The 56,378-nt window shown below is 72.1% G+C and carries 47 protein-coding genes and 3 pseudogenes (1 of these 50 running past the window's edge); 22 read left to right on the forward strand and 28 right to left on the reverse strand.

The features are described 5' to 3' along the window. Positions 1 to 289 (forward strand): annotated as a pseudogene (locus AC5WRT_RS28900) (hypothetical protein); the annotation flags it as partial. 109 nt (positions 290 to 398) lie between these two features. Here the strand turns inward: AC5WRT_RS28900 and AC5WRT_RS28905 are convergent. From AC5WRT_RS28905 to AC5WRT_RS28915, 3 genes are all read right to left on the reverse strand, one after another. After that, entirely contained in the window at positions 399 to 1,484 is a 1,086-nt protein-coding gene (locus tag AC5WRT_RS28905) for a DUF1648 domain-containing protein (protein WP_496092255.1), read from the reverse strand. Beyond that, a complete protein-coding gene (locus AC5WRT_RS28910) occupies positions 1,481 to 1,831 on the reverse strand; it encodes a GntR family transcriptional regulator (protein WP_496100759.1) in 351 nt (116 codons plus the stop codon). The genes AC5WRT_RS28905 and AC5WRT_RS28910 overlap by 4 nt, the downstream gene beginning before the upstream one ends. A 121-nt stretch (positions 1,832 to 1,952) precedes the next feature. Further along, on the reverse strand, positions 1,953 to 2,864 hold the full coding sequence (locus AC5WRT_RS28915) for a D-alanyl-D-alanine carboxypeptidase family protein (RefSeq protein WP_496092257.1): 912 nt from the start codon (positions 2,862 to 2,864) through the stop codon (positions 1,953 to 1,955). 212 nt (positions 2,865 to 3,076) lie between these two features. On the opposite strand from AC5WRT_RS28915, the gene AC5WRT_RS28920 reads away from it, so the two are divergent. Then, positions 3,077 to 3,751, forward strand: coding sequence for a GntR family transcriptional regulator (locus tag AC5WRT_RS28920; RefSeq protein ID WP_496092258.1), 675 nt, complete (start codon positions 3,077 to 3,079; stop codon positions 3,749 to 3,751). Continuing rightward, the gene (locus tag AC5WRT_RS28925) at positions 3,748 to 5,058 is read left to right on the forward strand and encodes an MFS transporter (RefSeq protein ID WP_496092259.1); all 1,311 of its coding nucleotides are present in this window, start codon (positions 3,748 to 3,750) and stop codon (positions 5,056 to 5,058) included. Before AC5WRT_RS28920 ends, AC5WRT_RS28925 begins: the two co-directional genes overlap by 4 nt. Positions 5,059 to 5,224: 166 nt before the next feature. On the opposite strand, the gene AC5WRT_RS28930 is transcribed toward AC5WRT_RS28925, so the two are convergent. Beyond that, positions 5,225 to 6,049 (reverse strand): maleylpyruvate isomerase family mycothiol-dependent enzyme, encoded by an 825-nt coding sequence (locus AC5WRT_RS28930; protein WP_496100760.1) that lies wholly within the window; start codon positions 6,047 to 6,049, stop codon positions 5,225 to 5,227. A gap of 179 nt (positions 6,050 to 6,228) precedes the next feature. Between AC5WRT_RS28930 and AC5WRT_RS28935 the strand changes: the two genes are divergently transcribed. Next, on the forward strand, positions 6,229 to 7,023 hold the full coding sequence (locus AC5WRT_RS28935) for a carbon-nitrogen family hydrolase (protein ID WP_496092261.1): 795 nt from the start codon (positions 6,229 to 6,231) through the stop codon (positions 7,021 to 7,023). An 85-nt stretch (positions 7,024 to 7,108) separates the two neighbouring features. Here AC5WRT_RS28935 and AC5WRT_RS28940 read toward each other — a convergent pair whose 3' ends face one another. Both AC5WRT_RS28940 and AC5WRT_RS28945 read right to left on the reverse strand, forming a co-directional pair. Beyond that, positions 7,109 to 7,603, reverse strand: coding sequence for an LURP-one-related/scramblase family protein (locus AC5WRT_RS28940; RefSeq protein WP_496092262.1), 495 nt, complete (start codon positions 7,601 to 7,603; stop codon positions 7,109 to 7,111). Between the two features lie 31 nt (positions 7,604 to 7,634). Further along, the gene (locus AC5WRT_RS28945; RefSeq protein ID WP_496092263.1) at positions 7,635 to 8,636 is read right to left on the reverse strand and encodes a GlxA family transcriptional regulator; all 1,002 of its coding nucleotides are present in this window, start codon (positions 8,634 to 8,636) and stop codon (positions 7,635 to 7,637) included. Positions 8,637 to 8,688: 52 nt separating this feature from the next. Here AC5WRT_RS28945 and AC5WRT_RS28950 point away from each other — a divergent pair, with 52 nt between their 5' ends. Next, positions 8,689 to 9,096: a cupin domain-containing protein gene (locus AC5WRT_RS28950; protein WP_496092264.1), complete on the forward strand. Its 408-nt coding sequence runs from the start codon at positions 8,689 to 8,691 to the stop codon at positions 9,094 to 9,096. Positions 9,097 to 9,171: 75 nt separating this feature from the next. Beyond that, positions 9,172 to 10,983, forward strand: coding sequence for an NHL domain-containing thioredoxin family protein (locus AC5WRT_RS28955; protein WP_496100761.1), 1,812 nt, complete (start codon positions 9,172 to 9,174; stop codon positions 10,981 to 10,983). A 31-nt stretch (positions 10,984 to 11,014) separates the two neighbouring features. Here the strand turns inward: AC5WRT_RS28955 and AC5WRT_RS28960 are convergent, their stop codons facing one another. The 3 genes from AC5WRT_RS28960 to AC5WRT_RS28970 form a co-directional block, all read right to left on the reverse strand. Continuing rightward, entirely contained in the window at positions 11,015 to 11,269 is a 255-nt protein-coding gene (locus tag AC5WRT_RS28960; protein ID WP_496092266.1) for a hypothetical protein, read from the reverse strand. A 149-nt stretch (positions 11,270 to 11,418) separates the two neighbouring features. Continuing rightward, a complete protein-coding gene (locus tag AC5WRT_RS28965; RefSeq protein WP_496092267.1) occupies positions 11,419 to 12,717 on the reverse strand; it encodes a M18 family aminopeptidase in 1,299 nt (432 codons plus the stop codon). Positions 12,718 to 12,790: 73 nt separating this feature from the next. Continuing rightward, entirely contained in the window at positions 12,791 to 14,617 is a 1,827-nt protein-coding gene (locus AC5WRT_RS28970; protein ID WP_496092268.1) for an acyl-CoA dehydrogenase, read from the reverse strand. Positions 14,618 to 14,936: 319 nt separating this feature from the next. Here AC5WRT_RS28970 and AC5WRT_RS28975 point away from each other — a divergent pair, with 319 nt between their 5' ends. The 3 genes and pseudogenes from AC5WRT_RS28975 to AC5WRT_RS28985 form a co-directional block, all read left to right on the forward strand. Further along, positions 14,937 to 15,416 carry an SseB family protein gene (locus AC5WRT_RS28975; RefSeq protein ID WP_496092269.1) on the forward strand — a complete coding sequence of 160 codons (480 nt, stop codon included), beginning with the start codon at positions 14,937 to 14,939 and terminating at the stop codon, positions 15,414 to 15,416. A gap of 111 nt (positions 15,417 to 15,527) precedes the next feature. Further along, on the forward strand, positions 15,528 to 16,505 hold the full coding sequence (locus tag AC5WRT_RS28980) for a pirin family protein (RefSeq protein WP_496092270.1): 978 nt from the start codon (positions 15,528 to 15,530) through the stop codon (positions 16,503 to 16,505). 101 nt (positions 16,506 to 16,606) lie between these two features. Continuing rightward, a pseudogene (locus AC5WRT_RS28985) lies at positions 16,607 to 16,930 on the forward strand (AI-2E family transporter); the annotation flags it as partial. Here AC5WRT_RS28985 and AC5WRT_RS28990 read toward each other — a convergent pair. Next, entirely contained in the window at positions 16,867 to 19,026 is a 2,160-nt protein-coding gene (locus AC5WRT_RS28990; RefSeq protein WP_496092271.1) for an ATP-binding SpoIIE family protein phosphatase, read from the reverse strand. The pseudogene AC5WRT_RS28985 and the gene AC5WRT_RS28990 overlap by 64 nt on opposite strands. Positions 19,027 to 19,225: 199 nt before the next feature. On the opposite strand from AC5WRT_RS28990, the gene aspS reads away from it, so the two are divergent. Further along, positions 19,226 to 20,989 carry an aspartate--tRNA ligase gene (gene aspS / locus AC5WRT_RS28995; RefSeq protein WP_496092272.1) on the forward strand — a complete coding sequence of 588 codons (1,764 nt, stop codon included), beginning with the start codon at positions 19,226 to 19,228 and terminating at the stop codon, positions 20,987 to 20,989. Positions 20,990 to 21,021: 32 nt separating this feature from the next. Here aspS and AC5WRT_RS29000 read toward each other — a convergent pair whose 3' ends face one another. Next, positions 21,022 to 21,729, reverse strand: a complete 708-nt coding sequence (locus tag AC5WRT_RS29000; protein ID WP_496092273.1) for a nucleotidyl transferase AbiEii/AbiGii toxin family protein — start codon at positions 21,727 to 21,729, stop codon at positions 21,022 to 21,024. Between the two features lie 95 nt (positions 21,730 to 21,824). On the opposite strand from AC5WRT_RS29000, the gene AC5WRT_RS29005 reads away from it, so the two are divergent. Further along, a complete protein-coding gene (locus AC5WRT_RS29005; RefSeq protein WP_496100762.1) occupies positions 21,825 to 22,172 on the forward strand; it encodes a DoxX family protein in 348 nt (115 codons plus the stop codon). A gap of 92 nt (positions 22,173 to 22,264) precedes the next feature. On the opposite strand, the gene AC5WRT_RS29010 is transcribed toward AC5WRT_RS29005, so the two are convergent. From AC5WRT_RS29010 to AC5WRT_RS29030, 5 genes are all read right to left on the reverse strand, one after another. Next, positions 22,265 to 22,435, reverse strand: coding sequence for a hypothetical protein (locus AC5WRT_RS29010; RefSeq protein WP_496092275.1), 171 nt, complete (start codon positions 22,433 to 22,435; stop codon positions 22,265 to 22,267). 90 nt (positions 22,436 to 22,525) lie between these two features. After that, positions 22,526 to 22,870, reverse strand: a complete 345-nt coding sequence (locus AC5WRT_RS29015; RefSeq protein WP_496100763.1) for a hypothetical protein — start codon at positions 22,868 to 22,870, stop codon at positions 22,526 to 22,528. Between the two features lie 80 nt (positions 22,871 to 22,950). After that, positions 22,951 to 23,562 carry a Uma2 family endonuclease gene (locus AC5WRT_RS29020; RefSeq protein WP_496092277.1) on the reverse strand — a complete coding sequence of 204 codons (612 nt, stop codon included), beginning with the start codon at positions 23,560 to 23,562 and terminating at the stop codon, positions 22,951 to 22,953. Between the two features lie 52 nt (positions 23,563 to 23,614). Next, positions 23,615 to 24,526, reverse strand: coding sequence for a helix-turn-helix domain-containing protein (locus tag AC5WRT_RS29025; RefSeq protein ID WP_496092278.1), 912 nt, complete (start codon positions 24,524 to 24,526; stop codon positions 23,615 to 23,617). Between the two features lie 109 nt (positions 24,527 to 24,635). Further along, positions 24,636 to 25,181, reverse strand: a complete 546-nt coding sequence (locus AC5WRT_RS29030; protein ID WP_496092279.1) for an ATP-binding protein — start codon at positions 25,179 to 25,181, stop codon at positions 24,636 to 24,638. A 158-nt stretch (positions 25,182 to 25,339) separates the two neighbouring features. On the opposite strand from AC5WRT_RS29030, the gene AC5WRT_RS29035 reads away from it, so the two are divergent. Next, positions 25,340 to 26,215 (forward strand): helix-turn-helix domain-containing protein, encoded by an 876-nt coding sequence (locus AC5WRT_RS29035; RefSeq protein WP_496092280.1) that lies wholly within the window; start codon positions 25,340 to 25,342, stop codon positions 26,213 to 26,215. Further along, a complete protein-coding gene (locus AC5WRT_RS29040) occupies positions 26,212 to 26,424 on the forward strand; it encodes a DUF397 domain-containing protein (protein ID WP_496092281.1) in 213 nt (70 codons plus the stop codon). The genes AC5WRT_RS29035 and AC5WRT_RS29040 overlap by 4 nt, the downstream gene beginning before the upstream one ends. A 370-nt stretch (positions 26,425 to 26,794) precedes the next feature. Here AC5WRT_RS29040 and metG read toward each other — a convergent pair whose 3' ends face one another. The 5 genes from metG to AC5WRT_RS29065 all read right to left on the reverse strand — a co-directional run bounded on the left by metG (position 26,795) and on the right by AC5WRT_RS29065 (position 34,559). After that, entirely contained in the window at positions 26,795 to 28,510 is a 1,716-nt protein-coding gene (gene metG, locus AC5WRT_RS29045; protein WP_496092282.1) for a methionine--tRNA ligase, read from the reverse strand. 124 nt (positions 28,511 to 28,634) lie between these two features. After that, complete coding sequence (locus AC5WRT_RS29050) at positions 28,635 to 30,209, reverse strand: VWA domain-containing protein (RefSeq protein ID WP_496092283.1); 1,575 nt, start codon at positions 30,207 to 30,209, stop codon at positions 28,635 to 28,637. A 71-nt stretch (positions 30,210 to 30,280) separates the two neighbouring features. Next, on the reverse strand, positions 30,281 to 32,224 hold the full coding sequence (locus AC5WRT_RS29055; protein ID WP_496092333.1) for an FUSC family protein: 1,944 nt from the start codon (positions 32,222 to 32,224) through the stop codon (positions 30,281 to 30,283). A 523-nt stretch (positions 32,225 to 32,747) separates the two neighbouring features. Next, positions 32,748 to 33,707 (reverse strand): hypothetical protein, encoded by a 960-nt coding sequence (locus AC5WRT_RS29060; RefSeq protein WP_496092284.1) that lies wholly within the window; start codon positions 33,705 to 33,707, stop codon positions 32,748 to 32,750. 369 nt (positions 33,708 to 34,076) lie between these two features. Next, entirely contained in the window at positions 34,077 to 34,559 is a 483-nt protein-coding gene (locus tag AC5WRT_RS29065; RefSeq protein ID WP_496092285.1) for a hypothetical protein, read from the reverse strand. Between the two features lie 566 nt (positions 34,560 to 35,125). Here AC5WRT_RS29065 and AC5WRT_RS29070 point away from each other — a divergent pair. Beyond that, a complete protein-coding gene (locus AC5WRT_RS29070; RefSeq protein WP_496092286.1) occupies positions 35,126 to 36,532 on the forward strand; it encodes a hypothetical protein in 1,407 nt (468 codons plus the stop codon). Between the two features lie 43 nt (positions 36,533 to 36,575). Here AC5WRT_RS29070 and AC5WRT_RS29075 read toward each other — a convergent pair. Continuing rightward, positions 36,576 to 36,758, reverse strand: a pseudogene (locus AC5WRT_RS29075) (hypothetical protein); the annotation flags it as partial. Between the two features lie 45 nt (positions 36,759 to 36,803). Further along, on the reverse strand, positions 36,804 to 38,048 hold the full coding sequence (locus tag AC5WRT_RS29080) for an amidohydrolase (protein ID WP_496092287.1): 1,245 nt from the start codon (positions 38,046 to 38,048) through the stop codon (positions 36,804 to 36,806). A gap of 328 nt (positions 38,049 to 38,376) precedes the next feature. On the opposite strand from AC5WRT_RS29080, the gene AC5WRT_RS29085 reads away from it, so the two are divergent. Continuing rightward, positions 38,377 to 39,720 carry a tetratricopeptide repeat protein gene (locus AC5WRT_RS29085; RefSeq protein ID WP_496092288.1) on the forward strand — a complete coding sequence of 448 codons (1,344 nt, stop codon included), beginning with the start codon at positions 38,377 to 38,379 and terminating at the stop codon, positions 39,718 to 39,720. A 25-nt stretch (positions 39,721 to 39,745) separates the two neighbouring features. On the opposite strand, the gene AC5WRT_RS29090 is transcribed toward AC5WRT_RS29085, so the two are convergent. Beyond that, positions 39,746 to 40,738: a hypothetical protein gene (locus AC5WRT_RS29090; RefSeq protein WP_496092289.1), complete on the reverse strand. Its 993-nt coding sequence runs from the start codon at positions 40,736 to 40,738 to the stop codon at positions 39,746 to 39,748. A 394-nt stretch (positions 40,739 to 41,132) separates the two neighbouring features. On the opposite strand from AC5WRT_RS29090, the gene thrS reads away from it, so the two are divergent. After that, complete coding sequence (gene thrS / locus AC5WRT_RS29095) at positions 41,133 to 42,359, forward strand: threonine--tRNA ligase (protein WP_496092290.1); 1,227 nt, start codon at positions 41,133 to 41,135, stop codon at positions 42,357 to 42,359. A 50-nt stretch (positions 42,360 to 42,409) separates the two neighbouring features. Further along, the gene (locus AC5WRT_RS29100) at positions 42,410 to 43,378 is read left to right on the forward strand and encodes a nucleoside hydrolase (RefSeq protein WP_496092291.1); all 969 of its coding nucleotides are present in this window, start codon (positions 42,410 to 42,412) and stop codon (positions 43,376 to 43,378) included. A gap of 320 nt (positions 43,379 to 43,698) precedes the next feature. On the opposite strand, the gene AC5WRT_RS29105 is transcribed toward AC5WRT_RS29100, so the two are convergent. Continuing rightward, positions 43,699 to 44,418 carry a DUF4142 domain-containing protein gene (locus AC5WRT_RS29105; protein WP_496092334.1) on the reverse strand — a complete coding sequence of 240 codons (720 nt, stop codon included), beginning with the start codon at positions 44,416 to 44,418 and terminating at the stop codon, positions 43,699 to 43,701. 292 nt (positions 44,419 to 44,710) lie between these two features. Here AC5WRT_RS29105 and AC5WRT_RS29110 point away from each other — a divergent pair, with 292 nt between their 5' ends. After that, positions 44,711 to 45,418 carry a DUF6445 family protein gene (locus AC5WRT_RS29110; protein ID WP_496092292.1) on the forward strand — a complete coding sequence of 236 codons (708 nt, stop codon included), beginning with the start codon at positions 44,711 to 44,713 and terminating at the stop codon, positions 45,416 to 45,418. A gap of 13 nt (positions 45,419 to 45,431) precedes the next feature. On the opposite strand, the gene AC5WRT_RS29115 is transcribed toward AC5WRT_RS29110, so the two are convergent. Next, complete coding sequence (locus AC5WRT_RS29115; protein ID WP_496092293.1) at positions 45,432 to 45,761, reverse strand: cytochrome C oxidase subunit I; 330 nt, start codon at positions 45,759 to 45,761, stop codon at positions 45,432 to 45,434. Positions 45,762 to 45,784: 23 nt separating this feature from the next. Beyond that, entirely contained in the window at positions 45,785 to 47,506 is a 1,722-nt protein-coding gene (ctaD, locus tag AC5WRT_RS29120; protein WP_496092294.1) for an aa3-type cytochrome oxidase subunit I, read from the reverse strand. 213 nt (positions 47,507 to 47,719) lie between these two features. Here ctaD and AC5WRT_RS29125 point away from each other — a divergent pair, with 213 nt between their 5' ends. Beyond that, positions 47,720 to 48,385 carry an SDR family NAD(P)-dependent oxidoreductase gene (locus AC5WRT_RS29125; protein ID WP_496092295.1) on the forward strand — a complete coding sequence of 222 codons (666 nt, stop codon included), beginning with the start codon at positions 47,720 to 47,722 and terminating at the stop codon, positions 48,383 to 48,385. 132 nt (positions 48,386 to 48,517) lie between these two features. After that, positions 48,518 to 49,465 (forward strand): MIP/aquaporin family protein, encoded by a 948-nt coding sequence (locus AC5WRT_RS29130; protein WP_496092296.1) that lies wholly within the window; start codon positions 48,518 to 48,520, stop codon positions 49,463 to 49,465. Positions 49,466 to 49,537: 72 nt separating this feature from the next. Here the strand turns inward: AC5WRT_RS29130 and AC5WRT_RS29135 are convergent, their stop codons facing one another. Further along, a complete protein-coding gene (locus AC5WRT_RS29135; protein WP_496092297.1) occupies positions 49,538 to 50,617 on the reverse strand; it encodes a PucR family transcriptional regulator in 1,080 nt (359 codons plus the stop codon). A 251-nt stretch (positions 50,618 to 50,868) separates the two neighbouring features. On the opposite strand from AC5WRT_RS29135, the gene AC5WRT_RS29140 reads away from it, so the two are divergent. Together AC5WRT_RS29140 and AC5WRT_RS29145 are read left to right on the forward strand one after the other, a co-directional pair. After that, positions 50,869 to 53,058: a flotillin family protein gene (locus AC5WRT_RS29140; protein WP_496092298.1), complete on the forward strand. Its 2,190-nt coding sequence runs from the start codon at positions 50,869 to 50,871 to the stop codon at positions 53,056 to 53,058. 126 nt (positions 53,059 to 53,184) lie between these two features. Next, positions 53,185 to 56,378, forward strand: partial view of a DNA repair ATPase gene (locus AC5WRT_RS29145; RefSeq protein ID WP_496100764.1) — the 5' portion only. 1,627 nt of this gene lie beyond the right edge of the window; the window shows 3,194 of its 4,821 coding nt (coding positions 1–3,194); its start codon is at positions 53,185 to 53,187; its stop codon lies off the right edge, out of view.

Genomic DNA, 56,378 nt, shown 5'->3' on the forward strand with positions numbered 1-56,378 from the left:
CCTAGGCGCAAACGAACCGGTCGACTTCCAGCTGAAGCGCTCCGGCCCCTCCACGTGGGTCTCCCAGGACCCTCCGGTGATCGAGTTCTCGGCCTACGACGACGCCTTCACCGTCCCGGCCGCCGAACACTGCGGACCGCTCGCCGGCCCCCTCAACCGACGCCTCGGTCTGCCGGCGGCCGAAGGCAACCTGTTGTCCTACGACGCCTCGTACACCTTCAAGCCCTACGACCGCCTGCCCGCGCGGAATGACGACGAGACGCGGAACGGAGGGAGACTGTCGCACTGACGCGGACCGATCTCGCCGGACAGCAGGAGAGCCGGCCGACGGGTGCGGGGTCGGCCGTGTCCCGGGTCGCCGTCCGGCCGTTGCCGTGCCCTGTGCGTGCGTGCCCGGCTCAGCCCCGGTGCCGCAGCGCGTTCAGCAGGGCCGCCCCGCGTTCGGCGTCGTCCACGCTCACCGCGAAGTCGGTACGGCGGCCCCGGGCGCGTATGACCAGGCAGTCGCCCGCGCGGAGCATGACCGTGGTGCCGAGGCCGCTGAGGCGGTAGCCCCAGCCGCCGACCTGGGAGGGCAGCCGGCGCTCGGCGCAGGCGGACTCGATGGCGGCCAGGGGCCAACGGCGTGCCGGGCGGCCGAGCGGGCCGAACGACACCTCCAGGCCCGCTTCCGACACCTTCGCCTGCACCGAGGAGCAGAGGGCGCCACCGAGCGAGGTGGCGGCGCAGACCGCGCACACCGTCCACAGCACGGCGGGTTCGGCCGGGCCGAGGAGCAGGGTGACCAGCGCGCCCACGGCGATGAGGCCGGTCAGTGCGGCCAGCAGCTGCAGCCAGGGGTTGGCCGCGCGGGAGAACCACACCAGCCGTTCACCCTCGGGCAGCGGCAGCTCGGGGGACGGGGCGGGGGGCATGGGCGCGGTCCGGGTGGTGCTCAGCCGCCAGGCCACGACGCCCGCGACCGTCGCCAGGGCCAGAGACAGGGCCAGGACAACCCAGAGGGCGGGCTGGCGGGCCTGGTGCCAGTCGGTGCGGTCGAGGTTGGCGCGGACGACGGAGGCCTGTGCGCCGATGAGCACCGCCGCCGTGGGCGCCAGCACGATCGCCCGCCAGGGGCGTGCGGCCGGCCAGGAGCGGCGCCAGCGCACGTTCAGCGCGAGGGCGAGCAGCAGCCAGAGGCCGGCCGGGAACAGGCAGGCCGCCCACAGCGGCATCGAGCCGTCGGGGGCCGAGCCGCCGCTCCAGTGGGTGGCCAGCCGGTCGGGCAGCCGGTCGCGCGCGACCCAGGGCGAGCCCGCGAGCACCGCTGCGACAGCCACCGTGCCGGCCAGCGCCCCCGAGCGCGCGGTGCGGCTACGCCGGTCATTTCGGCCTGCTCCGTCGCGCCCGGAGTCGCGTCCACCGCCCGGACCGTCGCCGTGGCCGCCAGGCTCGTCCGTGTGCCCGCCGCGCCTGTCGTGCTCGTCCTCGAGCCCGTCGGTCATGTCATCGTCCCCCGGATCATCTCGATGAGGTCGGTGCGGCTGTAGCCGAGGCGGGAGGCATCCGCGATCAGTTCCCGCACCCTGATCTGCAGTCCGGAGTGCCGGGCCGCGCCTTCGGCGACGCTGATGCCCCGGCCTCTACGGAACTCCAGCAAGCCCTCGTCCCGCAGTTCGCGCAGGCCGCGCAGGACGGTGTTGACGTTGATGTCCAGGGTGGTGGAGAGATCGCGGGCCGAGGGCAGCCGGTCGCCTGCGCGGCACTCGCCCTCGGCGATGGCCCGCCGGATCGCCGCCGCGACCTGCTCGTGCAGGGGGCGGGTGTCGGTCTTGTCCAGACGCAGCAGCATGGTGCCAATGAGAATAGCATCATAAGTTTCATCACGTGCCCAATCGGCGGCGACCGCCCGGCCCGCACACGCGCACGGGCCCGCCGCTCGCGCGACGGGCCCGTTCAGTGCCTGAGGTGTGTCAGCCGAGCTTGGCGAAGCCGTAGTTGAGGAGCTTCTTCGCGTCCGCCTCGCGGTTCGGGATGGAGGTGGAGGCGAGGACGGTGCCGATGACGGTCTTGCCGTTGCGGGTGGCGGCGAAGACCAGGCAGTAGCCGGCCTCCGGGCCGGAGCCCGTCTTCACGCCGATGGTGCCGCTGTAGCTGCTGAGCAGCCCGTTGGTGTTGGTCCACGGGGCCATCGTGCGGATGCTGCCCGTCTTGGTGATCGTCTTGGCGGTGTACGACTTCGTCTTGACGATCGCGCGGAACATGGAGTTCTTCATCGCGCTGCCGGCGATTTTCGTCAGGTCGCGCGGGGTCGAGTAGTTGTTGCCGTTGCCGATGCCGTCGAAGGAGTCGAAGTGGGTGTTCTTCAGACCCAGGTTCTTCGCGGCGGTGTTCATCTTGCCGATGAAGTTGCTCACGCGCGCGGCGCGGGTGGAGCCGGAGCCGTAGGTGTCGGCGAGGGCGTAGGCGGCGTCGCAGCCGGACGGCAGCATCAGGCCGTACAGCAGCTGGCGGACGGTGACCTTGTCACCGACGATCAGGTGCGCCTGGGAGGCGTTGTTCTTGACGACGTAGTCGCTGTACGCCTTCTGGATCGTCACCTTCTTGTCGAGGTTGAGGTTCGACTGCGCGAGCACGACCTTGGCGGTCATGATCTTGGTGGTTGACCCGGTGGAGCGGCGGGTGTCCGCTGCCTTGGTGAACAGCGTCGTACCGCTCGCGTTGTTCATCGCGTAGCCGCCCTTGGCGATGATCGAGGGCGTGGTGACGGCCTGAGCGGGAGCTGCGGTGAGGGCGCCGGTCGCGAGCAGCGCGCCGGAGGTGACGGCGACGGCGGCGGCTCTGCGGCCGCGGGTGCTGCGGGTGCCCTTAATGCCGGTAATCAAAGTGATGTACCCCGATAGTCGTGAATGCCCCTGATGTGCGGCCGAGTTGAGGTGGCGAGAGCAAGCGGCCGCATGTCTGGGACACGTAAGTAGCACAGAAGGTTGCGCGGTTGCTGCGTGCGATCTTCGTCACATTCGACGTCGTGTTCGCGTCCCGTCCGGATGCTGGACGCCACCGTGGCATGCGTACGTGTTGTATCTATGCTGTAGCCATGAAGACGGCCGTACAGCAGCCGGCCCGCCGGCACGACAAGCCCCCGCCCGCCGCCGACCGCGTGTACGCCCATGTCAAGCAGGGTGTGCTCGACCGCCGCTACGAGGGCGGCACCCTGCTCACCGAGGGCGAGCTGGCCGAGGCCGTCGGGGTCTCGCGCACCCCCGTGCGCGAGGCGCTGCTGCGGCTGGAGGTCGAGGGCCTGATCCGGCTCTACCCGAAGAAGGGCGCGATGGTTCTGCCGGTCTCCGCGCAGGAGATCGCCGACGTGGTGGAGACTCGCCAGCTGGTCGAGGAGCACGCCGCGCGCAAGGCCGTACCCGCCCCGCCCGCACTGCTCGAACGGCTGACCGAACTGCTGGAGCAGCAGAAGGCGCAGGCCGCCGCCGGTGATCTGGCGGCTGCCGCGGTGACCGACCGCTGCTTCCACGCCGAGATCGTGCGCAGCGGCGGCAACGAGATCCTGTCCCGGCTCTACGACCAACTGCGTGACCGGCAACTGCGGATGGGGGTCGCCGTCATGCACTCCCACCCCGACCGGATCGCCAAGACGCTCGCCGAGCACGAGGAGATCCTCCGGGCGCTGCGTGCCGGGGACGCGGAGGCGGCGGTCGAGGTCGTGCACCGGCATGTGAGCTGGTTCGAGCACCTCGCGCGAGGTGAGGTCCGATGAGCGCTCCGGCACGGAACCTCACCCTTCCGGGTGATCCGCCGGGCGGTCGACGCGCCGTCACCGTGTGGTGTACAGGTGTCGCCGTCTACTTCGTCGCCGTCATCTTCCGTACGTCACTGGGGGTCGCGGGACTGGACGCGGCGGACCGCTTCCATGTGAACGCCTCCGCCCTGTCGACGTTCTCCATCCTCCAGTTGCTGGTCTACGCCGGCATGCAGATACCCGTCGGCCTGCTCGTCGACCGGCTCGGCACCAAGAAGGTGCTGAGCATCGGGGCGGTGCTGTTCACGGCCGGACAGCTGGGATTCGCCTTCTCCCCCTCCTACGGCACCGCCCTCGCCTCGCGTGCGCTGCTGGGCTGCGGTGACGCGATGACCTTCATCAGCGTGCTGCGGCTCGGCACCCGCTGGTTCCCGGCCCGGCGCGGGCCGCTGGTCGCGCAGCTCGCGGGACTGGCCGGCATGGCGGGCAACCTGGTCTCCACGCTGGTTCTGGCCCGGCTGCTGCACGGTGTCGGCTGGACCTGGGCGTTCGCCGGCAGCGCGCTCGCGGGTGTCGTCGTCCTCGTGCTGACGCTGCTGTTCCTCAAGGACCACCCCGAGGGGTACGAGCCCGAGCCCGTCGCACACCAGGGCGCGGCGTACGTCCGTCGGCAGATCGCGGCGGCCTGGCGGGAGCCGGGGACGCGGCTCGGACTGTGGGTGCACTTCACCACCCAGTTCCCGGCGATGGTGTTCCTGCTGCTGTGGGGCCTGCCCTTCCTGGTGCAGGCGCAGGGGCTCAGCCGGGCCACGGCCGGCGAACTGCTCACCCTGGTCGTGCTGTCCAACATGGTCATCGGTCTTGTCTACGGTCAGATAGTCGCCCGGCATCATGCGGCGCGACTGCCGCTGGCGCTCGGGACCGTGGGGGCGACGGCGGCCCTGTGGGCGTCGACCCTGGCCTTCCCCGGGGCGCACGCACCGATGTGGCTGTTGGTCGTGCTGTGCACGGTGCTGGGTGCCTGTGGGCCGGCCTCGATGATCGGGTTCGACTTCGCTCGGCCGGCGAATCCGCCCGAGCGGCAGGGGACGGCGTCGGGGATCACCAACATGGGTGGTTTCGTCGCCTCGATGACGACGCTGTTCGCGGTCGGGGTGTTGCTGGACGCCACGGGGGACGACTACGGCGTCGCGTTCTCGGCGGTGTTCGTGTTGCAGGCACTCGGGGTGTCGCAGATCCTGCGGTTGCGGGGGCGGGCGGCTCGGCGTGAGCGCGAGCGGCTGGTGGCGAGCCGGGTGGAAACGGTGCACGTCCCGGCGGCCTAGGGGGCCTGTCTGGCATCCAGTCGCCCGAGCAGCCGTCCGGCTCCCCACCGCCGATGCGTCCGTGTCCCGACCGCTCGCGCCTGCGGGGCCTCCGCTCGACCCGCCGCCCGCGGCGCCTTCGCGCACGGCTCCCCGAGTTCTGGGTCCCCCGTAGTGCCCGGCGACGCTACGGCGTCACCGTGAAGTTCGCCAGGATCGCTGCCGTCAGGTCCGGGTCACCCTCCGTCTTGACGCGATCGGCCACCGCCTCGGGGGAGACGCGGCCACAGGCGAGGCGCACGTAGGTCTCCCAGTCGAGGGTGAGGGTGGCGGCGGGGCCGAGGGCCGGGGTGGTTTCCAGGGTGCCTCGGCCCTGGATGTCGACGCGGACCGTGCGCAGGAACTCCACCGGGCCGTGCACGTCGAAGACGATGGCCGAGCTGCGCGGGGCGCCCGCGTCCTTGGCGACGACCTTGGGGAGCGTGTCCAGGAGGACGTCGCGGGTCACGTACGCACCCGGCGAGTCCAGGTTGCCGGGGAGGCCGAGGGCCGTGCGCAGGTCCTGCTCGTGCACCCACACGTCGAAGGCGCGGGCACGGTAGGCGTGTTCCAGCGTGATCTCCGTGCCGAGCGGGCCGCGCACCGTGGTGCCGGGGTCGCGGGACTCGTTGCGCAGCTGGCGGTTGCGGCGGATGACCGTGTACTCCAGTTCGGCCGTCATCTCCGGCGCGGTGTGGTGGCGGCGGACGTCGACCTGCATCTCCATGTACCGCTGGTGCTCGGTCGTGACGTGGAAGAGGTCGCGGGGGAGGGAGTGGATCGGGCGCGGGTCGCCGAGCATCTCGCAGTCCATGCCGATGATGTGGGACACGATGTCCCGGACCGACCAACCCGGGCAGGGGGTCCGCCGGTTCCACTCGCCCTCGACGAGCGGCTGCACCATCTCGGATATCGCTTCGATGGAGTGCGTCCAGGCGTCGGCGTAGGGCTGGAGGGTGGGATGCAGACTCACGGAACGGGACCCCTCGGCGGTCGGTACACGGGCAGGTTGTGGCGGCGTGGGCAGCGCGCGGCGGCACTCCGGCGGGCGTCTAGGAGGCTAAGTTACGCTGCCCGCAGGCACCCCGGCAGTGCTTTCGTGTGACGATCGTAGGCCTGTGTGGACGACTCGAATGCCAGGACGGTGGTAGTGTGCGCGCCTCGCTGATCCAGATCGCTGTGAACGAGGACGAATCGGTCGACTCCCGACGGCAGCGGGTGGCCGCACTGGTCCGGGATCAGGCCGGTGCCGACCTCGTGGTCCTGCCGGAACTGTGGACCACCGGTGCCTTCGCCTACGAGGAGTTCGGGCGCGAGGCCGAGCCGCTGGAGGGGCCGACGCACGAGGCGATGGCCAAGGCGGCGAGCGACGCGGGCGTGTGGCTGCACGCCGGGTCGATTCCCGAGCGGGACCCCGAAGGGCCGCTCTACAACACCTCTCTCGTCTTCTCCCCCTCCGGTGGACTGGCCGCCGCCTACCGCAAGATCCATCGCTTCGGCTTCGACAAGGGTGAGGCCGTGCTGATGGGCGCCGGCCGGGAACGGGTGACGGTCCGGCTGCCCGGGACCACGCTCGGCCTGGCCACCTGCTACGACCTCCGTTTCCCCGAACTCTTCCGTGCCCTGGTCGACGCCGGCGCCGAGGCCCTGGTGATCCCGGCGGGCTGGCCCGAGCGGCGACGGGCGCACTGGACGCTGCTGGCTCAGGCGCGGGCGGTGGAGAACCAGGCCTTCGTCCTCGCGTGCGGGACGGCCGGGACCCACGCGGGGGTTCCCCAGGCGGGTCGTTCGATCGTGGTGGATCCGTGGGGTGAGGTGCTCGCCGAGGCTGGCCCGGACGAGGAGGTTCTCACCGTCGAGTTCGACCCCTCGAAGGTGACGGCCACCCGCGAGCAGTTCCCGGCGCTGAAGGACCGCGTACTGGGACTGGAGCCCCCGCGGCGCTAGGCCCCGTCGTCGGACTCCCGTCGTCCGCCCGCAGGGCAGGCGGGAGTCCGACGACAGGACCCAGCGGGCGGGCGGCCGAACGCCGTCAGTCGTCCTCCCGTTCCTTCTGCGCCAGGTGGATCACGCACACCGCCACCGCGATCAGCAGGGCCGGGTCGGCGTCCTCGCGCACGATGTCGATCCCATAGGTGTCGCGCAGGGTGAGCCGGCGGCGGGAGATCACGGCGAGGAGTTCGCCGTCGTACTCGATGGCGAACTCGTGGTCGAGGATCCTGCCGCTGACGTCCAGTTCGGTGCCGTCGACCAGGGTCACCCGGTAGTGGTGGCGCAGCAGGGACAGGCGTTTGCGCCTGATGGTCGCCAGGCCCTCGCCGTCCCGCTCGATCACCATGGTGTCGCGCAGCGCGAACATCTTCTGATGGATGTCGATGAGCACGCGCCCGTGGGCGTCCTTCAGCTGGAAGGTGTCCCGCAGCCGCATGGCCTTGCCGTCGACGAGGAAGACCTTGCGGCCGTGCTCGTCCTGGATCCAGTAGTCCTCACCGATGCCGAGCAGCCGGTCGTGTACGAGAAGTCTCATGCGCGTACCGTTCCCCGCCGCGCGTCGGTCATCACGGCACCCCCTGCCCGAAGCGCCTCCGGTACGCCGACGGGCTGAGCCCCGTCTCCCGGCGCAGCCGCGCCCGCAGGTTGGCCGTCGTACCCAGGCCGCTGCGGGCCGCGACGACGTCCAGGCGCTCCTCGCCCCGCTCGATCAGCCGGCAGGCCAGTGCCACCCGCTCCGTCGTGAGCCAGGCCAGCGGGGTCGTGCCGAGCTGGGCACGGAAGCGCCGGTGCAGGGTGGCGGGACTGACGGCCGCGCGGGCGGCGAGATCCGCCACCGTCATCGGCTCGTCCAGCCGTTCCTGCGCCCAGGCCAGCAGGGGGCCGAGCGACTCGTCGGGTACGTCGGGCACCGGCCGCTCCACGAACTGCCGCTGGCCGCCGTCGCGGTGGGCGGCGAAGACCAGGCGCCGGGAGACGGCGTTGGCGAGTTCGGCGCCGTGGTCGCGGCGCCAGATGTGCAGCCCGAGGTCGAGCGCGGCCGCGCTGCCGGCGGCGGTGAGGACGTCGCCCTCGTCGACGAAGAGCACGTCCGGCTCCAGCAGCACCTTGGGATGCAGGTCCCGGAAGGTGTCCGCCCACATCCAGTGGGTGGTGGCCCGGCGCCCGTCCAGCAGCCCCGCCTCGGCGAGGGCGAAACTGCCCGTGCAGAAGCTGACGATGCGCGCCCCGCGCGCGTGCGTGCGCCGGACGGCATCCAGGACGTCGGCACCGCGCGGCACGACGTTGTCGGGGCGTCCCGGTACGACCAGGGTGTCGGCGTCGTCCACCGCCTCCAGGCCGGGTACGCCGGTCATCGTGAAGAAGCCGTGGTTCATCCGGGTGCGCGGGGCGGGCGCGCACAGCGTCACGGCGTACAGCGGACCCGGAAGCCCCAGTTCGGGCCTGGGCAGTCCGAACAGCTCGGTGGCGACGCCGACCTCGAAGGGGTTGGTGCCCGCGTCCACGATCACGACGACCCGGTGCGGCGGCCCGGACCGGTGTGGTCGCTGAGAGGATCCTTGCGACATATGCGATTCCTAGCACTCGTCCGGTGGTACCGGAACCCCGCACGATGAGCGCATGGAACCCGAGGAACCCATCTGCCAACCCATCTGTCTGGACAAGGCGCTCGCCTCCTTCGACGAGTGCTGGAGCCCGCGTATCGTCGCCGTCGTCAACGACTACGACGTCCGGATCGCCAAGTTCGAGGGCGAGCACGTCTGGCACGTGCACGAGGACACCGACGAGTTCTTCCTGGTCCTCGGCGGCGAGGTGCACCTGGGTCTGCGCGAGTCGGCCGGGGAGCGCACCGTCGTGCTGACCAGGGGCTCGGTGTTCACCGTCCCGCGGGGCACCTATCACAGGCCTTCCGCTGCCGAGCGCGCCGAAGTCCTCCTCTTCGAGCCCACCGGCACCCTCTCGGTCGGCGACCGGCACGAGGAGGTGCCCGGCCACGTGGACGTGACCACCGGGCACGTGCTGACGTGACACGCATCCGTTCACTACCTGCCCAGGTGAGGGCCGCGAGGAATAGCCCGGACCCGGGCGTGGTTGGTCCGGATCATGGCAAGACATGCACGCGTTCGCGCCCCCGAACTGATCGGCAGGGGTGGCTGGGTCAACACCGGTGACAAGGAGCTCGGTCTCGCCGAGCTCCGAGGGCGCATCGTAATTGTTGATTTCTGGACATTTTGTTGCGTGAACTGCCTGCACGTCCTGGACGAGCTGCGCGAGCTGGAGGAGAAGCACCGGGACACGGTGGTGATCATCGGGGTGCACTCGCCGAAGTTCGTGCACGAGGCCGAGCACCAGGCGGTCGTGGACGCGGTGGAGCGCTACGGCGTGGAGCACCCGGTGCTGGACGACCCGGAGCTCGTCACCTGGAAGCAGTACGCGGTCCGTGCCTGGCCGACCCTGGTGGTGATCGACCCCGAGGGGTACGTCGTCGCGCAGCACGCGGGCGAGGGGCACGCGCACGCCATCGAGCGGCTGGTCGAGGAGCTGGAGGCGGAGCACGAGGCGAAGGGCACGCTGCGGCGCGGGGACGGACCGTACGTGCCGCCGGAGCCCGAGCCCACGACCCTGCGGTTCCCGGGCAAGGCGCTACTGCTGCCGTCGGGGAACTTCCTGGTCAGCGACACCACCCGGCACCAGCTGGTGGAGCTGGCCGAGGATGCCGAGACCGTCGTACGGCGCATCGGCTCCGGTTCGCGCGGCTTCTCGGACGGCGGCCCGGAGCAGGCGTCCTTCAGCGAGCCGCAGGGGCTCGCCCTGCTCGACGACGGCGCGGTGGTGGTGGCCGACACCGTCAACCACGCCCTGCGCCGCCTCGACCTGCTCTCCGGCGAGGTGAGCACCCTGGCCGGCACCGGGCGGCAGTGGTGGCAGGGGTCCGCCACCTCCGGGCCGGCCCGGGAGGTCGACCTCTCCTCTCCGTGGGACGTGGCGGTGTTCGACGGCAAGGTGTGGATCGCGATGGCGGGCGTCCACCAGCTGTGGACGTACGACCCCGGGACGGGCACGGTCGGCGTGGCGGCGGGCACCACCAACGAGGGTCTGGTGGACGGGCCCGGTGCCGAGGCCTGGTTCGCCCAGCCCTCCGGCCTCGCGGCGACCGCCGAGCGGCTGTGGCTGGCCGACTCGGAGACGAGCGCCCTGCGCTGGGTGGACCTGGACGGGCACGTCCACACCGCGGTCGGCACCGGTCTGTTCGACTTCGGGCACCGGGACGGCGCCGCCGAACAGGCCCTGCTCCAGCATCCGCTGGGCGTGACGGCCCTCCCCGACGGCTCGGTGGCGGTCGCCGACACCTACAACCACGCCCTGCGGCGCTACGATCCGGCGACCGGTGAGGTCACCACGCTGGCCACGGATCTGCGCGAGCCCGGCGACGCCGTGCTCGTGGGCGAGGACATCGTGGTGGTCGAGTCGGCCCGGCACCGGCTGACCCGGCTGCGGCTGCCCGAGGAGGCGGTGCGGGTGGAGGCGGTCGCCCACCGCACCCGGCGGGCGGCGACCGAGGTCGCCCCCGGCAGACTCCGGCTGGACGTCGTCTTCCAGGCACCGGCCGGCCAGAAACTGGACACCCGGTACGGTCCCGCCACCCGCCTCCTGGTCTCCTCCACCCCGCCCGCGCTGCTGGTCGGGGGCGAGGGCGCGGGCACGGACCTCTCCCGCGTCCTGGAGCTGAACCCGAAGATCACGGAGGGCGTCCTGCACGTCTCCGCCATGGCGGCGAGCTGCGACGACGACCCGGCCGGGGGAGAGTACCCGGCGTGCCACGTCCACCAGCAGGACTGGGGCGTCCCGGTCCGCCTCACAGCGGGCGGCGCGCACCGCCTGCCACTCGTCCTGGCCGGGATGGACCAGGAGTAGGCGGGCAGTTCCACCGGATCCCCCGCTGTCCTCAGACGCCGTAGCCGTCGCTGTAGCCGTCGACGTGGTGGTGATGGTGGTGCGGTTCCTCCTCCACGACCGGTGTCGGCGGGACCACGACCCGCCGGCGCCGCGCGATACCGCTGAACGTCGCGACGCCGATCAGGCCCACGGCCATCAGAATCACGCCCACGACGTCGAGGTTGACGCCGCGCATGTGCCAGTTGGTCGCGAACGTGAGGATGGCCCCCACGGCGATGAGGATGATGCACCCTCCGAGCCCCATGAGAAGTCGCCTCCCCTTTCGGTTCCGGAATCTCCGGTGCCCTCCGGGTACCCGGCCGGGCCCCGACTAGTGCCCCGGCAGGCAACGTCTGCCCGTCAAGGAGCGTCGTGACGGTGCGAACGTCGCCCTAGCCGTCGGCGTTCTCCCGATCAGCCCTCCAGAAAGGCAGTCAGGGCGTTGGCCAGCAGGAACGGGTCGTCGGCACCGCACAGTTCACGCACGCTGTGCATCGACAGGATCGCCACGCCGATGTCCACGGTCCTGATGCCGTGCCGGGCCGCGGTGATGGGGCCGATCGTGGTGCCGCACGGCATGGAGTTGTTGGAGACGAAGGACTGGAACGGCACGCCCGCCCGCTCGCAGGCGGCGGCGAACACCGCGCGGCCCGAACCGTCCGTCGCATAGCGGTTGTTGACGTTGACCTTGAGGATCGGGCCGCCGTTGACCCGCGGGTGGTGCGTCGGGTCGTGCCGCTCCGCGTAGTTGGGGTGGACGGCGTGGCCCGTGTCGGAGGACAGGCAGACCGTGCCGGCGAAGGCGCGCGCCCGGTCCTCGAAGGAGCCGCCGCGGGCGAGGACCGAGCGCTCCAGCACCGTGCCGAGCAGCGGGCCGTCGGCACCGGTGTCGGACTGGGAGCCGTTCTCCTCGTGGTCGAAGGCGGCCAGCACGGGGATGCAGGTGAGCCGGGCGCCGGAGCCGGCGACGGCGGCCAGCGCGGCCGTGCCCGCGTGCACCGACAGCAGGTTGTCCATCCGCGGGCCGGCGAGCAGTTCCCGGTCCCGGCCGAGGTAGGCGGGGGCGTCCACGGGGTGCGTCATCAGGTCCCAGCCGGTGACCGAGCCGGCCGCGAGCCCGGCCTCCTGCTCCAGGAAGGCGATCAGGTCGCCGTCGCTGACGTCGTCGCCGAGGCCCCAGACCGGCTGCAGATGGCGCTGCTTGTCGAGCTTGAGACCCTCGCTGCTGACCGAACGGTCCAGGTGGATGGCGAGTTGGGGGACGCGCAGCAGCGGCCGGTCCACGTTCACCAGGACCGTGGAGCCGTCACGCAGGCTCAGCCGGCCTGCCAGGCCCAGGTCGCGGTCCAGCCAGGAGTTCATCAGCGGGCCGCCGTAGATCTCGACGGCGACCTGCCGCCAGCCGTGCGCCCCGCTGTCCGGGCGCGGCTTGATCCTCAGGTTCGGGGAGTCGGTGTGGGCGCCGATGATGTGGAACGGGGTGTGCGCCTCGGCGCCCTCGGGGACGTACCAGGCGATGATCGCGCCGCCGCGCAGCACGTACTTGCCGCCCTTGGTGCCGTCCCAGGCGTCCGTCTCGGCGACCTGCCGGAAGCCGGCCTTCTCCAGCCGTTCGGCGGCGGCCGCCACGGCGTGGTACGGCGTCGGACCGGCCGCGAGGAAGGACATCAGGTCGTCGGTGTGGCCGCGGTCGAAGCGGACTGGTGCGCTCATGGATTCACCTTAACGACGTGCACGGGCCCGCTCCCGGAAAGGGAGCGGGCCCGCACAGGGTATCTACAGGGCTCTAGAACGCGGCCTCGTCCAGCTCCATCAGGTCGAGCTCCACACCGGAGGCGACCTTGCGGGCGAGGGTGACGCCCGGCAGGACGTTCGCCGCGAAGAACTTCGCCGCGGCGATCTTGCCGGTGTAGAACACCTTGTCCTTGGCGGAGGCCGTGGCCAGCTTCTCGGCGGCGACCGCGGCGCCCTTGAGCAGCAGGTAGCCGACGACGACGTCACCGGAGGCCATGAGCAGGCGGGTGGTGTTCAGGCCCACCTTGTAGATGTTCTTGGTGTCCTGCTCGGTGGCGGCGAGGTCGGTCAGCATCAGGCCGACGATCGCCTCCAGCTCCACGGCCGCCTTCGCCAGGTGCTCGCGGGCGCCGGCCAGCTCCTCGCCCCCGGTGCCGAGCGCCAGGAACTTCTTGATGTCCTCGGCGAGGGAGTTCAGCGCGGCACCCTGGTTGCGGACGATCTTCCGGAAGAAGAAGTCCTGGCCCTGGATCGCGGTGGTGCCCTCGTACAGGGTGTCGATCTTGGAGTCCCGGATGTACTGCTCGATCGGGTACTCCTGCAGGAAGCCGGAGCCGCCGAAGGTCTGCAGCGACTGGGCGAGCTGCTCGTAGCCCTTCTCGGAGCCGTAGCCCTTGACGATCGGCAGCAGCAGGTCGTTCAGCGCGTGCTCGGCGGAGGCGTCCTCGCCGGCGGCCTCCTTGATCTGGATCGCGTCCTGGACCGAGGCGGTGTACATCACCAGGGCGCGCATGCCCTCGGCGTACGCCTTCTGCGTCATCAGCGAGCGGCGCACGTCCGGGTGGTGGGTGATGGTGACCTTCGGCGCGGTCTTGTCCATGAAGTTCGCCAGGTCGGGACCCTGGACGCGCTCCTTGGCGTACTCCAGCGCGTTCAGGTAGCCGGTGGACAGCGTGGAGATCGCCTTCGTGCCGACCATCATGCGGGCGAACTCGATGATGCGGAACATCTGGCGGATGCCGTCGTGCTTGTCGCCGATGAGCCAGCCCTTGGCGGGGTGCTTGTCGCCGAAGGTCATCTCGCAGGTGTTGGACGCCTTCAGGCCCATCTTGTGCTCGACGTTGGTGGCGTAGACGCCGTTGCGCTCGCCCAGTTCGCCGGTCTCGAAGTCGAACAGGTACTTCGGCACGAGGAAGAGGGACAGGCCCTTGGTGCCCGGGCCGGCGCCCTCGGGACGCGCGAGCACGTAGTGGAGGATGTTCTCCGACATGTCGTGCTCACCCGAGGTGATGAAGCGCTTCACGCCCTCGATGTGCCAGGAGCCGTCCTCCTGCTGGATCGCCTTGGTGCGGCCGGCGCCCACGTCGGAGCCCGCGTCGGGCTCGGTGAGCACCATGGTGGAACCCCACTGCCTGTCCACGGCGATCTTCGCTATGTGCTTCTGGGCCTCGTTGCCCTCCTCGAAGAGGATGCCGGCGAACGCGGGGCCGGAGGAGTACATCCACACGGCCGGGTTGGCGCCCAGGATCAGCTCGGCGTAGGCCCAGATCAGGGAGCGCGGCGAGGTGGTGCCGCCGATCTCCTCGGGCAGGCCGAGCCGCCAGTACTCGGAGTCCATGAAGGCCTGGTAGCTCTTCTTGAAGGACGCCGGGACCGGCGCGGTGTTGGTCTCCGGGTCGAAGACGGGCGGGTTGCGGTCGGCGTCGGCGAAGGACTCGGCCAGCTCGTTCTCCGAGAGGCGGGTCATCTCCTCCAGGATGCTCTTCGCGGTGTCGACGTCCATCTCCTCGAACGGGCCGGTGCCGTACACCTTGTCGCGCCCCAGTACTTCGAAGAGGTTGAACTCGATGTCGCGGAGATTCGCCTTGTAGTGCCCCATGGTCACGGCTCCGTAGAGGGTCGGCGAGGCACTGACTCCTCGCACCTAGTTCACGTACCAACAAGTGGCCACGATGATGCTACCCGTCGGTAATAAGAAGCAAGCCCCGCCCGCGCAAGTGTGAGAAGGGTCTACTCCTCCGTGCTCGGGAACCGGGTGGTGTGTACGCCCGTGAGCAGCGTGTGAGCGCGGGCGCCGAGCAGTCCGCGTGCCCGGCGAAAGACGGGTGACCGCCCGGTATGCGCACGGTCCGGCCTTCCGGCCGGCGGGAAGTTCTCCAGTGCCCCGCCGCGCCGCTCCCCCTCGGTACTCTTGCGCCATGTACGGATACGGCCAGCCCATGGACGGCGCCGCCCAGCAGCAGTACGCTCCGCCGCAGCAGCAGATGCCGGGCGGCGCCGGCGGGTACGGCCAGCAGTCGCCGCTCTACCCGGAGCCGTCCCCGCCCTCGCTCGCGGACGCGGTGCGCGCCTTCACCACCGGGCAGATGTCCGCCGAGGACTTCCAGCAGATCTTCGCCACGTCGAAGGTGTACTGCCCGCGCGGCGACACCCCCGGCTTCCTGGCCCTGCACAACACCCAGCAGCCGGTGATCCCGATGTTCACCTCGCTGAAGGAGCTGCGCAGGTACGCGGGCAAGGAGTCCAAGTACTTCGTCATCACCGGCGCCGAGGTGATCGACCTGCTGCCCACCGGCTACGGCTTCGTCCTGGACATGGAGGGCGAGCACCGGATGGTGTTCGACGCAAAGGCGGTCGAGCAGATGGTCGACTTCGCGATGCGCCGGATGTACGGCTGACCGCCGTCGCCGCGCCGGAGCCCGGAGGGAATGCCCTCCGGGCTCGTTCTGTTAGGGGTGGCAGAAAGTTCAACGCTCAACTAAACTGGATGCACAAGGAGGTACCCGACCATGCCTGCAGTGACCGTCGAGAACCCGTTGACGCTGCCCCGCGTGACCGCTCCCGCCGACGCCGTGGCGCGTCCCGTGCTGGCGGTCACGACCGCTCCGAGCGGGTTCGAGGGTGAGGGCTTCCCGGTGCGCCGGGCTTTCGCAGGGATCAACTACCGCCACCTCGACCCGTTCATCATGATGGACCAGATGGGCGAGGTGGAGTACGCGCCGGGCGAGCCCAAGGGCACCCCCTGGCACCCGCACCGCGGCTTCGAGACCGTCACCTACATCATCGACGGGATCTTCGACCACCAGGACTCCAACGGCGGTGGCGGCACCATCACCAACGGCGACACCCAGTGGATGACCGCGGGCTCCGGCCTGCTGCACATCGAGGCCCCGCCGGAGGCCCTGGTGGTGTCCGGTGGCCTCTTCCACGGCCTGCAGCTGTGGGTGAACCTCCCGGCCCGGGACAAGATGATGGCGCCGAGGTACCAGGACATCCGCGCCGGCAACGTCCAGCTGCTCACCTCCCCCGACGGTGGCGCGCTGCTGCGGGTCATCGCGGGCGAGCTGGACGGCCACAAGGGTCCCGGCATCACCCACACCCCGATCACGATGATCCACGCGACCCTGGCGCCGGGCGCCGAGCTGACCCTGCCCTGGCGGGAGGACTTCAACGGCCTGGCCTACGTCCTCGCGGGCCGCGGCAGCGTCGGCACCGAGCGTCGGCCCGTCCACCTCGGTCAGACCGCCGTGTTCGGCGCCGGGGGCTCGCTGACCGTCCGCGCGGACGAGAAGCAGGACTCCCACACCCCGGACCTGGAGGTCGTGCTGCTGGGCGGGCAGCCGATCCGTGAGCCCATGGCGCACTACGGCCCGTTCGTCATGAACACCAAGGACGAGCTGATGCAGGCCTTCGAGGACTTCCAGAAGGGCCGGCTGGGCACGATCCCGGCGGTGCACGGCATGACGGAGAGCGGCCCGCAGGGCTGATGACCGGTACCGGCACCGGCTGGACGCGGGTGCCGGTACGGCCTCACCCGCCCGGCGCCGTGGGCAGGACACCCGTCGCCGGGTCATGATCCGCTGGACGCGGCACGGTGGCCGTCCTGGTGGCGCTCGCCGACCGCGGTTTCGTCATCGCGCTCTGGGCGCTCGGCGTCGTCCTCGCCGTGCAGCTGCTGGAGGGACATGTGCTGCAGCCCGTCGTCCAGAGCCGGACGGTGCAGATGCACCCGGCCGTGGTGATGCTCGCCATCACCGCCGGGGCGTCCGTCGCGGGCATCCTCGGCATGCTGCTCGCCGTACCGCTGACCGCCGCCGCCTTCGGGGTGGTACAGGAGCTGCGGACGCGTTACGCGGCGCCCTCCTCCGCGGCTCCGGCCGGCCCGTCCTCCGACACGCCGCCGGGCTCGTAGAGCTCGAACCAGATGCTCTTGCCCTCGCCCCGCGGCTCGACCCCCCAGGCGTCCGCGAGCAGCTCGATCAGCATCAGACCGCGGCCGGAGGAGGCCAGCTCGCCGGGCCGACGCCTGTGCGGCAGGTCGTCGCCCGCGTCCGTGACCTCCACCCGCAGCCGCCGCACCTCCTCCTCACCGGTCAACTCGGCGAGCAGCAGCGCGTCGGTATCGGTGTGCACGAGGACGTTGGTGACCACCTCGGAGACCAGCAGCTCCGCCGAGTCGACCTGCTCGGGCGAGGCCCAGTCGTGCAGCAGCTCGCGCAGATGCCGGCGGGCGTCGGCGATCCGGTCCGGCTCGTCCTGCGCCACCGACAGCAGGGTGCGCCGGACGGCGGGCCGCGCGGTGCCGCCCAGCGGACGGCACACCAGCACCAGCGCGATGTCGTCCTCGCGTCGGTCGGCCAGCGGGCCGGTGGTGTGGTGCGAGGACGGCCCGTGCACGCCCTGGACCAGGGAGTCGGCCAGCGACTCCGGGTCGACCCCGTCGTCGTCGCCCGGGTGCTCCTCCAGGATCGTGCGCAGCCGCCGCCAGCCGCTCTCCAGGTCGTGCCCGCCGGTCTCGATCAGGCCGTCGGTGCAGAGCATCAGCGTCTCGCCGGGTTCCAGGGTGAACCGGGTCGTCGGATAGTCCGCGTCGGGGTCGATGCCCAGCGGCAGCCCGCCCGCCGTCGGCCGCATCATCACCGTGCCGTCGGCCATCCGGATCGCCGGATCCGGGTGTCCGGCGCGGGCGACCTCCAGCATCCCGGTCACTGGGTCGGCCTCCGCGTACACACAGGTCGCGAAGCGCGGGTCGGTCAGGTGGTCGGCGCCGTCGTCGTGCGTGACGCCGTGCAGGAACCGGGAGGCGCGGGAGAGCACGGCGTCCGGGCGGTGGCCCTCGGAGGCGTAGGCGCGCAGGGCGATGCGCAGCTGGCCCATCAGACCGGCGGCGCGTACGTCATGGCCCTGGACGTCGCCCATGACCAGCGCGAAGCGGCCCGAGGGCAGCGGGATCAGGTCGTACCAGTCGCCGCCGACCTGGAGCCCGCCGCCGGTGGGGATGTACCGGGCGGCCACCCGCATCCCGGGGATCTCCGGGCCGAGCGACGGCAGCATGGAGCGCTGCAGGCCCTCGGTCAGCTCCCGTTCCTCCTCGGCCGCCCCGGCCCGGGACAGCGCCTGGGCGAGCATCCGGGCCACGGTCGTCAGCACCGCGCGTTCGTCGGGGGTGAACGCCACGGGGTAGGAGAAGGCCGCCATCCAGGCGCCCATGGTGCGTCCGGCCACGGTCAGCGGCAGGAAGGCCCAGGACTGGCGGCCGAAGTGGCGGGCGAGCGGCCAGGTCGCCGGATAGCGCTCCTTGTACTCCTGGGGGGAGGACAGATACACCGCCCGCCCCGTGCGGACGACCTCGGTGGCCGGATAGCCGGTGGTCAACGGCATGTCCGAGAAGGGGCCCATGTCCCCGGGCCGGTGTCCGTGCTGGCCGGTGATCGTCAGCCGGTCGCCCTCCACTCCGAACACCACGAGCCCGTCCGGCGAGAACCCCGGCATCGACAGGCCGCCGGCCACCCGCAGCACCTCGGCGGTGGACCGCGCCTCGGCCAGCGCCCGGCCCGCGTCCAGCAGGAACGCCTCCCGCGAGCGCCGCCAGTCGCCGGTGACCGCGCTGCGGGCGGCCCGGGTGCCGGGGGCCGGCTCGGTGACCTCCTGGAGCGTGCCGATCAACTCGTACGCCCGCCGCACGGGGTCGTACGACGGCTTCGACCGGCTGCGGACGACCCGCAGGACGTTGCCCTGCTCGTCCATGATCCGTATGCGCACCTCGGCGAGCGTGCCCTCTGCGACGGCCAGCGGGATCACCCCGGTGATCTCGTTCCAGTCCACCGGGTGCAGCCGGGCCCGCGTCTGGGCCTCCGTCAGGGTGGCCGCCTCCGCGGGCAGACCGAGCAGCCGCGCCGCCTCCGCGTCCACGGTGACTTCGTCGGCGGCCGTGTCCCAGTGCCACAGCCCGGTCGCGAGGGCGGCGAGGACATCCCCGACGGACGGGAGGGGCTCGCCTGTACGCATTGGCCCACTTTAAGAAGATCTGACCGATAGGTGCCACCGTAGGAAAAGGACGAGTCGGCCCCCGCACGCTCGGAGGATCCTCCAGCGCGCGGCGCGGGAAAAGGGTGGGGAGCCGAGTTGGGGGTGCCCGGTACCCTTGGGGTGGCCTAGGCCGTACCCGCCTGGCGACACCCGATCCGCAAAGACTGGATGAACGACGATGCATCGGTACAGGTCCCACACCTGCGGCCAGCTCCGCGCTTCTGACGTCGGCACCGACGTCCGGCTGAGTGGCTGGCTGCACAATCGGCGCGACCTGGGCGGCATCCTCTTCATCGATCTGCGCGACCACTACGGCATCACGCAGCTGGTCGCCCGCCCCGGCACCGAGGCGTACGAGGCCCTGGACAAGCTGTCCAAGGAGACCGTGGTCCGCGTGGACGGCGGCGTTGTTTCACGTGGAACCGAGAACGTGAACCCGGACCTGCCCACCGGCGAGATCGAGATCGAGGTCGGCGAGGTCGAGGTGCTGGGCGCGGCGGCCCCGCTGCCCTTCACGATCAACGCCGAGGACGGGGTCAACGAGGAGCGGCGCCTGGAGTACCGCTTCCTGGACCTGCGCCGCGAGCGCATGCACCGCAACATCATGCTGCGTACGGCGGTCATCTCGGCCATGCGCCAGAAGATGTCGGCGATGGGTTTCAACGAGATGGCGACGCCGATCCTGTCCGCCACCTCCCCCGAGGGCGCCCGCGACTACGTGGTGCCCTCCCGTGTGCACCCGGGCAAGTTCTACGCGCTGCCACAGGCCCCGCAGCAGTTCAAGCAGCTGCTGATGATCTCCGGTTTCGACCGTTACTTCCAGATCGCGCCCTGCTTCCGTGACGAGGACGCGCGCGCCGACCGCTCGCCGGGCGAGTTCTACCAGCTCGACATCGAGATGAGCTTCGTCGAGCAGGAGGACGTCTTCCAGCCGGTCGAGAAGCTGATGACCGAGCTGTTCGAGGAGTTCGGGGGCGGCCGACACGTCACCTCCCCCTTCCCGCGGATCCCGTTCCGCGAGGCGATGCTGAAGTACGGTTCCGACAAGCCGGACCTCCGCGCCAAGCTGGAACTGGTCGACGTCACCGACGTCTTCGAGGGCTCGGAGTTCAAGGCCTTCGCGGGCAAGCACGTGCGCGCGCTGCCCGTGCCGGCGGTCCAGGACCAGCCGCGCAAGTTCTTCGACCAGCTCGGCGACTTCGCCGTCTCGCTCGGCGCGAAGGGCCTGGCCTGGGTCCGCGTGGGCGAGGACGGGGCCCTGTCCGGCCCGATCGCCAAGTTCCTCACCGAGGAGAACGTGGCCGAGCTGACCAAGCGGCTGTCGCTGGCCCCCGGCCACGCGGTCTTCTTCGGCGCGGGCGAGTTCGACGAGGTGTCCAAGATCATGGGCGCGGTCCGGGTGGAGGCGGCCAAGCGCGCCGGCCACTTCGAGGAGGGCGTCTTCCGCTTCTGCTGGATCGTCGACTTCCCGATGTACGAGAAGGACGAGGAGACCGGCGCGATCGACTTCTCGCACAACCCCTTCTCCATGCCGCAGGGCGGCCTGGAGGCACTGGAGACCCAGGACCCGCTGGACATCCTGGGCTGGCAGTACGACATCGTCTGCAACGGCGTCGAGCTGTCCTCCGGTGCCATCCGGAACCACGAGCCGGACATCATGCTCAAGGCCTTCGAGATCGCGGGCTACGACCGTGAGACCGTCGAGGAGAAGTTCGCGGGCATGCTCCGCGCGTTCCGCTTCGGCGCCCCGCCGCACGGCGGCATCGCCCCGGGCGTCGACCGCATCGTCATGCTCCTCGCGGACGAGCCGAACATCCGCGAGACGATCGCCTTCCCGCTCAACGGCAACGCCCAGGACCTGATGATGGGCGCCCCGACCGAGCTGGACGAGCCCCGCCTGCGCGAGCTGCACCTGAGCATCAGGAAGCCGCAGCCGAAGTAGGACGGCGCTACGCTTCAAGCCTCCGTGTCTCTTCAGTCCCCCGCGTCGGGTCCGGACTCCGCGTCCGGCTCGACGTCGGGGGACGCGCCGTCTTCGAGCAGCCGCTCGGCGATGTCGTCGGACCACTCCTGGGCCCAGGATCGCAGGGCGGCGACCTCGGCCTCCCGCAGGCCGTAGCGCAGAAAGTCCATGTCGGAGTAGAAGTCCGTGCCCGTCAGCCGGGACTGCAGCGTGGGCAGATCGAAGGGGTCGTGGGCGTGCCGGCGGCCCAGCGCCTCCAGACCGGGCAGGGAGAACCGGGCCGCGGCGGCCCGCGCGTCGATCAGGTCGACGGCCGCGCCCCGGTCGTACAGCGCCCGGATCTTCGTACCGACGGCGTCCTCCACCGACAGCGCCGGACCGTAACCGGTGAGTGCCGGGGCCTGCCAGAAGACCTCCTTGTGCAGCGCGAGGGCACAGGGCTCACCCGTGGGCGGATCGACGACCGTCAGCTGGGCGGTGAGCGGGGTGCTCGCTCCTACCCGGACCTGCCGGCCGCGAGCCTCCAGAGTGGCGCCGACGGCGGCGGCGATCCGGTCCATGCCTTCGGGACCCTCGGTGGCGAAGTCGACATTCGCATGTGGGCGCACCACCAGACCGTGCGCCTGCAACGCGTATCCGCCCGCGAGCACCAGCCCGTAGGAGCTGCCCGCAGCGACGACGTCGGCGAGGAGCCGGTGGTGGGATTCGGGAATGTTCAAGATTTTTTCCGGGCTCCTGTCACACGTGTGCGGGCCGGGGGGTCAGAGAGGTGTCCGCACCTCTTCGACCGCTCGATGCTCGATGGGAGCCTCTCATGCGTACCGCCCAGATCGTCGTCACCCTGCTCGCCGCGCTGATGGCCGGCTTCTCCGGCACCGTTCTGCTCATGCGGGCCCAGTGGATCGTGAAGGCCCTGACCGACTACTCGGTGCCGCAGAGCTGGTGGACCCTGCTGGGACTGGCCAAGGCCGCCGGAGCCGTGGGGCTGGTCGTCGGACTGTTCGTGCCGGTGATCGGGGTGTCGGCCGGGATCGGGCTGGTGCTGTACTTCCTCGGAGCCGCCGTCACCGTGGCCCGCGCCCGCTGGTACTCGCACGTCCCGTTCCCCCTCGTGTACGCGGCCCCCGTCGTCGGCGCGCTCGTCCTCGGGTACGCCGCCTGACCGGGCAACGGAATTCCCTCCGGCGGGCGGTGTCTCCAAGGGCACCGTCGACGCCAACACCGACGCCGGCAGCAGAAGTTGACCTGCGCCGTCTACGCGGCCGGCACGGCCAGTCGCGACCGGCGTACCTGAAGGCGTACGACCCCGGCGCGGTCGCGGGCAGCGGCAACCTCGTCAACGGCGGCGACCGACCTGGTCGCCGCCTGCAACGCCGCCAACTCGAAGAAGATCAGGGTGATCGTGAGCTGGACGCCGACGCTCACCGCTGGCGTGGAGATTTCGGCGGAGAACCTGCCGACGGAGCCGGCGGCCACCACCGTCGCGGGCGTGCTGAAGCAGCGTCGCGAGGCGGTTCACACCCGACGCATGATGTTGTGCTCCGGGGTCAGCAGCCAGCGAAAATTGGCTTCTTCGGCGACGGCAGGATCCTCGTCCTCCAGCCTGCTCCGAGCGCGCTCGAAGCGGGCGGACAGCTCGGGGCGGCGGGCGATCTCGATGTCCCGCGCCCAGCGGAGAACCCAGCTCTGCACGGGGCTCACGGACTGCCATTCGACCGCCTTGGCGAACGCCTCGTCCTTCGAGGCCTGCATCTCCGGGAGCTGGCTCGGGGCCACCACGGCGAGTGCCGCGCGCAGCGCCTCGGGCGTCTGCTCGGGGCGGGGGATCAGCTCGCGTCCGTGGTCGGGCAGTGTGCTCACGGTGTCCTCCAGGAGTACCTCAGCCAGGATGTCGGGCCGGCCCGTCATCAGGAGGTGGTGCTGTACGCCGTGGGCGGGTCTCACTGCGGCTCGTCGCTGCTCTCTTCGTAGCGGGGCAGGCTTTCGGTGGAGATGGTCCAGTCGGCGATGGTGACGTCCTCGCCGTAGACGAAGTCCTTGCGGGTGGCGTAGCGGGGGCCGTCGGGGGTGGTGTGAATGTCGGTGAGGACGGCGCCCTGGCCCGTACGCGGGTCGAAGATCACGTAGGTGGGGACGCCCATGAGGGGGTAGTCGCGCATCTTGGTGACCCAGTCGTTCTCCGGGTTGGACTTGGAGACCACTTCGATGGCGGCGATGAGCGAGCGAGGGTCGATCGAACCCTGGACGTTCAGGTCCGCCCATGCGATCACCATTACGTCTGGATGGCGCATGATGCCTTCGGGCTCGTCCTCCACGTCAGGTGTGCCGGTATGGGCCAGCAACTCGTCCGGCATGATCCTTTCCAGACGGCGGCTGATGTGTGCAGCCGTGACCTCGTGAGGCCCTCCCGGCGACATCATGTCGTGGACGATCCCTTCCTTGGTGATCTCGAACTTCCCAGGCAGCGTGTCGTCCATGGACTGAACGAAGTCCCGCATGGCCCGGTACAGGTGGGAGGCGCCCTGCTGCGGGTCGTCCGGGGCGATGGTCACGGCGCTCGCTCCTCGTCGTCTGTGCCCAGGGGCAAGGATCGTCACGTTCATGCTAGGCGGCCTCCGGGAGATCGGTTCGGCAGTCGCGGCAGTGACCTGGTTCAGGTGCGCGGAAGGCGCGGTCGCAGCCTTCGCAGTTCTGGAACGGGTGGTGGACGGCCGGTGGCTGGGCGGGTGCGCGGAACGGCGGTGGGGGCGGGAGCTGGGCGGCCAGGCGGTGGGCGAGGAGGGCGGCCGGGCGGATCAGGGGCTCGTTCGGCAGGTTCGCGGTCAGGGCGTGGCGTACGGCGGTGGGGGTGAGGTCGCGTTCCGGCCAGGCGGCGACACCGGGGGCGAGGCGTTCGGCGCCGGTGGCGGAGAGGAGCAGGGTGGGGGCGTGGCGGCGCAGGCCGGCGAGGACGTCGACGGCGGTCCGGAGGAGGGCGGGCGCGGGGTACGACGGCTGGGGGACGGCGGGGAGGCGCCGCTTGCGGGGCGCGGGTTCGTCCGGGGACGTGCGTCGGGCGCCGGATTTGCGGGTGGGTGTCCCGCGGGTGGCGTGGTGACCGGGCCTGTCGCAGGAGACCGTGCGGGTGACGATCCGGCCGGTGGGGGTGCGCTCGCGGCGGCGGCGCAGGTAGCCGTGCGTTTCGAGCTCCCGTAGGGCGGCGGCGATGCGGGTGGGGCCTTCGGGGAAGCGGGCGGCGAGGGTCCTGATGTCGACGGCGGTGCCCGGCCGCACCGACTGGATGTAGCAGGCCAGTCCGAGGGCGAGCAGGGACAGCTCAGGGTGCTGGGCCAGGCCGTTGCCGATCACCGTGAAGTTCTCGGTGCGGCGGACGTGGTCGTGGGTGACGCCGGCGGTCGGCTGCCCGTCGGGGTGGTTCTTGCCCCGGATACGGGAGTGGGCGCGCGCGGGCGCGCTAGGGTTTTCGGTATCCGTCAGGAAGAGGTCCGTTCTTCCTCGGTGGTCAGGCCCTCGCACTGGGATGCCAGTCCCGGCGAGGGCCGTCGCATGTCTGGGGTTGTCTGGTGCTGCTGGCGCTGAGCGTAGGGCAGGCAACCGGGCCGGAATCCAGCCCAGTTGGGCATATTCACTCGCGGGGGTGAGTTTGCCCGGCGGGAGGGAGGGGTGGGGCTTGGTGGGGTTCTTTCTCCCCGGTGAGTAGTGCATAGGGAGCGCAGGGTGGACCGGGGCGTGGGCCGTCAGGTTCCTGTGATTCCTGGGATGGGAGGGCGAGTTCGGCCCAGACCGTCTTGCGGGGCGGCAGGCCGTGGGTGACTCCCCAGCGGTCGGCGAGGGCGGCCACGAGGGTCAGGCCGCGGCCGGACTCGGCGGTCGGGTCGGCCGGGTGGCGGCGCGGGAGTCGGTCACCGCGTGTGTCCGTCACCTCGATGCGGAGGGTCTGGCCGACCACGTGGAGCAGGAGCCGGAAGTTCCGGCCGGGGACACGGCCGTGGGTGGCGGCGTTGTTCGCCAGTTCGGCCACGATGAGCTGCGGGGGGTCCAACGGTAGTCCCCACGTGCGCAGTTGTTCGGTGGTGAGCAGTCGAGCGAGGCGGGCACCTCGGGGTGTGGGGGACAGCAGGACGCTGAAGCTGCGGACGGGGCTGCCGGGTTGGGGGAGTTTCCGATTCACGTCACTCAGCGTGGCCGAGTGTGCCTACCGTGGGGAGTGGCGTCGTGGTTGCGTACGGTGACTGTCCAGTCGTTGTCCGGCGGTGTCCGGGCTTGTCGGGTCGTCGCGTACGGGTAGGGCGTGGCTGGCACGAGGCGGTACGACGGAGGGGCGCGCGTATGTCGGTGGACGGCGAGGTTCGGCGGCTGAGGACCGAGGCTGACGAGCCGGGGTGGGAGGTGGACCCGGACGACGAGTGGGGCGTGGCGGTGGTCGCCACCGTGGGGCGGCAGGTGAAGCTGCGGCGCGAGGCGGTGGGGATGCGGGCCGGCGACTTCGGTAAGGCGGTGGGGTACGGCGAGGACCTCGTCTACAAGATCGAGAGCGGTAAGCGGATTCCCCGGCCCGAGTTTCTGGACAGGGCGGACGAGGTGTTGGGGGCGGGTGGGTTGCTCGCCGCGATGAAGGAGGACGTGGCGAAGGTCCGGTATCCGAAGAAGGTGCGGGATCTGGCGGACATGGAGGCGCGGGCCGTCGAGATCGGGGTGTATGTGTGCCACAGCATCAGTGGGCTGTTGCAGACACCAGGGCATTCTCGGGCAGCCTTCGAGTCACGGCAACCTCCGTACTCGGAGGAGGAGGTTGAGCGGATGGTCGCCGCTCGCATGGCTCGCCAGTCGATCTTTGATCAGGAGCCTGCCCCCGCGCTCAGCTTCGTGCTGGAAGAGGCGCCGCTCCGGCGGCCGCTCGGGGGCACAATGGTGTGGCGGCAGCAGCTCGAACGTCTGTTGGAGGTGGGACGGTTGCGTAACGTCTCTCTCCAAGTGATGCCGACACACCGCGAGACTCACCCAGGCCTGGACGGCAAGATCCAGCTGCTGAAGTTCGAGGACGGAACGGCCGTGGGACGCTCCGATGGTGCGTTCAACGGGCGGCCGATCTCCGACCCGAGGCACCTACGCATCCTTGAGTTGCGGTATGGCACCATCCGGGCGCAGGCCCTCCCGCCGGGGGAGTCGCTGGCCTTCATCGAACAACTGCTGGGAGAAACATGATCCGCAAGGCCTCCGCCGGGGATGCCTCCGAACTGGCGTGGTTCAAGAGCAGCTACAGCGACGGCAACGAAGGCGACTCCTGCGTCGAGGTCGCCACCACCCCCGGTACCATCCACGTCCGTGACTCCAAGTACCGCGACGACAGCCCTCGCCTCGCGCTGGCACCGGCAACGTGGGCGGACTTCGTGGCGTACGCGTCCGGGAACTGACCCATTGGCTGACGTGCCCCGCGCCTGGTTCCACTCAGAAGAGCGCGTCGGGCTGAGCGAACAGCGTGCCGCCTGTCCGAGCCCGTGAGGCGGGACTGGAGAGTAGGCAGGTCGAACGCGGCGAGGGCACAGATCTTGGTGCCCATCGGTTCTCAAGGCCGGTCCGGGGCCCAGGCTGGTGACGACCGGCGGATGCCGGAGGGCCGGCTTGTTCAGCGCTCAGGCCGTGGGATTCGAGGGCGTGGCCGCCGGCCGGCATCAAGGTGTGCGCAGGCCGGCGGCGACGTCCGCGAGGAGACGCGCGTGGGGTGCGGGAACGCGGGTGGGCGTAGCGGTATGCGTCCCCCACCGGTGACGCGGTCGGACCGGGTCAGCCCTCCTCGCCGCCGAAGCGCTCCTTGTACACCGCCAGGTCCTCGTCCGTCAGCTTGGCGAAGAGGACCGGCGGGACCGTGAACGGGGTGCCGGAGGGGACCGGGGTGAGCGACTTGGCCTCGTCCGCGGTGACCCAGGCGGCGGTGTCGTCCGGCAGGGAGAACGCCGCGCGCATCGCCTTCGCCGTGGCCGGGATCAGCGGCTCGGACACCACCGCGTACAGGTGGATCAGGTTCATCGCCGTGCGCAGGGTGAGGGCCGCGGCGTCCTTGTCCGTCTTGATCTGCAGCCAGGGGGCCTTCTCCTCCAGGTAGGAGTTGCCCGCCGACCACAGGGCGCGCAGGGCCGCGGCGGCCTTGCGGAACTGCATCGCCTCCATGTGCTCCTCGTACTCGCCGAGGAGGCGGGCGATCTCCTCGCCGAGACGGGTCTCCGCCTCGCCGGGCTCGCCGCCGGCCGGGACCTGCTCGCCGAAGCGCTTCTTCGAGAAGGACAGCACGCGGTTGACGAAGTTGCCGAGGGTGTCGGCGAGGTCCTTGTTGACCGTGGCCGTGAAGTGCTCCCAGGTGAAGGACGAGTCGTCCGACTCGGGCGCGTTGGCGATGAGGAAGTAGCGCCAGTAGTCGGCCGGCAGGACGTCCAGTGCCTGGTCGGTGAACACACCGCGCTTCTGGCTGGTGGAGAACTTCCCGCCGTAGTACGTCAGCCAGTTGAAGGCCTTGACGTAGTCGACCTTCTTCCACGGCTCGCGCACGCCCAGCTCGGTGGCCGGGAACATCACCGTGTGGAAGGGGACGTTGTCCTTGGCCATGAACTCGGTGTAGCGCACGGTGTCGTCGGCGTCGTACCACCAGGACTTCCAGTCCCGGTTCTCGGGGTCCTGGTCGGCCCACTCCTTCGTCGCGCCGATGTACTCGATCGGGGCGTCGAACCAGACGTAGAAGACCTTGCCCTCGGCCGCCAGCTCCGGCCAGGTGTCGGCCGGGACCGGGACGCCCCAGTCCAGGTCACGGGTGATCGCCCGGTCGTGCAGGCCCTCGGTCAGCCACTTGTGGGCGATGGAGGAGGCGAGCTGCGGCCAGTCCTTGTCGTGCCGGGCCACCCACTCGCGGACCTCGTTCTCCAGCTTGGACTGCAGGAGGAAGAGGTGCTTGGTCTCGCGGACCTCCAGGTCCGTGCTGCCGGAGATCGCGGAGCGGGGGTTGATCAGGTCCGTCGGGTCCAGGACCCGCGTGCAGTTCTCGCACTGGTCGCCGCGGGCCTTGTCGTAGCCGCAGTGCGGGCAGGTGCCCTCGACGTAGCGGTCCGGGAGGAAGCGGCCGTCGGTGGGGCTGTACACCTGGCGGATCGCCCGCTCCTCGATGAAGCCGTTCTCGTGCAGCTTGCGGGCGAAGTGCTGGGTGATCTCGCGGTTCTCCGGGGAGGAACTGCGGCCGAAGTAGTCGAAGGCGAGCTGGAAGCCGTCGTAGACGGCCTTCTGCGCGTCGTGCGCCTGTGCGCAGAACTCCGCCACCGGCAGGCCCTGCTCCTTCGCCGCCAGCTCGGCCGGGGTGCCGTGCTCGTCGGTGGCGCAGATGTACAGGACGTCGTGGCCGCGCTGGCGGAGGTACCGGGAGTACACGTCCGCCGGGAGCATGGACCCCACCATGTTGCCCAGGTGCTTGATCCCGTTGATGTACGGAAGGGCGCTGGTGATGAGGTGTCGAGCCATCGTGGCTGCTCCCAGGTCGCTGCGTTTTCTGCGGTTTCGAACCTTGAAATCGTAGCCGACAGGGGTGGGCCGCCCGTTTCCCGTTTTGAAGGCTGGGAAAGGGCGGCCACGGGGTCACGGACGGTCACGGCCGCCAGGCGGTCAGTACACCGTCGTACAGTTCCGTGTCCGTCAGCTCGCGGGGGGTGGGGCCCGCGTGGAAGAAGGACGTGTTGGTGGTCTTCAGCCTGCGGAGGTAGTCGAAGGCCTTGTTGTCGTGCTCCCCGAAGGCGACGAAGGAGAAGAACACGGTCGGGTGCGACGCCGCGGCCTCGGTGAGCGCCTGCGTCGCGGGGGTCTTCGCGTCCGGGGCGCCGTCGGTCTGGAAGACGACGAGGGCGGGAGTGGGGGCGGTGGCGTCCTTCTCGTGCGCGTCGTAGTGGGCGAGTACGGCCTCCACGGCGGCGTGGTAGCTGGTGCGGCCCATGCGGCCCAGACCGGCGTGCACGTCGTCGATCCTGGTCTCGTGGTCCGGGGCGAGGGTGAGGTCGGTGGTGCCGTCGATCTCCGTGGAGAAGAAGACGGTGTGAACCGTGACTCCGGGGTCCAGGTGGGCGGCGAGGGCGAGGGTCTGGTCGGCGAGGGCCTGGGCGGAGCCGTCCTTGTAGTAGGGGCGCATGCTCGCGGAGCGGTCCAGGACGAGGTAGAGCCTCGCGCGGGTGCCGGTGAGGTCCTTCTTCTTCAGGGTGGTGGCGGCGGCCTTGTAGGCGGCGGTGAGGGAGGGGGTGCGGGACTTCACCTCGGCGAGGGCGGTGGCGGGGCTCTGCCGGCGGGGCTCGTCGTCCGCGGGGGCGTTGTCGGCCGGTGCCGCCTCGCCTTCGCCTTCGGCGGTGGTGGCGTTCCCCTCCGAACCGCCTGTGCGGGTCTCGTCGGCGGCTGCCTGTGACTCCTGTGGGGCGTCCTCGCCGTCGGCGGCTTGCGGGGCGGTGGTCTCCTCGGACGGAACGGCGAGGTCCTCGGCCGTCGCCGACACCGTCTCCACGACCGCCTGGGGCTCGGCCTCCGGCTCCACGTCCGGCTCGGCCTGCGGCTTTTCGGTGGCTGGTTTCTCGGTCGTCTGGGGTTCGGTGCTGTTCTTTGCCGGCTCTTCGGTCTCGGCCTTGGGCTCGGCCTGCGGCTTCTCCGCGACCGGCTCCTCGGTCTCCGGCAGGGCGGTGACTTCGGGGTTCTCCTCGGCCTTCGGTTCGGCCCTGTCCTGCGCCGGCTCCTCGGCGTCCGGCTCGGGTTGCTTCCCGGGCTCCGCCGTCTCCGCGACCGGCTCCTCGGCCTTCGGCTCCGGCTCTTCCGCGGTGAGGGACTCGTCGTGCGGTTCCGTCGGGTGGGGCACCTGGACCTTGTCGAAGGCGGCGGCGACCAGTTCGTGTTCCTCGCGACGAGGCTCGGGGACGGTGGGCGTCGTGGGCTCGGGCTCGGTGGAGGCCGACGGCTGGGCGGGCACGGAGGCGGCCGGCTCCTCGCGCTGCGGGGGACGGGGGGACGCCTCGTCCGGCTGCGCGGGGTGGGTGACCGGCTGCTTCGGCCGCGCGGGGCGGGCGGTGGTCTCCTCTGCCTTCGCTGTCGACTCCGCCGCTGTGAGCAGGGAGTCCGCATCCTCTGCCGACGTGGCGCGTCCCTTGCGGGAGCGGCTGAATGCGTTCCGCAGGAGAGTGAGAATGCCCATGTGCGCAACCCTTCGTGAGTTGATGCCCGTCGATCCCTGGCCAGGACGGACACGTAAGGTTAGCGAAGGGGTCAGTGGGGGGAAGCGATCGACCGGGCCGCGGCGACCTCCTGGCGGAGTGGTTCGAGGACGCTGTCCGCGGGACCGGTGAGATCCGTGCGGACCGGGACCAGGACGTCCGCGTCCCGTACCCCCTGCGACAACTCCCGGAGCTGCAGCACCACCTGCGTGATCTCGGCCGGGGACGGCGGCGGTGCCCCGTGCCGGACGCGGACGCGGGCCGCCGTCGTCGCGTCGACGATCCGTTCCACCGCGACGACCAGCGGCCACCACGCCGCCGCGCGCCGGCCGGTGGGCGGTGGCTCGGTCAGGGCCCGCTGGAACTCCGTACGGATCACCGAGAGGTCGCGGTAGAGCCGTCGGCGCATACGGGCCCGGGCGGCCGGATCGCCGTCGGCGCCGAACGCCGTCTCCACGTATCCGGCCGTGTCCGCCACCGCGTCCGCGAGGCGGTCGCCGACCCGGGTGCGCCAGCTCTCCGGCCAGAGGAGATAACCGGCGGACAGGGCGATGGCGCAGCCGAGGAGCGAATCCGTCAGGCGGGGGAGAAGCAGGGCTGTGCCCTGGTGGTTCAGGATGTCGGACAGGAGGAGGATCACCGGGGTGATCGCCGCCGTCTGGTAGCCGTAGCCCCGGGGGGTGAGGGCCGGGACCAGGGGGGCCAGGACGAGCATCGCCGGTACGTCCCACCAGCCCAGCGGGACCTCCGCCAGCACCACCGCCGCGATCACCAGGCCCGCCACCGTCCCGAGGGCGCGCAGCAGGGCGCGGGAGAACACCGAGCCGAAGTCGGGCTTGAGGACGAAGGTGATCGTCAGGGCCACCCAGTAGGAGCGGGGGACCGGGACCAGGGAGACGAGGGCCTGGGCGAGGGCGATGCAGACCGCCAGGCGTACGCCGTAGCGCCAGGAGTTGGCGGAGAGGACGACGTTGCGGGCCGCTCGTGCCGTGCGGATGCCGAGGGCGGCGGGGCGGCCGAGGGGGTCGTCGATTCCCCGCGGATCCACGTCGGGGGCGGTCACCACCTCCGCCGCGTGGCGCAGGGAGTGGTCCACGGCGCGTGCCGTCTCGGTCGTCGGGAGCGGCAGGTCCAGGGTCATGGGGCCGGTGCAGCCCGTTTCGATCGCCTCGGCGAGGTGCTCGACCGCCCCCGGGAGCCGCGGTGGCAGCGGGCGGCCCGCCAGATGGGCCGCGGGAGCCGCCTCCACCACGGGCGTGACGGCGTTCAACTGGGCCAGCAGCCGGGTGAGTTCGCGGCCGCGGCCGTGGTGGCGGGCGCGCCGGGCCAGGATCAGGTCGTACGACTGGTTCAGGGACTGGGTGACCGTCCGGCGGGCCTCGTCGTACGCCTCCGTGCGGTCGGTGCCGCAGACGGCGAGCAGGGCCGCGACCGTGCGGTACGTGGCCGCGACCGCCGTGCGTTCCGGCACGCCCGAGCGCAACGGCCAGGCGAGGAGGGCGAGGAGGAGGACGAGCAGGCCGCCGCCGGTCATCAGGGCGGAGGCGAGCCACCAGGGACGGGGCAGCGGGAGGCCCGCGCCGACCACGCAGTTCAGCAGGAGCAGCAGGCCCGAGACCGAGGCCACCGCGCCGATCGTCGAGATCATGCCGGAGACCAGGGCGACCCCGGTGACGGCGGCCACCGCGTACCAGCCGTGCCCGTACACCAGCGTGCCCAGGGTCACGCCGACCGCGCCGAAGAACTGGGGCACCGCGATGTTGAGGACGCGCATGCGGTAGGCGTCGGCGGTGTCGCCGATGACGCCGGACAGGGCGCCCATGGAGGCGAGGGCGCCGTACGCCGGGTGGCCGGTGGCGAGGCCGAGCGCCAAGGGGAGGGCCATCGCGACGGCGGCGCGGGCCACGGCGGCCCTGCTGACGGGGGCCTGCTCGGGGCGGAGGTTCCGGACCAGCCAGTCGGGAGGGGTGAGGCCGGTGGGGAACTCGCGCGACATGCGGCCATTATCACCGGTTCGTTCCCGCCGACCGGAGTCGTCGTCCCAGGTCCGGGCGGGGTCGTGCGCGGTGTGGAGGGCGACGTCCACGACGAGGGCGTGGTGGTCGGTGCCGGGCACGCGCAGGAAGCGGGCACCGGTCGCGGTGAAGCCCCGGGAGAGCAGTGCGACCGCCGACCGGGGGCACCTCCCGGGCGAGTTCGTTCGAGCGTGCGCACCGGACGTGCCCGTGGTGCCGGGGACACCGGCCGCCAACGGATTGGGGTGGGCGGATCGGCCTCGTCGGGCGCCGGTGGGTGCGGTGGCCGATCAGCCGCGCGGGTGCCGGTCGGGTGCGCGGTGGGGTCCTGCGCCCGCGCCGGTGTCGACGGGCGGGGCGTCGCCGGCCGGGGAGGATCTCCTCGGCCGGCTGTCCACAGGGTGGGGACGGCGTGCCGTGCCGGACGCCGGGGCGCGCAGCAGTCGGCTGTCCACGGCCACTTCGGTCGGTGGCCGACCCTGACCGGGCGCTGCGGCCGCCCGGTCAGGTTCGGGCCTGGGTCGGGCTCTGGGCCGGTGTCGGCGGCGGGGTGCCCGGGTCGGAGGGGCGCCGGACGCGGGCTGGGCGGGCCAGGCGTAGGCGGCGGGTCAGCCAGGTGGTCAGGGCGACCGCGAGGCCCAGGCCCAGCAGCAGCCAGGAGGCCGCGCGAAGGCTCGAGGTGAGGGCGTCGTAGACCGCGCCGGCCGCCCGATGGGGAACGTCGGCGGGCAGGTCGGCGAGGGTGAGGCCGCGGCCGACGGCCACGGCGAGGGCGAGCAGGGCCCCGCCCAGGGCCGTGCCCAGCGCGGTCGCGGCGACGGCGCGGCGGCGGTGCACGGCGACGGCGATCCCGGTGGCGGCGAGCGCGACGGCCGCCACCGGCAGCCAGAGACCGGCGACTTCGAGCACGTGGAACCCCTTCCGGAAGGCGGCGAGCCGGCTCGCCGGGAGGACGGACACCGCGGTGTGCTCCACCGGGATGCGGGCGGCGAGCGGCACATGGTCCCGGGTCAGCTGCCGCTTGACCTGGTCGGTGATGGGGGCGAGGTCGACGGTGACGGGGCGCCCGGCCGTCCTCTCGTCGTCCTCGTCGCGCAGCGCGCGCAGCACCGCGTCGTGGGTGATCCGATTGCCGGTGTCCCAGGCCAGCCGGAAGGCCTCGGTCCGGGTGAAGGAGCGCACCGCGTCGCGCACGAACGGGCGGACCGGAGCTCCCCCGGAGGGGGTACCCCCAGCCGGGCGGACGTCCGTGTGCTGCACCGCGCGCAGGATGCCGTCACCGACCGTGTCGGCGACGGCCTCCCGCACGCTGGGGTCGGTGGCGAGCGGCGCCATCGTGGTGACGTACCGGCCCGTGTCGGCGAGTCCGTACGCCGCCCAGGCCGCCAGCGTGCCGAACGGCACGAGGAGGCAGGACAGCGCGAGCAGTACGGCCGACAGGGCGCTCCTGAGGCGTGGGGACACGCTTCCAGGCAACGGCCTGCGGGGCGGGGCCGCGAGCGGGACGACTGCATTCGGGCGAAGGACCGTGCCCCTGGGCGGAACTGGGGTTTCCGCTCTCCGGTGGAGGGTTCACCCGAACGGGTGTTTCCTGGTGTCGTGGGGAGGGAGTCCGGTCCTCGGGCCGGGTTCCACGGCCGGGTGAGGGAAAGGGAAGCGGGGAACACGGGGAGGGCGTGCGTGGGTCCCGGCGAACGGGCCCACGTACGCGCCCCGGCCCGTTCCGCCGCCCGCTCGCTTCGTCACCGTTCCGCCGCATGCATCCGCTCCGTCACCGTGCCGCGTGCCGTGCCGTGTGTGACGATGCCGTACGCCGGCGGGCCTGCCGCCCGCTCAGCGGACCCGGCGGCCGAAGGCGTCCTCACGCGTGTAGTAGCGGTAGAAGAACACGGCGAAGGTGCTTCCCGCGACGAGGAGCGACATCATCACCGACCGCCAGACCGAGTGCGGCGTCTGGATGTACAGGAAGCCGAAGGCGATGCCGACGAAGGCCGTCCACAGCAGCGCGTGCACCTCCCGGGGCATGCGGGGCGCCAGGGTCAGCAGGGCTACGCACACCACCGCGAACACCAGGGCGCTGAGCCAGCCGAGCAGCAGGTTGCCGCCCGTGACCGGGCCGCCCTGGCGGGCGTTCGCCGCGACCCAGTAGCCGTAGACCAGCCCCAGCACCACCGGGACCGCGATGTGCGCGACGCGGTGTGTGCGCACGTCGAAGACGTCCGGCGCACGGGCGGGTACGCGGGTGGCCCGGCGCTCGATCGGAGCCGTGGGGCCGGGGCGGGGCATGCCGCCCGGCGCGGGTGCCGCTTGAGCCATGAGAGCACTCCTCTCTCCTCGCCCCCGCTTCCAGAGCACACCGGGGGGCACGGCCTGGCAAGTCGGCCAGGAGGGTGACGGGTGCCCGGATGGGACGGCTTCTCCCCCATGCTTCGCCGGGCCGCCGCGAGCCGGGGTGTGTGGGCGACGGGCCTCCGCGCCGGGCCGGGAGCGGTGACGTGCGGCGCGGCCGACAGCGCCCGGCCCCGCCAGTGCCAGTGCCAGTGCCAGTGCCGGGTCGGGCTCGGCGACTTCATCCTGGGACGGTCTCGAGCACGCCGGGTGTATCCGCGCCCGGACGTCGACGCCCGGGCCGGCGGCGACCTCCGCGACACCCGGGACGTCGACGCCCGGGCCGGCGGCGACCTCCGCGACACCCGGCCCGGCCCGCAGGGGGGCGCAGGCGGGGAGGCGACGAGGGTGCGGGAGGCGACGGGGGCACAAGAGGGAACGAGGTGGAAGCGGGGCGATTGCGGTCCTGACGCCTTCTTGGGGCGCGCCTTTGCAGCCGCAGCGGTTACGGTGCTGGCAGGAGAGCCGATCTGGGTCCGACAGGGGGAGGGACGATGCCCGGAACCGTGCTGCTGCTCGCGGCCTCGCCGCTGGGCCGGGGACGCCTGGTGGACGCGGCCGGGGTGCTGCCGGTGCTGGCCGCCGTCGCCCCCGCCGTGCTGTCCGGCACCGACACCGCGAACGTCGTGGAACTCGCCGATCCGCTGGAGCCGCAGGCCGTCTTGACCCGGCTGCGGGCCGCCGCGGCGGCGCCGGGGCCGCTGACCGTGTACGTCGCCGGGCAGCTGCACCTGGACCGGCGGCAGCGGCTGCCGCATCTCGCGCTGGCGCGCACCACGGGGGCGACGGTGCGCTACACCGCGCTGCCGTGGCACTGGGTGCGCGAGGAGCTGCGGTTGCGGTCCGCCGCGGACACGGCGCTCGTGGTGGATCTGCACGCGGACGCGGAGGCCTGGCGGTACGTCGCCGAGCGGGGGCTGGACTGCGGGGCCGACGCAGCGGTGTACGGCCGTGTCGCCCCTGCCGCCGGGCGGCGCGGGGTGGCCGAGCCGACGTACATGAAGGCGGTGGCCACGCTGTTGCGCAGCGGGTACCGGCCGCCGCTCCCCCAGTTGCACGAGCAGGCGCTGGCCCGGATCGCGGCCTCGAGCGCCGGCCGCGACCTGCTGCTGTCCCTGCCCGTGGGTACCGGGCCCGCGTTCGCCCACGCGCCCGTGCGGTCGGGCGGCCCCATCGGCGAACCCGCCACGCGCCACCCCGGCCCCCTCAGGACCCCGCCTGTCGCCGACCCGCCGGTTTCGGCTCCGGTCGGTCCGACCGCGTTCGTGGTGGGTCCGGTTTCGGCTCCGGTGGGTTCGACCCGGGCTGTGGTGGGTCCGGTTTCGGCCGCCGCCGCTCCGGCACCGCCCGCCGCGAATCCGGTCCCGCTCGCTGCCGGCCAGGACAGGCGTGCCTCCGGTCCCGTCCCGCCCGCGGCGGACCGAGATCCGGATCGAGACCCACACCTCCTCGGCCCGGCTCCCCGGCCCGCAGACCAGGACCCCCACGCCCTCATCAGCTCCGCCGTTCAGAACGGGCGGCACCGGGAAGCCGATGCTCTTGCCGCCCGGTTCGAGGAGATGGCCGTGGGGGCTCGGGGGCCCGGTTCGGACGAGGCGTTGCACTGGGCCGAAGTGCGGGCCGATCTCGCGATGTTCGCGGGGGACGCGGTGCGCAGCTGCCGGGCCTGGCTGGCGGTCGCGCAGGCGCGGCTGGCCGCGGGGCAGGCCGTGGACGCGCCCGCCGTGGAGGCGGCCGTGGACCGCGCGCACCATCAGTGGACGCGGATCACGGACACGGCGCGGGCCCGTGAACTCGGGCCTGTGCTCGCGGAGTTGAGGCGGAGGGTGCCGGGGAGGCGGCAGGGCGCGCTGGAGAGCGTCCGACGCCAGCTGCGGCAGTTGCAGCTCACCGCCCCATGAGACCCCGGCGATCGGCTACTTGGTGAAGGTGAAGTACTTCCAGGAGGTGCAGCGTGACCGACAGGTTGCCGTGGGAGTCCACCTTGCCGGACTTCACCGGCTTGTTCGGCCGGTCGGAGCCGTAGGGGTCGGCCCAGATCTCGACCGTGCGGTTCTTGTACGTCGTACCGAGGTGGGCGGTGAACTCCACGGCCTTGCCGTAGTCGTACATATTGCCTTTGTTGTTCCGCCTGCCCTGTGCTCCTCGTGCGGCGAGTGCCCAAAGACCAGGTCATGCCTCTGACAACAGCGTCAGGGCCCCCGAGACGAGCGTGCGGACGCCGGGGGCGATCACGGACAGATCGGGAGCGAAGTGCGGGCTGTGGTTGCTCGGCACGGCCGCGAACTTCTCCGGGAGGCTGTCGCCGGGCGCCCGGTCCCACACCGGCGCCGGGGTGGTCGTCACGAACCAGTACGAGTAGGGGATGGCGCCGTCCAGCGCGAGCTGCGGGAAGTCCTCGCTGCCCATCGCCGGGCCCGGGTCGAACACCGTGCCCGCGCCGAAGACGTCCCGGTGCACGGCGGCGACCCTCGCGTCGGTGTCCGCGTCGTTGACGGTCACCGGGAAGGTGTTGCCGAGGGTGACGTCCGGCTCGCTCGGGCAGCCGGCGGCCAGGCACTCCCCGCGCGCGATGCGCCGGACAGCCTCCAGCATCCGCTGCCGTACCGGCTCGGACTGGGTGCGCAGGTTCAGCGAGATCCGCGCCTCGGAGGGGATGATGTTGTGCCGGGTGCCCGCCTCGATCCGGCCCACGGTCAGTACGGCGGACTCGCCGGCGGCGATCTCCCGGGAGACGACGGTCTGCAGCCGGGTCACGAGATAGGCGGCGGTGACGACGGGGTCCACCGTGGACTCCGGGCGTGAGCCGTGCCCGCCCCGGCCGTGCACCACGATGTCCACGTCCGTCGCGGCGGACATGATCAGCCCCGGTGAGTGCGGGTACAGCCCCGCCGGACCGGGTGCGGCGTGCTGACCGATCAGGACGTCGGGCCGCCCGAACCGCTCGTACAGCCCGTCTGCGAGCATCCGGCTCGCCCCCTGCCCGCTCTCCTCGGCGGGCTGCCCGACGATCAGCACGGTGCCGGACCAGGTGTCCCGCCCGGCCGCGAGCGCGGCGGCGGCGCCGGTCAGCCAGGTGACGTGCAGGTCGTGCCCGCAGGCGTGCATCACGCCGTCCGTCCGCGAGGCGTACGGCAGCCCGGTCTCCTCCCGCACCGGCAGCGCGTCCATGTCGGCCCGCAGCAGCACGGTCGGTCCGTCCCCGTTGGCCAGCCGCCCCACCACCCCGGTGCCGCCGACGCCGTGCGCCGTCTCGTACCCGGCCTTCCGAAGCCGTTCGGCCAGCTTCCCGGCGGTGCGGTGCTCGCGCAGGGACAGCTCGGGGTGGCGGTGCAGGTCTCGGTAGAGGTCCTCCAGGTCCGGCACCGGCAGGTCGGCGGTCAGGTCCAGGGCGGTACGGGCGGCGGCAGAGGTCATGACGCGAGGGTAGGCGTCCGGCGTACCGCAGGGCAGTGCGCGCGGCTACCGGGTACCGCCGGCCGCCTGCTGGGTCCGCTCGACCGGGACGGGTGCCGCCGCCCGGGCCGGGCCGGCGTTCGCCGCGAGGATCAGGGCCGTCGCGGCTATTACTGCGGCGGCCACGGCTCTCCGTACGGTGGTGTTTCCGTAGGGTGCGGTTGTACGTCCGGGCACGGCGACCTCGCAACACAACAGCGACGTGTTAAGCAGACTTAATCCGCCGTTTAACCTAGGGGCTGAGCGGACTCAACGGCAAGAGGCGTCAGGGGAGTTGGGGGAGCGAGGCATGCGGGAGCGGGACGACCCGGTGGTCATAGGGCAGCGCGTGCAGCAGCTGCGCACCGAGCGGGGACTCACCCAGCGGCAGCTGGCGGAGCCGGCCTACACGCCCGCCTACATCTCCACCCTGGAGGCGGGCCGGGTGCGGGCCTCCGACGAGGCGTTGCGGCACATCGCCGGCCGGCTCGGTGTGGCCTTCGAGGAACTGGCCGTCGGCCGGCCCGCCCACCTCGCCACCGACCTCAGGCTGGCGCTCACCGAGGCCCAGCGGGTCCTCGCCGACGGACGGGCCGAGGAGGCCGCCGTCCAGTACACGGCACTGCTGGCTCGTGCCGAGACCCACGCCCTGGGACGCGAGCAGACGACCGCGCTGCTCGGGCTGGGCGAATGCGCCCTGGAGACCGGGGAGTTGGAGCGGGCTCGGGAGTTCTTCGAACGGGCGGAGCGGCGCCTGGCGGACGAGTCGCTGCCGGTGCGGGTCCCGGCCGTGCGGGGCCGGGCGGTCGCGCACTACCTGGCCGGTGAACTCCGGTACGCCGTCTACCTCCTGGAGTCCACCCTCGACGAACTCAACCGGGGCGGGCTGCACGACCCCGACGCCCTGCTCCTGCTCTACGCCAGCGCCATCGGGCCGTACATGGACATGGGCGCGCACGCCCGCGCCGCCCAGGCCGCCGAGTTCGCGCTCGCGCTCGCCCCGCAGGCCGGCGACCCCGCGCTGATCGCCCGGATGCACCGCTCGGTGGCCCGCACGCTGATCGCCGAGGGTCGGGTCGCCGAGGCCGACGCCTCCCTCGCCAAGGCGGCCGAGCTGTACGGGCGGCTGCGGCTGCGCACGGAACTGGCCAACTGCCACTGGATGCGCGGGTACGTCTGCGCACAGAACGGAGAACTGGAACGCGCGGAGGCCGAGTTGCGCCAGGCACACACCATGCTCGCGGAGAGCCGGGCCGCCCTGTACCGCAGCCAGGCCGCCGTGGAACTCGCCGACGTGCTGCACCGGCGCGGCAAGTCGGAGGAGTCCGCCGTCCTCCTGCAGGGCGTCCTCGGCGACTTCTCCTCCGAACGCGGTGCCGTGCACGCCGCCGCGGCCCACCGGCTGCTCGGCATCATCGCCGAGGACGCCCGGGACACCGAGGCCGCCGAGGAGCACTACGTGCGCGCGCTCAGCCTGCTGGAACGCGCGGGCGCCGCGGGCGACCTGGCCGACCTGTGCCGTCTCCTCGGCGACCTGTTCCGCCGCACGGGGCGCGTGGAGGCCGCCCTGGACGCCTACCGCACCGGCCTCGGTCACCGCACGGCCCCGGGCACGACGACCCTGGGCCCGGCCCCGGCGCAGCCGCCGCTGTGAGACACCGCGGAGCCGGCCCCGCGGGTCACACCTGCGCCCGCCCCTGCTTGCGGATGTCGGCCAGACGCAGGGCGCCGACCTGGACCGCGGCCTGGGTCGCCTCGTTCGGCACGTCGCCCAGGCCGCCGTTGGTGAGGGCGAACGCGTCCGGTCCGACCCGGACGGCGGCCACGTCCAGGGTGAGCACGGCGTGGCGGTCGTCACGGTCGGTGGCGGCCAGGCTGATCCGCAGGCCCTGGCGCTTGTCCCCGACCTGTGGCAGCGGGGCGTCGCTGACCTGGACGTCCTCCTGGATCCCGGTCTGCGTGGTGGCCGTGAACCGCGCGCACCGCGCCGGCATCGTCCCGAGCCACGCCAGTGCGGCGTCGACGTCGGCGGGGCGGCGGGCGGCGATCTGGTAGCGCAGTTGGGCGTTGGTGTCGGTGTCGTCGAGGCCGACGGCGGCGCGAGCGGGGCCGCCGAGGATCTCGTCGGTGTAGAGGGCGTCCAGCAGCCGCTGGCAGTCCCCGGCCGAGGTGGTCGCCTTCAGCAGCTGGTCCCGCCAGGTGGCCGCACCCTGGGTCGCCGTCCAGGGGGCGCCCAGGTCGGTCTGGGTGAGGAGCGCGGCCTGCGCCTGCTCGTCGGTGAGCGTGGAACCGTCGGGCCGGGGAGAGGTCTTCGGTGTCTTCGACGGCTTGTCGATGGTCGGCAGGGGCGGGGTCGCCGTCTCCGGCTGGTGCAGCCCGAGGGCCGCGCAGCCGCCGGCGAGGATGAGACCGACGGCTATGAGAGAGAGGACGACGCCGCGCGGGAGCTCGGCGAGGCGGGACAGGCCGGGCACTCCGGGCAGGCCGGGCAGGCCGGGGCGGCTGCCGGGGTGCGGGTCCGGGCGGTCGGGAGCGCCGGGCTCCGTCGGGCCGTACGGGCTCCACGGGGTGTGCTGCGTGTGCCGGGCCCCGGAGCCGTGGCCGCCGTGGTCGCCGGGGTCGTCGCGGAGCTTCGGGGCACGGGGGACGCGCGGGCGTATCGCGGGGGTCATCGGTGCCTCCTGAGCGCTCGGTCCGGTGGACCCCTGGTGGCGGGGGGTCTGCCGGACGGTCTGCCGGCGGGGGTCCGCCGTGGTCGTCTGCCGGTGGGGGCACCTGTGGTGGCCCCTGATCTCACGGCACCACCGCCCCGACCGCCTCACCAGCGCTCCGGTCCGTCCGGGTGAGCTGCCCGCCGTCAAATCGCTCGAGCGGGACGACGCCGCCTGCTACGGTCGCCGCATGCAGCGCGCCCCGCAGTGCCCGAAGAGCACGACGACGCCGGAGACCGTCCCGGCGCGCTGACACCTGACCAGCATCGAAGCCCCGGGGCGAGCGCCCCGGGGCTTCGGCGTTCCCGCGTCCTCCCGGCTCCTCGCCCGCCCACCGGACCCGCGGAGGAACCCGATGAACGACCAGGCACCCGACCACCGCCGACTCGGCCGTGAACTGGGCCTCTTCGACACCGACCCGCTGATCGGCGCCGGCCTGCCGTACTGGCTGCCCGACGGCGCGGTCGTACGGCACACCCTGGAGGAGTACGTCCGGGAGGCCGAACTCCTGGCCGGATACCGGCACGTCTACTCGCCCGTGCTCGGCAAACGGGAGCTGTACGAGATCTCCGGGCACTGGGACCACTACAGCGACGACATGTACCCGCCGATGCGACTGGGCGCCGAGGAGGTCGTGCTGCGCCCGAGCCTGTGCCCCCACCACGCCCTGATCTACCGCTCCCGCTCCCACAGCTACCGTGAACTGCCGCTGCGGATCGCCGAGCTGGGTGGCATGCACCGCGCCGAGCTCTCCGGCGTCCTCGGCGGACTGACCCGGGTGCGCGCCATCCAGCTCAACGACGCGCACATCTTCTGCACCCTGGACCAGGCGGTCGAGGAGGCCCGTGCCGCGCTGGAGCTGATCGCCCACGCCTACGCCGACCTGGGCATCGAGGCCGTACGGCACCGGCTGTCGCTGCCCGGCGAGGGCGGCAAGTACGTCGCCGACCCCGAGCTGTGGCGCCGGGCCACCGGGCTGCTGCGGGAGGTCCTCGACGCGTCCGGCGCGGCGTACGAGGAGGCCGAGGGCGAGGCGGCCTTCTACGGCCCGAAGATCGACGTACAGGTCGCCGACCCGGCCGGGCGCGAGTCCACCCTGTCCACCGTGCAGATCGACTTCCACCAGCCGGCCCGCTTCGACCTGCACTACATCGGCGCCGACGGCGCCCGGCACCGCCCGGTGATGGTGCACCGCAGCATCATCGGCAGCGTGGAGCGGGCCGTCGCCCATCTCGTCGAGGCGCATGCCGGCGCCCTCCCGGCCTGGCTGGCACCCGTCCAACTGGTGGTGCTGCCCGTCGCCGAGGAGCAGCGGGAGCGGGCGGCCGAGGTCGTACGGGAGGCCGTTGCGCGGGGCCTGCGCGCCGAGCTCGCCGGTCCCGCCGAGGGCACCCTCGGTGCCCGGATCCGTGCCGCGCGCCTCGTGCCGTACCAGGCGGTGATCGGCGCGCGGGAGGCCGGGGCCGGGCGGGCGGCCGTACGACTGCGCGGCGGCGGGCGGCCGGGGGAGCTGCCGGTGCCCGAGCTGCTGGACCGGATCGCCGCCCGGGTGCGGGCCCGCGGCACCGCCCTGTGGCAGTGACCGCACCGATCCGTCCTGATCTAAGGTCGGCTCGACGGAAGGAGCCCGCAGTGACCGGTCAGCCCATCCCCGTGATCATCGACTGCGACACCGGCGTCGACGACGCCCTCGCGCTGCTGCTGGCCGTGCGCCACCCGGGCCTCGATCTGCGGGCCGTGACCTGCGTGGCCGGGAACACGGACGTCGACGGCGTGGTCCGCAACACCCTGACCGTGCTGGAGCGGGCGGGCGCCCCGGACATCCCGGTGGGCCGGGGCGCCGAACGCCCGCTGATCGAACCGGCGCGCTCGGCCCGGCACGTGCACGGCTGTGACGGCATGGGCGACCTGGGGCTGCCCGCGCCGGGCCGGACCCCGGCGGACGTCGACGCCGTGACGCTCCTGCGCCGCGAGATCCTGGCCTCCCCGCGCCCGGTCACCCTGATCCCGACCGCGCCCCTGACGAACGTCGCCCTGCTGCTGCGCACCCATCCGGAGGTGACCCGCAACATCGAGCGGATCGTGTTCATGGGCGGCGCGGTGGCCACCGGCAATGCCACGCCGGTCGCCGAGTTCAACGTCTGGCACGACCCGGAGGCGGCGGCGGTCCTGCTCACCGCGGGAGTACCGATCACGATGTACGGCCTCGACGTCTTCATGCGGGTCGTCGTGCCCGCCGCCGACGTCCACCGGATGCGCGCGAGCGGCGATCCCGGCACCCGCCTGGCCGGCGAACTGCTGTCCCACCGGCCGACCTTCCAGGGCGAGGCCCCGGAGGCCGAGGAGGCGGGCGGCCTCGGCGACGCGGGCGCGGTGTGCGCGGTCATCGACCCACAGGGCATCACCACCCGGCTCCTCCCGGTCGAGGTCGCCCTCGCCCCCGGTCCCACCCGGGGCCAGACCCTCGTCGACCGCCGCCCCCGCCCCGGCGAGTCGGAGATCCACGAGGGTGAACGTGAACAGGCTCTGGTGGACGTGGCGTTGGAGGTGGACGTGGACCGCTACGTCAAGCTGTACCTGCGGACGGTGGAGCGGCCGTAGCGGCTCCGGAACCCGCCGACGGAGCGAACGACCCTTCTGTCGCCCTACGGCACGTGGCGTGAACAGCCGGAGGCGGAAGGTTCCTTTTCCGGGCAATGTGGACAGATTTCCTGTGCTGTCGTCCGCCCTCGAAGGAGCCCGCATGGCAGACCGCTTCCCGGACCTCTCCTCCAGGAGCCCCGACTGGTGGCGCCAGGCCGTCATCCACCAGGTCTATCCGCGCAGCTTCGCCGGCGCCGACGGTGACGGGCTCGGCGACCCCGCCCGACGACCGGACCCTGCCGCCGGACACCACGGTCCGGCTCGGCTGAGCGGTGCGTTCAGCGCACCGTCGGGCTCGGGCTCGGTGCCGACGCGTTGCCGCCGGCCAGCCCGCCGAGGTCGACCGGCGTCGACGTGGGGTTCGGCGGCGGTGTGAGCACCACCTGCGGCTGGCCGGCGGCCGGGGGCGGCGGGGTCAGGTCGTTGGCGGGCAGCTTCGGCGGGGTCGTCTGCTGGAAGATGGTCTGGTCGAAGTCGACGAAACCGGTCTTCTCCATCACCGTCATGTGGTCGAGCACGGTGTCGTTGGCCTGGTCGGCGAGGGCGCGCACCAGCGAGTTCTTGGTCGTGGAGCGGATCTTCGCGATGGCATTGAAGATCGCGCCGTGCGTCATCCGCAGGATGTTGGCCATGTCGGAGTCGAACTTCTTCCCGTTGTCCGCCCGCAGCGTGTTGAGGAAGCCCTCCTGCTGGGGGCTCGCGAGGTTCGGCAGCGTGATGTTCAGCATCGGCGCGATCTTGCGGCAGGTGGTGTCCAGTGCCGCGTGGCCGTCGAGCAGATGGCGGCCGGCTGTGACGACGGCCGGTGTGGTCCCCTTCTGCAACGCGAGCTGCCCCACCGGGTACTCCCACAGGCCGGCGGCCCGCACCTTCACCACGAAGTCCCGGTCCTGCTCGGTGAGTGGCCCCCACTGGGTGTTGGCGATGACGCGGTCCTGAGCGGTGGTGACCTTGTTCAGGCCGAGCATGCTCGGGTAGGCGAGGGCCGCGAGCGTCATGGCCATCGCACCGCCCACGAAGAGAGTTCCCGTCCCGTTCCGAGAAAAGCGCACCGTGCCTCCTGCCCGGTCGTGGATCCCGCCCGGGGCGACGGCGGCGCCGGGCGGATCGGACGCACAGCAGTACGGACGCGGGGGCGATTCGTATCGGTGGCGCGGGTAAAAACTGCGCGGTGGCGCCGGTCGGGACTCCGCAGGGATTGCCATGCATTGATGCACATGACAAACGGTTGGGGAAACGTTGACCGATCACCGGGAGAAGGCGGACGAAAGGCGGTCCTAGATTCGCCGCATGCCCCCACAGCCGCCGCCCCGCACGCCCGCGTCCCGCCCCCCGGGCGCCGTCGCCCTTCCCGTCCTGCCGTACCGCAAGCCCACCAGGGGCCGCGACTACTGGGTCCTCGACGACGCCCTGCCCGACGTCGACGCCGTGCGGGAGCGGTGCCTGGCCAAGGACGACTGGGTCGAGGGCTACCCGTACACCTCCGAGACCTGGCCCGGCCTGCGGGCCATGCCCGGGCTCGAGCCCGCCGAACTCGCCGTGATCGAAAGACTGGTGAAGAAGGCCACGGGGGCGAAGAAGCTGTGGGTGCAACAGGCGCCCGGCGGCGGCACCCTCAACCACAACTGCGTCCAGGTGGTCGGCGAGGGCGAGAGCGAGCCCCGCCCGCACACCGACTCCCGCGCCCTGTGCCGGTACGCGGCGGTGCTCTACCTCAACCCCCACGTCCCCAAGAGCTGCGGCACCGCCTTCTACCGCCAGTCCCTGCCCGGCGGCCGGCTCGGCGGCAATGTCGTCCGGGCCCCGCACAACAACCTCGTCGAGGCCCTGGGCACCCGCTTCGTCCCCGCCGACCACTTCGAGGAGGACGTCCGCGTCCCCCACGAGTACAACCGCCTCCTTCTCTACAACGCCAACCTGGTGCACAGCGCGACCGCGTACCACGGCACGACGCTGGAGGAGAAGCGGATGACGGCGGTGTTCTTCTGGATGGCGTGACCCGTCGACCGGGTCAGAGGAGCAGCAGGAGCCCCGCCAGGGCCGCGCAGGCCGCGCAGACCGCGAGGGCCACCGCGAGGCAGCGCCGACGCAGGTCCTGGTAGCGGTGTTCGTACTCGGCGCGCAGGGACACGCAGCGGGCCGCGATGCGCTCCAGGTCGGCGCGGGCCCGGGCCAGGCTGTCGGCGGTGTAGCGGCGTTCGATCTCCTCGCGCTGGGCGGTCGTCAGCCACTCCAGCGGCCCGGTGAACTCCCGTGCCCGCTGCTCCGCCTCGGCGATCCGGGCCTGCCACAGCAGATAGCCCTCGACCTGGTTGGCGAGGGCGCCGTCCGTCCCCTGCATGGGCAGGCGCCCGGGCGGACCGTTCACCCCTGGCCCCGGCCGGAGGTCGGCGCCGCGCCGTGCAGCTCGTGCTCGCCCATGGCGATGTCGGGGTGGTGCAGGTCGAACGCCGGGGACTCGCTGCGGATGCGCGGCAGGGTGACGAAGTTGTGGCGCGGAGGCGGGCAGGAGGTCGCCCACTCCAGCGAACGGCCGTAGCCCCAGGGGTCGTCCACGCCGACCGGCCTGCCGTACTTGGCCGTCTTCCACACGTTGTAGAGGAACGGCAGCATCGACAGACCGAGCAGGAACGAACCGATCGTGGAGACGGTGTTCAGGGCGGTGAAGCCGTCGGCGGCCAGGTAGTCGGCGTACCGGCGCGGCATGCCCTCGGCGCCCAGCCAGTGCTGGACCAGGAACGTGGTGTGGAAGCCGATGAACAGCGTCCAGAAGGTGATCTTGCCGAGGCGCTCGTCGAGCATCTTGCCGGTGAACTTGGGCCACCAGAAGTGGAATCCCGCGAACATCGCGAAGACGACCGTGCCGAAGACCACGTAGTGGAAGTGGGCCACCACGAAGTACGAGTCGGAGACGTGGAAGTCCATCGGCGGCGAGGCCAGCAGGACGCCGGTCAGCCCGCCGAAGAGGAACGTGACGAGGAAGCCCGCCGCCCACAGCATCGGCGTCTCGAAGGAGAGGCTGCCCTTCCACATCGTGCCGATCCAGTTGAAGAACTTCACACCGGTCGGGACGGCGATCAGGAAGGACATGAAGGAGAAGAACGGCAACAGCACCCCGCCGGTGACGAACATGTGGTGGGCCCACACGGTCACGGACAGACCGGCGATGGAGATGGTCGCGGCGATCAGACCCAGGTAGCCGAACATCGGCTTTCGGGAGAACGCCGGGATGATCTCGCTGATCACGCCGAAGAACGGCAGGGCGATGATGTACACCTCCGGGTGGCCGAAGAACCAGAAGAGGTGCTGCCACAGCAGCGCGCCGCCGTTGGCCGGGTCGTAGACGTGAGCGCCGAACTTCCGGTCCGCCTCGATGGCCAGCAGCGCGGCGGCGAGGACCGGGAAGGCCAGCAGGACCAGCACGGCGGTCAGCAGCACGTTCCAGGTGAAGATCGGCATGCGGAACATGGTCATGCCCGGAGCGCGCATGCAGACGACCGTGGTGATGAAGTTGACCGAGCCGAGAATCGTGCCGAAGCCGGAGAAGACCAGACCCATGATCCACAGGTCCGCACCGAGGCCGGGCGAGAACACCTCGCTGTGGAGTGGGGCGTAGGAGAACCAGCCGAAGTCGGCCGCGCCCTGCGGGGTGAGGAAGCCGCCCATCGCGATGAGCGAGCCGAACAGGTACAGCCAGTAGGCGAACATGTTCAGCCGTGGGAACGCCACGTCGGGCGCGCCGATCTGCAGCGGCATGATCCAGTTGGTGAAACCGGCGAACAGCGGCGTCGCGAACATCAGCAGCATCAGGGTGCCGTGCATCGTGAAGAGCTGGTTGTACTGCTCCTTGGACACGATCTGCAGGCCCGGACGGGCCAGTTCGGCGCGCATGATCAGTGCCATCAGGCCGCCGATCAGGAAGAACGCGAAGGACGTGCCCAGATACAGGGTGCCGATCGTCTTGTGGTCGGTGGTCGTCAGCCACTTCACCACGACGCTGCCGGGCCGCCTGCCCCTGAGCGGCACCTCGCTCTCGTACGACTCCGGGGCCGCTGCGGCACCATGGGGTTCGTTGAGGATGCTCACAAGTCGTCTGTCTCCTGCTGCTCGCGGTCCGCGCACGGCACGACGTCGGCTACCCGCCATACTCCGCCGGGCGACGGCGTCGGGGCCGCGCTGAGCGGCCGACGCGCGGCCGTCCGGGTGACGGATGCACCCGGACGGCCCAACCGCACACCGCGCCGTCCGGTACGCGCCGCGGTGTGTGGACAGCCGCGAAGTGCGGTACGGATGCAGGGCATGACCACCATCGCCGTCGTGGGTGCCGGGCCCGGCCTCGGAGCCGCCGTGGCGCGGCGGTTCGGACGGGAGGGGTACGCGGTCGCCCTCTTCGCCCGGGACCGGGAGCGGCTGGACGCGCTGGTGCGTGACCTCGAGGGCGACGGCGTCCTGGCGCGGGGTTTCGTCGCCGACGTGCGCAGACCCGAGGAACTGGCCGGCGCCCTGGCACGGGCGGCGGACGAACTGGGCACCGTCGAGGTGCTCCAGTACAGCCCGGTGCCGCACCGGGACTTCATGCGGCCCGTGCTGGAGACCAGGCACCGGGACCTGGTCGGGCCCATCGAGTTCTCCGTGTACGGGGCCGTCGCCGCCGTGCAGCAGGTGCTGCCGGGGATGCGGCGGCTGGGGCGCGGCACGATCCTGTTCGTCAACGGCGGCACCGCCGTCGTACCGCACACCGAACGGGCCGGTACGTCCATCGCGTTCGCCGCGGAGAGCGCGTACGGCCATCTGCTGCACGAACGCCTCGCGGACGAGGGCATCCACGTCGCCCAGCTGGTGATCCCGGGGGCGATCACCCCGGGCCACGCGCGCAAGGACCCGGCCGTGCTGGCGGAGACGCTGTGGGGGCTGCACCGGGACCGGCACGGCTTCCGGCACTTCGCCGACGACCTCGGCGCCTGAGCCGACGACGGCCCTCACGACCGCTGCCGGGCGGCCGTCCCGACAGCTGACCGGGCACCGTCAACCTGCGGAACACGGCCTCGTGAGCCAAGATGGGGACGTTGGCCGTATCGCCTCTTCGAGGGGGCCCGCATGGCTGTCGACATCCCCCCGGTCATCAAGCCGTCCCGGCTCCGCAGCCGGGGCGGCCTGCTCGGTGAGTGCCTCGCCGAGTTCCTCGGGACGTTGGTGCTGATCGCCTTCGGCTGCGGCGTGGTCGCCATGGCGGTCGCCGCACTGCCCGGTTCCGGCCGCGCCGCGACGCCCACCACCATCTTCCTGGCGGCAGGTGACTGGCTGCTGATCGCCTGGGGCTGGGCGTTCGCCGTCGTCTTCGGCGTGTACGTGGCCGGCGGTGTCAGCGGGGCCCACATCAATCCGGCGGTGACCCTGGCCATGGCCGTGCGCCGCGGTTTCCCCTGGGCCAAGGTGCTGCCGTACTGGTTCTCGCAGGTCGTCGGCGCGCTCACCGGAGCGGCGCTCGTGTACCTCGTCTACCACGACGCCATCAGCGCCTACGACCAGGTGGCGCCGGGACCGAAGGTGAACGGACACACGAACGCCACCTTCTCCATCTTCGCCACCTTCCCGGCGGCGTACTTCCACGGCGGCATCTGGGGCCCCCTGGTCGACCAGATCGTCGGTACCGCCTTCCTGCTGATGCTCATCGCCGCCGTCCTGGACGTGCGCAACCAGGCCGTGAAGGCCAACCTCGGGCCGCTGGTCGTGGGCTTCGTCGTCGCCGCCGTCGGCCTGTCCTACGGTGCGAACGCGGGGTACGCCATCAACCCGGCCCGTGACTTCGGGCCGCGTCTGTTCACCTACGCGGCCGGCTGGAACAGCCTGGCGTTCCCCGGCAGCGTGTCCGGCATGTACAGCGGCTACTGGTGGATCCCGATCGTGGGCCCGCTGATCGGCGGCGTCGTCGGGATCGTGGTGTACGACCTCTTCATCGGCGACGTGCTGCTGCTGCGCGCGGAGACGGCCGAACTGCGGGAGCCGGGCCGGGCGACGCCCGTACGCACCACCGACGAGGAGTAGGCCCGGGCGTGCTTCGGGCAGGCCGCGGCCCCCGTACCGGCGTGCGCGCCCGGGGGCGCCGGCCTGTCCGGGTCACAGGGGCCGGTGCGGCCAGTCCAGCAGGCGGGCGCCTATGACCGCCGTCTGGAGCATGTAGCGGTGGGACGGGTCGGACGGATCGGCGCCGGTGAGTTGGTGGATGCGGTCCAGGCGGTACGTGAGCGCACGAACGCTGAGCGAGAGCCGCCGGGCGGCCTCCGCGGCCACGCACCCGGCGTCGAAGTACGCGCCGAGCGTGTCCAGCAGGGGCACGGCACCCCCGCGCGCCGCCGTCAACGGGCCCAGTGTGTGCGACACCAGGTCGACCAGTGCCTGCCGGTCCCGGGCCAGCACCGGATAGACGAGCAGGTCGGAGGCGCGCAGCACCGGCCCGGGCAGACCGAGCCGCGCCGCCATCTCCAGCGCGGCGAGGGCCTCTTCGTACGACTGCACCACCCCGCCCGCGCCGTGCTGCGGCCGGCCGATGGCCACCCGGCAGCCGTCCGTCACCGCGTGTGCCTGCTGCGCGAAGTGCTGGAGGATCTCGTCCTCCTCGCCGGGTGCCACGCACAGCAGCCGCCCGTTCTTGGTGGTCAGCAGGATGCTGCGGGAGTCGAAGCGGGCGAGTACGGCGGCCTCCACCCGGCGCGCGACCGGACCTCCCTCGGTGTACGCGGACGGCCCCTCGGCGACGGCCACCGCGTGCGCCCGGGACAGGCGCAGCCCGAACCGCTCGGCGCGCTCGGCGAGTCGGCCCAGGTCGCTGCGGCCGTACAGCAGGTCGTCGATGAACTCCCGGCGCGCGGCCTCCTCCCGGCGTACGGTGAGACGCTGGGCGCGTTCGTAGCCCTCGGCGAACGCGTCGATCGCCTGTTCCACGGCCGCCAGCGTGGCAAGGCCGCTCTCGGCCGAGCCGGGCACGGCCGGCCAGGCGGCGCGGGTGGCGGCCAGATGGGCGACGATGAGCGCGCGCAGCCCGAGTCCGGCGTCGGCGGCCTGCTCGCCCAGGAGGCGCCGGGCCTTGAGTTCCTCCCTGGTCAGCCGCCGGCCGGTGGCCGCGACCTCGGCCAGTGTCCGGGGGAAGCCGTCCAGATAGCCCTCGGCCGTCCCCTGTCTGTCGTGCTGGTCCCCCATGCAGGTTCCCGTCCCCCGTGACCCCGTACTCCCGCGATCTTGACGCACCGGTGACACGTTCTTGGCGCCGGTCCGGCATGCAGACCCTAGTGAACGCTGCCGGAAACCGGCAATGCGCGGGTCCCGGCCCCGGACGCACCATCCTCCACGGGGAGCCCTACGGAGGGCCGCGGTGCCGGGCACCTGGCAGGTGCCCGGCACCGCGGCCCTGGGGGGCTCCGGATTCGTCGTCTGACGCAAGGACGTATGCCATGGAAGTCCTCGGCGCGCTCGTCGCCGCGTGTCTCGTCGTCGTGCTGCTCGCGCTGCTCGCGTTCTCGCGGCTGTACCGCAAGGTGGACCAGAGCCAGGCCCTGATCGTGTCGAGGACGCGGCGGGTCGACGTGTCGTTCACCGGCCAGGTGGTGCTGCCGATCCTGCACAAGGCCGAGGTCATGGACATCTCGGTGAAGACCATCGAGATCAGCCGCTCGGGGCGGGACGGCCTGATCTGCCGGGACAACATCCGCGCCGACATCCGGATCCTGTTCTTCGTCAAGGTCAACAAGACCGTCGAGGACGTCATCAAGGTCGCCCAGACCGTGGGCACCGAGCGGGCCAGCCATCAGGACACGCTGCAGGAGCTGTTCCACGCGAAGTTCTCCGAGGCGCTGAAGACCGTCGGCAAGCAGATGGACTTCACCGACCTCTACACCAAGCGCGAGGAACTCCGCTACCACATCATCGAGTTGATCGGCATCGACCTCAACGGTTACCACCTCGAGGACGCGGCGATCGACTACCTGGAGCAGACCCCGCTCACCCAGCTCGATCCGGCCAACGTCCTCGACGCCCAGGGCATCCGAAAGATCACCGAGCTGACGGCCGTCGAGCACGTGCGCACCAACGATGCCAAGCGCAACGAGCAGAAGGAGATCACCCGCCAGGACGTCGACGCCCGCGAGGCCATCCTGGAGCTGGAGCGCCGCCAGGCGGACGCCGAGATCAAGCAGCGCCGGGAGATCGAGACGTCCCGTGCCCGCGAGGAGGCGGAGACCGCCCGCGTGGTGGAGGAGGAGCGGCTGCGCGCACAGGGCGCCTTCCTGCGCACCGAGGAGCAGTTGGGGGTCCAGCGGGAGAACCAGGCGCGGGAGATCGCCGTCGCCGCGAAGAACCGCGAGCGGGTCATCGCCGTCGAGAACGAGCGCATCGAGAAGGACCGGCTTCTGGAGGTCATCGCCCGCGAGCGGGAGACCCAGCTGACGAAGATCGCCGCCGAGAAGGAGGTCGAGGCGGAGAAGCGGGAGATCGCCGAGGTCATCCGGGAGCGGGTCGCGGTGGACCGTACGGTCGCCGAGCAGGAGGAGTCCATCAAGAAGCTCCGCGTGGTCGAGGAGGCCGAGCGGGAGCGGCAGGCCCTCGTCATCGCCGCCGAGGCGGAGGCGCAGGAGAAGCTGGTCAAGGACATCAAGGCGGCGGAAGCGGCGGAACAGGCCGCCACGCACCGCGCCGCCGAGGAACTCACCCTCGCCGAGGCCCGGTTGAAGACCGCCGACCTCGACGCCCGCGCCAAGCTGCGGCTCGCCGAGGGCGTCCAGGCCGAGGCCGCCGCCGAGGGCCTTGCCGCGGTGCAGGTGCGCGACAAGGAGGCAGAGGTCACCGTCAAGGCCGGCCGCGCGGCGGCGGAGGCCACCGAGGCACGGCTGCGGGCCGAGGCCGAGGGCACCCAGGCCAGGGCGCTCGCCGAGGCGGAGGGCGCGCGGGCCAGGGGACTCGCGGAGGCCGAGGGCGCGCGGGCGGCGGCGGAGGCCACCGAGGCACGGCTGCGGGCCGAGGCGGAGGGCGCGCGGGCCAAGGGTCTGGCCGAGGCGGAGAGCGCCAAGGCGAAGGCGCTCGCGGAGGCCACCGCCATCGGGGAGAAGCTGAGGGCCGAGGCCGCCGGTCTGACCGAGAAGGCCGCCGCGATGGCCGCGCTGGACGAGGCGTCGCGGGGGCACGAGGAGTACCGGCTGCGGCTCCAGGCGGAGAAGGAGATCCGGCTGGCCGGTCTGGAGACCCAGCGGCAGGTGGCGCAGGCCCAGGCCACCGTGCTGGCGACCGGGCTGGAGCACGCCGACATCGACATCGTCGGCGGGGAGTCCGTCTTCTTCGACCGGCTGGTGTCCTCCATCTCCCTCGGCAAGGGTGTGGACGGCTTCGTCTCCAGCTCCCACACCGCGCAGGCCCTGGCGAAGCCGTGGCTGGACGGCTCCGGGAGCTTCACGGAGGACCTGGGCAGGGTCCTGGGCTCGCTCGGCTCGGCGGACGTACGGAACCTGACGGTGTCCACGCTGCTGATGAAGCAGATCAAGGGCGGCGGCCCACAGGCGGGCCAGCTCCAGAAACTCCTCGATCGCGCGAGCGAACTGGGACTCGCGGACACCCCGGTGACCGCCCTGAACGGCAGTGTGAGCCAGAACTGAGGACGGCCGGGACAGGGCGGCGCCCCGTAGGAGCGCGGGACCGTGTCCGACACGCGGCCTCGCACCCGGTATTCGACGCGCAGCCCCGAGCTGTCAGCCGCACAGCCACGAAAGGAAGCACTCGCCATGCCCACCGCTGAGGCACCGCAGGCAGGCGTGGACGTCGGCACCTACGAGGTGCTCCGCGACCGGCTCGCCGCGCAGGCGGCCGAGCTGGCCCGGCGGGCGCGGACGCTGAACGCCCACAGGGCCGAGGAGTTCGGCTCGGCCCGGCTGGACCTCGCGGCCACCGCCAGGCTCCGCACCGAGCACCCCTGCGTCCCGGGCGACATCGTGGCCGTGGGGAACACCCTGCTCTTCGGCGGAACCGGCGGAGCCACCGACGTACTCGCGCTGTACGGCCGGGACGGCGAGCGGCTGCCCCAGCACGCGGTCCCCGGCCTCCTCGACGACCCGGCGTTCGTCAAGGAGTTCACGGCCCTGCACCGCTACTACCGGCAGGCGGCCCTGCTGCGGCTGCGCCGGGCCGACGGCCGCGTGCTCGCGGTGTTCCGCACCGGGGAGAAGGCCGAGGACGTCCGCGTGCTGCGCTGGAGCGTCGCCGAGGACGGCGGCGTCGCCTTCCTGGACGCGCGCGGTGACCGCGACGACGTCTTCCCGCCCGCCCAGGACCTCACCTGGACGGAGACCACCCGTGAGGACCACGTCCTCGAACGCGGCGGCCCGTACGTCGCCGTCCCCGGCGGGCTCGGGGTGTCGACCGTCGGCGGTTCCCTCACCGTGCGCACCCCGGAAGGGGAGGAACTGCACGCCGAGCCCGTGCAGGAGCTGCTGCAGTCCCTCGCGGACGCGGTGGTCGCCCACGCCCGCGTGGGCGCGCTGGTGCTGCTGCGGGTGCGCCCGTACAAGGAGGACGACGACCGCTACCTGGTCTTCGACACCCTGACCCGGGCGGTGGTCCGGCTCGACGGCATCGGGCAGGCGTGCCGGCGGCTGCCCGAGGAGCAGGGGATCGTCTTTCCCGGCGGGTACTGCCTCGCGGGGGGCACCCACAAGACGTACGACCTCGACGTGGCCGGGCTGGAGTTCGAGCGGGAGGTGCGCGCGCCCAACGGCGAGGACGTGCTGTACGCGTTCCGGTCCCGCGCCGAGGGGCGCGCGCTGCTGCTGTCGTACAACACCCTGCGCAAGGAGGTCGCGACCCCGCTGCCGTGCCGGGGCTGGGCGCTGTTCGAGGACGGCGCGCTCGCCGTGCTGCGGGCCGCGGGCGACGAGCCCGCGCACACCCATCCGGTGCAGTGGTGGACCTCGCCGTACGTCTCCGACACGCACGCCGCCGCGCTGCGCACCGGCACCGGCGCTTTCGCCCGGGTGGGCAACGCCGATCTCGTGCGCGGGCTCGCCGACTGCCTGTCCGTGGCCCGGCTGGTGGCCGACGGCATCGAGACCAGCGAGGGGTACCGGGCGCTCACCGCCGCGTGCGTACGCGCCGCCGATGCGCATCACTGGCTCGACGAGCCCGAACTGAGCGCTCTGGCAGGTCCGTTGCGTGAGGTACGGGCGACCGCCGAGCAGGTGCTGGGCGAGTTCGAGACCGTACGGGAGCTGACCCGGCAGGCCGCCGACGCGCTCGACGACGCCGAGGCGCGGATCGCGGCCGTGGTGCGCCGACTGCGCGGCGAGGCCCCGCGCGAGGCCGCCGTCTGGGTGCGCGGCCTGACCGAGCTCCGGCAGGCGCACGGGCACCTGCTCACGCTGCGGGAGCTGCGGTACGTCGACGCCGCCCGGCTGGCGGAACTGGCCGGGGGGGTGGAGGCCGACCTCGCCGGATTCGGGCGGCGCGCGGTGCAGTTCCTGGCGCGCGAGGACGCCTTCGCCGTCCAGCAGGCGGAGGTCGAGCGGCTGGTCGGGGAGGCGGCGGCCGTCGAGACGGTGGCCGGCGCCCGGCCGGTCGCCGCGCGGCTCGACGAACTCGCCGGCGGACTGCGCACCGTCACCGAGGTCGTCACCGGCCTCGACATCGCCGACGCCACCGTCCGTACGGCCGTGCTGGAGCGGATCGCCGAGGTGCTGGGCGGCGTCAACCGAGCCCGCGCCACCCTCGACGGCCGCCGCCGCGCCCTCCAGGACAGCGAGGGCCGGGCCGAGTTCGCCGCCGAGACCGCGCTGCTGGCCCAGGCCGTCACCGCCGCGCTCGCCGGGTCCGGCACGCCCGAGGAGTGCGACGACCGACTGGCCGCCGTCCTCGCACGGTTGGAGGACCTGGACGGCCGGTTCGCCGAGTTCGACGACTTCCTCGCCGAGCTGGCCGACCGGCGCACCGAGATCTACGAGGCGTTCGCCGTCCGCAAGCAGTCCCTCACCGACGCCCGCGCCCGCCGCGCCGAGCAGCTCGCTCTCTCGGCGGGCCGCATGCTGGAGTCGGTCGGACGCCGGGCGGCCGGCCTGGCCGACGGCGAAGCGGTCAGCACCTACTTCGCCTCCGACCCGCTGGTCGCCAAGGTTCGCCGCACCGCCGACGAACTGCGCGCCCTCGGTGACAGCGTGCGCGCCGAGGAACTGGACGGCCGGCTGAAGGCGGCCCGCCAGGAGGCCGCCCGCGCCCTGCGCGACCGCGCCGACCTGTACGACGAGGACGGCCGCACCCTGCTGCTCGGCGGCCACCGCTTCGCCGTCAACACCCAGCCGCTCGACCTCACCCTCGTCCCGCACGGCGACACCCTGGCCTTCGCCGTCACCGGCACCGACTACCGGGCCCCGGTCGCCGACCCGGACTTCGCCGCGTACCGCCCCTACTGGGACCGCCGCCTGCCCTCCGAGTCGCCCGAGGTGTACCGCGCCGAGCACCTCGCCGCCCGCCTGCTCGCCGAGCACGGCCCGGCCGCCCTCGCCGCCGCCGACGACCTGCCGGACCTGGTCCGCCGGGCGGCGCAGGAGTCGTACGACGAGGGTTACGAGCGCGGTGTCCACGACCACGACGCGACGCTCGTCCTCCAGGCCCTGCTGCCGCTGTACGAGGGCGCCGGCAGCCTGCGCCACGAGCCCGCCGCGCGGGCCGCCGCCCAGCTGTTCTGGACGCACGGCACGACGGGGGAGGCCCGCACCGCGTGGGCCAGGCGAGCGGTGTCGCTGGCGCGGGCCCGGGACGCCTTCGGCACCGTACCGGCCATCGGGGAGCTCGAGCGGGAGCTGGCCGGGGCGATCGGGGAATGGGACGCGTCGCAGGCGGGCGGTCCGGCCGCCGCGTACCTCTTCGAGGAGCTGACCGGTGGCCCGGACGGCTTCGTCCTCGGGACCGCGGCGCGCACGCTGCTGGAGAA

The sequence above is a fragment of the Streptomyces sp. NTD91 genome, assembly GCF_059510455.1.

Bases quoted from the DNA above. Each gene is read 5' to 3' on its own strand.
- AC5WRT_RS29005 (WP_496100762.1), top strand. From the start codon at position 21,825: ATGCGTACCGCCCAGATCGTCGTCACCCTGCTCGCCGCGCTGATGGCC.
- AC5WRT_RS29125 (WP_496092295.1), top strand. From the start codon at position 47,720: ATGACCACCATCGCCGTCGTGGGTGCCGGGCCCGGCCTCGGAGCCGCC.
- AC5WRT_RS29090 (WP_496092289.1), bottom strand. From the start codon at position 40,738: ATGACCCCCGCGATACGCCCGCGCGTCCCCCGTGCCCCGAAGCTCCGC.
- AC5WRT_RS29055 (WP_496092333.1), bottom strand. From the start codon at position 32,224: ATGTCGCGCGAGTTCCCCACCGGCCTCACCCCTCCCGACTGGCTGGTC.
- AC5WRT_RS29065 (WP_496092285.1), bottom strand. From the start codon at position 34,559: ATGGCTCAAGCGGCACCCGCGCCGGGCGGCATGCCCCGCCCCGGCCCC.
- AC5WRT_RS28940 (WP_496092262.1), bottom strand. From the start codon at position 7,603: ATGAGACTTCTCGTACACGACCGGCTGCTCGGCATCGGTGAGGACTAC.
- AC5WRT_RS29130 (WP_496092296.1), top strand. From the start codon at position 48,518: ATGGCTGTCGACATCCCCCCGGTCATCAAGCCGTCCCGGCTCCGCAGC.
- AC5WRT_RS29050 (WP_496092283.1), bottom strand. From the start codon at position 30,209: ATGGGCATTCTCACTCTCCTGCGGAACGCATTCAGCCGCTCCCGCAAG.
- AC5WRT_RS29105 (WP_496092334.1), bottom strand. From the start codon at position 44,418: ATGACGCTCGCGGCCCTCGCCTACCCGAGCATGCTCGGCCTGAACAAG.
- AC5WRT_RS28955 (WP_496100761.1), top strand. From the start codon at position 9,172: ATGGCAAGACATGCACGCGTTCGCGCCCCCGAACTGATCGGCAGGGGT.
- AC5WRT_RS28950 (WP_496092264.1), top strand. From the start codon at position 8,689: ATGGAACCCGAGGAACCCATCTGCCAACCCATCTGTCTGGACAAGGCG.
- metG (WP_496092282.1), bottom strand. From the start codon at position 28,510: ATGGCTCGACACCTCATCACCAGCGCCCTTCCGTACATCAACGGGATC.
- AC5WRT_RS29080 (WP_496092287.1), bottom strand. From the start codon at position 38,048: ATGACCTCTGCCGCCGCCCGTACCGCCCTGGACCTGACCGCCGACCTG.
- aspS (WP_496092272.1), top strand. From the start codon at position 19,226: ATGCATCGGTACAGGTCCCACACCTGCGGCCAGCTCCGCGCTTCTGAC.
- AC5WRT_RS28970 (WP_496092268.1), bottom strand. From the start codon at position 14,617: ATGGGGCACTACAAGGCGAATCTCCGCGACATCGAGTTCAACCTCTTC.
- AC5WRT_RS28905 (WP_496092255.1), bottom strand. From the start codon at position 1,484: ATGACCGACGGGCTCGAGGACGAGCACGACAGGCGCGGCGGGCACACG.
- AC5WRT_RS29040 (WP_496092281.1), top strand. From the start codon at position 26,212: ATGATCCGCAAGGCCTCCGCCGGGGATGCCTCCGAACTGGCGTGGTTC.
- AC5WRT_RS28980 (WP_496092270.1), top strand. From the start codon at position 15,528: ATGCCTGCAGTGACCGTCGAGAACCCGTTGACGCTGCCCCGCGTGACC.
- AC5WRT_RS28975 (WP_496092269.1), top strand. From the start codon at position 14,937: ATGTACGGATACGGCCAGCCCATGGACGGCGCCGCCCAGCAGCAGTAC.
- AC5WRT_RS29085 (WP_496092288.1), top strand. From the start codon at position 38,377: ATGCGGGAGCGGGACGACCCGGTGGTCATAGGGCAGCGCGTGCAGCAG.
- AC5WRT_RS28990 (WP_496092271.1), bottom strand. From the start codon at position 19,026: ATGCGTACAGGCGAGCCCCTCCCGTCCGTCGGGGATGTCCTCGCCGCC.
- AC5WRT_RS28965 (WP_496092267.1), bottom strand. From the start codon at position 12,717: ATGAGCGCACCAGTCCGCTTCGACCGCGGCCACACCGACGACCTGATG.
- AC5WRT_RS28910 (WP_496100759.1), bottom strand. From the start codon at position 1,831: ATGCTGCTGCGTCTGGACAAGACCGACACCCGCCCCCTGCACGAGCAG.
- AC5WRT_RS28925 (WP_496092259.1), top strand. From the start codon at position 3,748: ATGAGCGCTCCGGCACGGAACCTCACCCTTCCGGGTGATCCGCCGGGC.
- thrS (WP_496092290.1), top strand. From the start codon at position 41,133: ATGAACGACCAGGCACCCGACCACCGCCGACTCGGCCGTGAACTGGGC.
- AC5WRT_RS29135 (WP_496092297.1), bottom strand. From the start codon at position 50,617: ATGGGGGACCAGCACGACAGACAGGGGACGGCCGAGGGCTATCTGGAC.
- AC5WRT_RS28945 (WP_496092263.1), bottom strand. From the start codon at position 8,636: ATGTCGCAAGGATCCTCTCAGCGACCACACCGGTCCGGGCCGCCGCAC.
- AC5WRT_RS29035 (WP_496092280.1), top strand. From the start codon at position 25,340: ATGTCGGTGGACGGCGAGGTTCGGCGGCTGAGGACCGAGGCTGACGAG.
- AC5WRT_RS28920 (WP_496092258.1), top strand. From the start codon at position 3,077: ATGAAGACGGCCGTACAGCAGCCGGCCCGCCGGCACGACAAGCCCCCG.
- AC5WRT_RS29115 (WP_496092293.1), bottom strand. From the start codon at position 45,761: ATGCAGGGGACGGACGGCGCCCTCGCCAACCAGGTCGAGGGCTATCTG.
- AC5WRT_RS29110 (WP_496092292.1), top strand. From the start codon at position 44,711: ATGCCCCCACAGCCGCCGCCCCGCACGCCCGCGTCCCGCCCCCCGGGC.
- AC5WRT_RS29140 (WP_496092298.1), top strand. From the start codon at position 50,869: ATGGAAGTCCTCGGCGCGCTCGTCGCCGCGTGTCTCGTCGTCGTGCTG.
- AC5WRT_RS29070 (WP_496092286.1), top strand. From the start codon at position 35,126: ATGCCCGGAACCGTGCTGCTGCTCGCGGCCTCGCCGCTGGGCCGGGGA.
- AC5WRT_RS28960 (WP_496092266.1), bottom strand. From the start codon at position 11,269: ATGGGGCTCGGAGGGTGCATCATCCTCATCGCCGTGGGGGCCATCCTC.